General features: G+C 72.0%; 48 protein-coding genes and 1 pseudogene (1 of these 49 cut by a window edge). 25 read left to right on the plus strand and 24 right to left on the minus strand.

Going from position 1 to position 56,725, the window contains the following annotated elements:
* From ACFULQ_RS21630 to pgm, 4 genes are all read left to right on the plus strand, one after another.
* Window positions 1-297: carbohydrate ABC transporter permease (locus ACFULQ_RS21630; RefSeq protein ID WP_383546300.1), on the plus strand; the 297-nt coding region annotated here is incomplete at its 5' end.
* Window positions 294-1,175 (plus strand): carbohydrate ABC transporter permease, encoded by an 882-nt coding sequence (locus tag ACFULQ_RS21635; RefSeq protein ID WP_383546302.1) that lies wholly within the window; start codon window positions 294-296, stop codon window positions 1,173-1,175. The genes ACFULQ_RS21630 and ACFULQ_RS21635, both read left to right, overlap by 4 nt.
* Before the next feature lie 29 nt (window positions 1,176-1,204).
* Entirely contained in the window at window positions 1,205-3,226 is a 2,022-nt protein-coding gene (locus ACFULQ_RS21640; RefSeq protein WP_383546304.1) for a beta-galactosidase, read from the plus strand.
* 245 nt (window positions 3,227-3,471) lie between these two features.
* A complete protein-coding gene (gene pgm, locus ACFULQ_RS21645) occupies window positions 3,472-5,112 on the plus strand; it encodes a phosphoglucomutase (alpha-D-glucose-1,6-bisphosphate-dependent) (RefSeq protein ID WP_383546306.1) in 1,641 nt (546 codons plus the stop codon).
* Between the two features lie 246 nt (window positions 5,113-5,358).
* Here the strand turns inward: pgm and ACFULQ_RS21650 are convergent, their stop codons facing one another.
* The 9 genes from ACFULQ_RS21650 to ACFULQ_RS21690 all read right to left on the minus strand — a co-directional run bounded on the left by ACFULQ_RS21650 (window position 5,359) and on the right by ACFULQ_RS21690 (window position 14,448).
* On the minus strand, window positions 5,359-6,345 hold the full coding sequence (locus ACFULQ_RS21650) for a TIGR01777 family oxidoreductase (RefSeq protein WP_383546307.1): 987 nt from the start codon (window positions 6,343-6,345) through the stop codon (window positions 5,359-5,361).
* 79 nt (window positions 6,346-6,424) lie between these two features.
* On the minus strand, window positions 6,425-7,120 hold the full coding sequence (locus ACFULQ_RS21655; protein WP_383546309.1) for a GAF and ANTAR domain-containing protein: 696 nt from the start codon (window positions 7,118-7,120) through the stop codon (window positions 6,425-6,427).
* Window positions 7,121-7,283: 163 nt separating this feature from the next.
* Window positions 7,284-8,417, minus strand: a complete 1,134-nt coding sequence (locus tag ACFULQ_RS21660) for an MFS transporter (protein ID WP_383546403.1) — start codon at window positions 8,415-8,417, stop codon at window positions 7,284-7,286.
* 41 nt (window positions 8,418-8,458) lie between these two features.
* On the minus strand, window positions 8,459-9,025 hold the full coding sequence (locus tag ACFULQ_RS21665) for a Chromate resistance protein ChrB (RefSeq protein ID WP_383546310.1): 567 nt from the start codon (window positions 9,023-9,025) through the stop codon (window positions 8,459-8,461).
* A 33-nt stretch (window positions 9,026-9,058) separates the two neighbouring features.
* Window positions 9,059-9,733 (minus strand): polysaccharide lyase family 7 protein, encoded by a 675-nt coding sequence (locus ACFULQ_RS21670; protein ID WP_383546312.1) that lies wholly within the window; start codon window positions 9,731-9,733, stop codon window positions 9,059-9,061.
* 168 nt (window positions 9,734-9,901) lie between these two features.
* Complete coding sequence (locus ACFULQ_RS21675; RefSeq protein ID WP_383546314.1) at window positions 9,902-11,260, minus strand: GH1 family beta-glucosidase; 1,359 nt, start codon at window positions 11,258-11,260, stop codon at window positions 9,902-9,904.
* A 20-nt stretch (window positions 11,261-11,280) separates the two neighbouring features.
* Window positions 11,281-12,120 carry a carbohydrate ABC transporter permease gene (locus tag ACFULQ_RS21680; RefSeq protein ID WP_330269816.1) on the minus strand — a complete coding sequence of 280 codons (840 nt, stop codon included), beginning with the start codon at window positions 12,118-12,120 and terminating at the stop codon, window positions 11,281-11,283.
* A gap of 13 nt (window positions 12,121-12,133) precedes the next feature.
* A complete protein-coding gene (locus ACFULQ_RS21685) occupies window positions 12,134-13,126 on the minus strand; it encodes a carbohydrate ABC transporter permease (RefSeq protein WP_383546316.1) in 993 nt (330 codons plus the stop codon).
* A gap of 5 nt (window positions 13,127-13,131) precedes the next feature.
* Window positions 13,132-14,448, minus strand: coding sequence for an ABC transporter substrate-binding protein (locus tag ACFULQ_RS21690; RefSeq protein ID WP_383546318.1), 1,317 nt, complete (start codon window positions 14,446-14,448; stop codon window positions 13,132-13,134).
* A gap of 155 nt (window positions 14,449-14,603) precedes the next feature.
* On the opposite strand from ACFULQ_RS21690, the gene ACFULQ_RS21695 reads away from it, so the two are divergent.
* Complete coding sequence (locus tag ACFULQ_RS21695) at window positions 14,604-16,001, plus strand: ROK family protein (RefSeq protein WP_383546320.1); 1,398 nt, start codon at window positions 14,604-14,606, stop codon at window positions 15,999-16,001.
* 22 nt (window positions 16,002-16,023) lie between these two features.
* Here the strand turns inward: ACFULQ_RS21695 and ACFULQ_RS21700 are convergent, their stop codons facing one another.
* The gene (locus ACFULQ_RS21700; protein ID WP_383546322.1) at window positions 16,024-16,392 is read right to left on the minus strand and encodes a VOC family protein; all 369 of its coding nucleotides are present in this window, start codon (window positions 16,390-16,392) and stop codon (window positions 16,024-16,026) included.
* 63 nt (window positions 16,393-16,455) lie between these two features.
* On the opposite strand from ACFULQ_RS21700, the gene ACFULQ_RS21705 reads away from it, so the two are divergent.
* Together ACFULQ_RS21705 and ACFULQ_RS21710 are read left to right on the plus strand one after the other, a co-directional pair.
* A complete protein-coding gene (locus ACFULQ_RS21705) occupies window positions 16,456-16,911 on the plus strand; it encodes a MarR family winged helix-turn-helix transcriptional regulator (RefSeq protein WP_383546324.1) in 456 nt (151 codons plus the stop codon).
* A gap of 153 nt (window positions 16,912-17,064) precedes the next feature.
* Window positions 17,065-18,276: a metallophosphoesterase gene (locus ACFULQ_RS21710; protein WP_383546325.1), complete on the plus strand. Its 1,212-nt coding sequence runs from the start codon at window positions 17,065-17,067 to the stop codon at window positions 18,274-18,276.
* A 42-nt stretch (window positions 18,277-18,318) separates the two neighbouring features.
* On the opposite strand, the gene dhaK is transcribed toward ACFULQ_RS21710, so the two are convergent.
* Entirely contained in the window at window positions 18,319-19,323 is a 1,005-nt protein-coding gene (gene dhaK, locus ACFULQ_RS21715; RefSeq protein ID WP_383546327.1) for a dihydroxyacetone kinase subunit DhaK, read from the minus strand.
* 300 nt (window positions 19,324-19,623) lie between these two features.
* On the opposite strand from dhaK, the gene ACFULQ_RS21720 reads away from it, so the two are divergent.
* The 4 genes from ACFULQ_RS21720 (at window position 19,624) to ACFULQ_RS21735 (ending at window position 25,444) form a co-directional block, all read left to right on the plus strand.
* On the plus strand, window positions 19,624-20,472 hold the full coding sequence (locus ACFULQ_RS21720) for an MIP/aquaporin family protein (RefSeq protein ID WP_383546328.1): 849 nt from the start codon (window positions 19,624-19,626) through the stop codon (window positions 20,470-20,472).
* A 62-nt stretch (window positions 20,473-20,534) separates the two neighbouring features.
* Complete coding sequence (gene glpK / locus ACFULQ_RS21725; protein WP_383546330.1) at window positions 20,535-22,052, plus strand: glycerol kinase GlpK; 1,518 nt, start codon at window positions 20,535-20,537, stop codon at window positions 22,050-22,052.
* 121 nt (window positions 22,053-22,173) lie between these two features.
* Window positions 22,174-23,886, plus strand: a complete 1,713-nt coding sequence (locus tag ACFULQ_RS21730; protein ID WP_383546332.1) for a glycerol-3-phosphate dehydrogenase/oxidase — start codon at window positions 22,174-22,176, stop codon at window positions 23,884-23,886.
* A gap of 157 nt (window positions 23,887-24,043) precedes the next feature.
* Window positions 24,044-25,444 carry an MFS transporter gene (locus ACFULQ_RS21735; RefSeq protein WP_383546334.1) on the plus strand — a complete coding sequence of 467 codons (1,401 nt, stop codon included), beginning with the start codon at window positions 24,044-24,046 and terminating at the stop codon, window positions 25,442-25,444.
* Window positions 25,445-25,497: 53 nt separating this feature from the next.
* Here ACFULQ_RS21735 and ACFULQ_RS21740 read toward each other — a convergent pair whose 3' ends face one another.
* The 4 genes from ACFULQ_RS21740 to lnt all read right to left on the minus strand — a co-directional run bounded on the left by ACFULQ_RS21740 (window position 25,498) and on the right by lnt (window position 30,591).
* Window positions 25,498-27,417 carry a helix-turn-helix domain-containing protein gene (locus ACFULQ_RS21740; RefSeq protein WP_383546336.1) on the minus strand — a complete coding sequence of 640 codons (1,920 nt, stop codon included), beginning with the start codon at window positions 27,415-27,417 and terminating at the stop codon, window positions 25,498-25,500.
* Between the two features lie 121 nt (window positions 27,418-27,538).
* Window positions 27,539-28,339 carry a 3-hydroxybutyrate dehydrogenase gene (locus ACFULQ_RS21745; protein ID WP_383546337.1) on the minus strand — a complete coding sequence of 267 codons (801 nt, stop codon included), beginning with the start codon at window positions 28,337-28,339 and terminating at the stop codon, window positions 27,539-27,541.
* Between the two features lie 55 nt (window positions 28,340-28,394).
* Window positions 28,395-28,874, minus strand: a complete 480-nt coding sequence (locus ACFULQ_RS21750) for an NUDIX domain-containing protein (protein WP_383546339.1) — start codon at window positions 28,872-28,874, stop codon at window positions 28,395-28,397.
* A 103-nt stretch (window positions 28,875-28,977) separates the two neighbouring features.
* Complete coding sequence (gene lnt / locus ACFULQ_RS21755; protein WP_383546341.1) at window positions 28,978-30,591, minus strand: apolipoprotein N-acyltransferase; 1,614 nt, start codon at window positions 30,589-30,591, stop codon at window positions 28,978-28,980.
* 238 nt (window positions 30,592-30,829) lie between these two features.
* On the opposite strand from lnt, the gene ACFULQ_RS21760 reads away from it, so the two are divergent.
* The gene (locus ACFULQ_RS21760; protein WP_383546342.1) at window positions 30,830-31,858 is read left to right on the plus strand and encodes an O-antigen ligase family protein; all 1,029 of its coding nucleotides are present in this window, start codon (window positions 30,830-30,832) and stop codon (window positions 31,856-31,858) included.
* 15 nt (window positions 31,859-31,873) lie between these two features.
* Here the strand turns inward: ACFULQ_RS21760 and ACFULQ_RS21765 are convergent, their stop codons facing one another.
* Window positions 31,874-32,422 (minus strand): hypothetical protein, encoded by a 549-nt coding sequence (locus ACFULQ_RS21765; protein WP_383546344.1) that lies wholly within the window; start codon window positions 32,420-32,422, stop codon window positions 31,874-31,876.
* A gap of 158 nt (window positions 32,423-32,580) precedes the next feature.
* Window positions 32,581-33,369 (minus strand): glutamate racemase, encoded by a 789-nt coding sequence (locus ACFULQ_RS21770; protein WP_383546345.1) that lies wholly within the window; start codon window positions 33,367-33,369, stop codon window positions 32,581-32,583.
* Between the two features lie 39 nt (window positions 33,370-33,408).
* On the opposite strand from ACFULQ_RS21770, the gene ACFULQ_RS21775 reads away from it, so the two are divergent.
* Window positions 33,409-34,614, plus strand: coding sequence for a glycosyltransferase (locus ACFULQ_RS21775; protein WP_383546347.1), 1,206 nt, complete (start codon window positions 33,409-33,411; stop codon window positions 34,612-34,614).
* A gap of 4 nt (window positions 34,615-34,618) precedes the next feature.
* Here ACFULQ_RS21775 and ACFULQ_RS21780 read toward each other — a convergent pair whose 3' ends face one another.
* Complete coding sequence (locus ACFULQ_RS21780) at window positions 34,619-35,887, minus strand: TerD family protein (protein WP_383546405.1); 1,269 nt, start codon at window positions 35,885-35,887, stop codon at window positions 34,619-34,621.
* Between the two features lie 296 nt (window positions 35,888-36,183).
* On the opposite strand from ACFULQ_RS21780, the gene ACFULQ_RS21785 reads away from it, so the two are divergent.
* The 4 genes from ACFULQ_RS21785 (at window position 36,184) to ACFULQ_RS21800 (ending at window position 40,863) form a co-directional block, all read left to right on the plus strand.
* On the plus strand, window positions 36,184-36,633 hold the full coding sequence (locus tag ACFULQ_RS21785; RefSeq protein ID WP_383546348.1) for a DUF6643 family protein: 450 nt from the start codon (window positions 36,184-36,186) through the stop codon (window positions 36,631-36,633).
* A 42-nt stretch (window positions 36,634-36,675) separates the two neighbouring features.
* Window positions 36,676-37,503, plus strand: a complete 828-nt coding sequence (locus ACFULQ_RS21790; RefSeq protein WP_383546350.1) for an MOSC domain-containing protein — start codon at window positions 36,676-36,678, stop codon at window positions 37,501-37,503.
* 207 nt (window positions 37,504-37,710) lie between these two features.
* Window positions 37,711-38,316, plus strand: coding sequence for a hypothetical protein (locus tag ACFULQ_RS21795; protein ID WP_383546351.1), 606 nt, complete (start codon window positions 37,711-37,713; stop codon window positions 38,314-38,316).
* A gap of 111 nt (window positions 38,317-38,427) precedes the next feature.
* Window positions 38,428-40,863: a right-handed parallel beta-helix repeat-containing protein gene (locus tag ACFULQ_RS21800; protein WP_383546353.1), complete on the plus strand. Its 2,436-nt coding sequence runs from the start codon at window positions 38,428-38,430 to the stop codon at window positions 40,861-40,863.
* Here the strand turns inward: ACFULQ_RS21800 and ACFULQ_RS21805 are convergent.
* On the minus strand, window positions 40,833-43,169 hold the full coding sequence (locus ACFULQ_RS21805) for a hypothetical protein (protein WP_383546355.1): 2,337 nt from the start codon (window positions 43,167-43,169) through the stop codon (window positions 40,833-40,835). The genes ACFULQ_RS21800 and ACFULQ_RS21805 overlap by 31 nt on opposite strands.
* Before the next feature lie 290 nt (window positions 43,170-43,459).
* On the opposite strand from ACFULQ_RS21805, the gene ACFULQ_RS21810 reads away from it, so the two are divergent.
* Together ACFULQ_RS21810 and ACFULQ_RS21815 are read left to right on the plus strand one after the other, a co-directional pair.
* Window positions 43,460-44,299, plus strand: coding sequence for a DeoR/GlpR family DNA-binding transcription regulator (locus ACFULQ_RS21810; protein ID WP_383546356.1), 840 nt, complete (start codon window positions 43,460-43,462; stop codon window positions 44,297-44,299).
* A gap of 51 nt (window positions 44,300-44,350) precedes the next feature.
* Window positions 44,351-44,821, plus strand: a complete 471-nt coding sequence (locus ACFULQ_RS21815) for an SRPBCC family protein (protein ID WP_383546358.1) — start codon at window positions 44,351-44,353, stop codon at window positions 44,819-44,821.
* Between the two features lie 298 nt (window positions 44,822-45,119).
* On the opposite strand, the gene ACFULQ_RS21820 is transcribed toward ACFULQ_RS21815, so the two are convergent.
* Window positions 45,120-46,244 carry a PLP-dependent cysteine synthase family protein gene (locus tag ACFULQ_RS21820; RefSeq protein WP_383546359.1) on the minus strand — a complete coding sequence of 375 codons (1,125 nt, stop codon included), beginning with the start codon at window positions 46,242-46,244 and terminating at the stop codon, window positions 45,120-45,122.
* A gap of 345 nt (window positions 46,245-46,589) precedes the next feature.
* On the opposite strand from ACFULQ_RS21820, the gene ACFULQ_RS21825 reads away from it, so the two are divergent.
* Window positions 46,590-46,913: a hypothetical protein gene (locus ACFULQ_RS21825; protein WP_123758927.1), complete on the plus strand. Its 324-nt coding sequence runs from the start codon at window positions 46,590-46,592 to the stop codon at window positions 46,911-46,913.
* Between the two features lie 205 nt (window positions 46,914-47,118).
* Window positions 47,119-47,664 (plus strand): ATP-binding protein, encoded by a 546-nt coding sequence (locus ACFULQ_RS21830; RefSeq protein ID WP_383546361.1) that lies wholly within the window; start codon window positions 47,119-47,121, stop codon window positions 47,662-47,664.
* A 295-nt stretch (window positions 47,665-47,959) separates the two neighbouring features.
* Here ACFULQ_RS21830 and ACFULQ_RS21835 read toward each other — a convergent pair whose 3' ends face one another.
* The 3 genes and pseudogenes from ACFULQ_RS21835 to ACFULQ_RS21845 form a co-directional block, all read right to left on the minus strand.
* Window positions 47,960-50,521: an ABC transporter permease gene (locus ACFULQ_RS21835; protein WP_383546362.1), complete on the minus strand. Its 2,562-nt coding sequence runs from the start codon at window positions 50,519-50,521 to the stop codon at window positions 47,960-47,962.
* 581 nt (window positions 50,522-51,102) lie between these two features.
* Window positions 51,103-51,858 (minus strand): annotated as a pseudogene (locus ACFULQ_RS21840) (ABC transporter ATP-binding protein); the annotation flags it as partial.
* Window positions 51,855-52,148 (minus strand): SHOCT domain-containing protein, encoded by a 294-nt coding sequence (locus tag ACFULQ_RS21845; protein WP_383546363.1) that lies wholly within the window; start codon window positions 52,146-52,148, stop codon window positions 51,855-51,857. The pseudogene ACFULQ_RS21840 and the gene ACFULQ_RS21845, both read right to left, overlap by 4 nt.
* 172 nt (window positions 52,149-52,320) lie before the next feature.
* Here ACFULQ_RS21845 and ACFULQ_RS21850 point away from each other — a divergent pair, with 172 nt between their 5' ends.
* Genes ACFULQ_RS21850 through ACFULQ_RS21860 form a run of 3 tightly spaced genes read left to right on the plus strand, consistent with a single transcriptional unit; the run spans window position 52,321 to window position 54,460 of the window.
* Window positions 52,321-52,899: a TetR/AcrR family transcriptional regulator gene (locus ACFULQ_RS21850; RefSeq protein WP_383546364.1), complete on the plus strand. Its 579-nt coding sequence runs from the start codon at window positions 52,321-52,323 to the stop codon at window positions 52,897-52,899.
* Window positions 52,900-52,955: 56 nt separating this feature from the next.
* Complete coding sequence (locus ACFULQ_RS21855; RefSeq protein ID WP_383546365.1) at window positions 52,956-53,540, plus strand: DUF4865 family protein; 585 nt, start codon at window positions 52,956-52,958, stop codon at window positions 53,538-53,540.
* The gene (locus tag ACFULQ_RS21860; RefSeq protein ID WP_383546367.1) at window positions 53,537-54,460 is read left to right on the plus strand and encodes a phosphotriesterase; all 924 of its coding nucleotides are present in this window, start codon (window positions 53,537-53,539) and stop codon (window positions 54,458-54,460) included. Before ACFULQ_RS21855 ends, ACFULQ_RS21860 begins: the two co-directional genes overlap by 4 nt.
* Before the next feature lie 80 nt (window positions 54,461-54,540).
* On the opposite strand, the gene ACFULQ_RS21865 is transcribed toward ACFULQ_RS21860, so the two are convergent.
* Window positions 54,541-56,010: a ketol-acid reductoisomerase gene (locus ACFULQ_RS21865; protein ID WP_383546368.1), complete on the minus strand. Its 1,470-nt coding sequence runs from the start codon at window positions 56,008-56,010 to the stop codon at window positions 54,541-54,543.
* A gap of 86 nt (window positions 56,011-56,096) precedes the next feature.
* Here ACFULQ_RS21865 and ilvY point away from each other — a divergent pair, with 86 nt between their 5' ends.
* Window positions 56,097-56,725, plus strand: the 5' portion of a protein-coding gene (gene ilvY, locus ACFULQ_RS21870; protein ID WP_383546369.1) for an HTH-type transcriptional activator IlvY. 265 nt of this gene lie beyond the right edge of the window; the window shows 629 of its 894 coding nt (coding positions 1-629); it begins with the start codon at window positions 56,097-56,099; its stop codon lies beyond the right edge, outside the window.

Genomic DNA, 56,725 nt, shown 5'->3' on the forward strand with positions numbered 1-56,725 from the left:
GGCGCCAACGAGTGGCAGACCTTCAAGAACGTCATCTTCCCCACCCTGCGCCCCACCAACACCGTCGTCCTGGTCGTCACCATCATCGAGGCACTACGCGCCTTCGACCTGGTCTTCGTCTTCAACAAGGGCGCCCAGGGCACCGAGCTCCTGTCGATCCTGATCACCAACAACATCATCGGCGAGTCCAGCCGGATCGGCTACGGCTCCGCGATCGCCGTGGTCCTGCTGGTCATCTCCCTCGCGGTCATCATCCCCTACCTGATCGCCACCTTCCGGAAGGAGCGGCAAGCGTGAGCACCCTCGCTCCCCCCACCAAAACGCCGGTGCGCCCCGCCCGGATCCTGCTGCACGTCTTCCTCGCCGGCACCGCGCTGGCCTGGCTCGCCCCCCTGCTCTGGGCGATCTTCGCAGCCCTCAGGCCCTACTCCGAGACCAGCAACAAGGGCTATGTGTCCTGGCCGGACAAGCTGACGTTCGAGAACTTCACGAACGCCTTCGAACAGTCCGACATGCTCCACTACTTCGCCAACACCCTGATCATCGCCGTCCCCGCAGTCCTGCTCACCCTGCTGCTCTCCTCGATGGTCGCCTTCTACGTCTCCCGCTTCGACTTCCGCCTCAACCTGTTCCTGCTCCTGGTGTTCACCGCCGGCAACCTGCTCCCCCAGCAGGTCATCATCACCCCCCTGTACCGGCTCTACCTCCTCGTCGACCTGCCCGGCATCACCATGAGCGGCAAGCTCTACGACTCCGCACTCGGCCTGGTCCTGATCCACGTCGCGTTCCAGTCCGGCTTCTGCGCCTTCGTCCTGTCCAACTACATGCGGATGCTCCCGCATGAACTGACCGAGGCCGCCCTGGTCGACGGGGCCTCGGTATGGCGGATGTACTGGCAGATCGTGCTCCCGCTGTGCAAGCCCGCGATGGCCGCCCTGGGCACCCTGCTGTCCATCTGGATCTACAACGACTTCTTCTGGGCCATCGTGCTCATCTCCACCGGCGAGAACATGCCCATCACCTCCGCCCTGAACAACCTCTCCGGCCAGTACTTCACCGACCCCAACCTCGTCGCCGCCGGCGCCCTCCTCACCGCCATCCCCACCCTCATCGTCTACTTCGTACTCCAACGCCAGTTCGTCAGCGGACTGACCCTCGGCGCCAACAAGGGCTGACGACAGCCCCGTTCGAAAGCGACTCCGCATTGACTACCGCACGCCGTCTTCGCCTTCCCGGAATCGCCTACGGCGGCGACTACAACCCCGAGCAGTGGCCCGAGGAGGTCTGGGTCGAGGACGTCCGCCTCATGCGCGAGGCGGGTGTGAACATGGTCAGCGTCAACATCTTCTCGTGGGCCCTGCTGGAGCCCCGCGAGGGCGAGTTCGACTTCTCGCGCCTCGACCGGATCCTCGCCCTGCTCCACGACCACGGCATCGCCGCTGACCTCGCGACCCCCACGGCCGCTCCGCCGGCCTGGTTCTTCCGCGAGCACCCGGACGCCCTGCCGATGGACAGGGACGGCCGGCGACTGTCGTACGGCAGCCGCCAGACCTTCTGTCCCTCCAGCCCCGCCTATCGGGAGGCGGCGCTGCGGGTCGCCCGGGCGCTCGGGGAGCGGTACGCCGACCACCCGGCCGTGGTGATGTGGCACATCCACAACGAGTACGGCTGCCACAACCCCGAGTGCTACTGCGACACTTCGGCCGAGGCCTTCCGGCGCTGGCTGCGGGACCGGTACGGCGATCTGGCCGCCCTCAACGACGCCTGGGGCACCACCTTCTGGAGCCAGTGGTACTACGACTGGGACGAGATCATCCCGCCCCGCGCCACCGGAGCCGTCCCGAACCCCACCCACCAGCTGGACTGGCGGCGCTTCTGCTCCGACCAACAGCTGTCGCTATACAAGGCGGAACGGGACGTGCTGCGCGAAGCCGCTCCGCAGATCCCCGCCACCACCAACTTCATGGTGAACTTCAGCATCGAGGCGCTGGACTACTGGCGCTGGGCACCGGAGTTGGACGTCGTCTCCAACGACCACTACCTGCGCGCGACCGACCCGGAGTCGCAGATCGACGTCGCGCTCAGCGGTGACCTCGTGCGCTCCATGGCCGGCGGCCCATGGCTGCTGATGGAGCACTCCACCGGCGCGGTCAACTGGCAGCCGGTCAACAGGGCCAAGGATCCGGGCGAGATGCGCCGCAACGCCCTCGCCCATGTCGCGCACGGGGCCGACGGCATCGCCTTCTTCCAGTGGCGGGCCGCGAAGGCGGGCGCCGAGCAGTGGCACTCGGCGATGCTGCCGCACGCGGGCACGGACAGCCAGATCTGGCGGGACGTCGTCCAACTGGGCGCTGATCTGGGTGCGTTGGCCGAGGTGCGGGGCAGCACGACGGCCGCCCAGGTCGCCGTGGTGTGGGACTGGAGCGCCCGCTGGGCCCTGGAGCAGCCGTCCCAGCCCAGCGGCGAACTGCGCTTCGTGGACCTGGTGCGGGACTGGTACCGGCCGCTGTGGCAGGCCGGTGTGGCCGTGGACTTCGTACGCCCCGACGCCGACCTGTCCTCCTACCGTCTCGTCCTCGCGCCGAGTCTCTATCTGGTCGACGACGTCGGCGCGGCCAACCTGACCGGCTTCGCCGAACGGGGCGGCACACTGGCCGTCGGCTTCCACAGCGGCACCGTGGACGCCAACTGCCATGTGCGGCTGGGTGGTTACCCGGGGGCCTTCCGGGACGTCCTCGGGGTGTGCACCGACGAACTCTTCCCGCTGCTGCCCGGCGAGACGCGGCAGCTGACGGGAGCGGTCCCCGAGGGCGCCACCGCCACCCTGTGGTCCGAGCGCGTCCGGCTCACGGGCGCCGAGGCCGTCGCCGCCTACGACGACGGGCCGCTGGCGGGTGTCCCGGCCGTCACCCGGCACGCTCCCGGCGCCGGAACCGCCTGGTACCTGGCGACGCGCCCCGACCCCGCGACCCTCGACGCCCTGCTCGCCCGCATCTGCGAGGAGGCCGGCGTCCAGCCGGTTCTCGCCGGCCCGCCGACCGGTCTGGAGGCCGTCCGGCGCACCGGCCCCGACGCCGAGTACCTGTTCCTGATCGACCACGGCGGGAGCGGCGCCGAGGTCCCGGCCGTGGGCGTCGAGCTGCTCACCGGCAAGGACGTCAGTGGCTGGGTCACCGTCCCGCCCGGGGGTGTCGCGGTCGTACGCGAGTCGCGAGACCGGCGGTGAAGAGGTCAGGACCGGCGCAGAACGGGCCCGGACCGGCCGGGCATGAGCGCGGATCTTCCGGGTAGCAGGGACATGCCTATCGGGGAGGGGCCGTCACACCTGGGGAGGTCGCGGCGGCCCTTCTCTCCCCGGCCCGAGTCCTTGGGCACCTGGTGGCTCCCTGAGCCCGGGATGCGTCCTGGTGGGCCCGGCAGGGGAGAATGGGGGCCGTACCCAACGGTCGACCCTTGCGGAGGAGCGGGGAAATGCAGAACGCGCGAGCGGGACAGGTCGCCGGGCCCGAGGACCTCATCGATGTGGCACGTCTGGTCACGGCGTACTACGCACTGCATCCCGACCCGGCCGAGCCGGGGCAGCGGGTGGCGTTCGGCACCTCGGGGCACCGCGGCTCGTCCCTCGGGGCGGCGTTCAACGAGGACCACATCGCGGCCACCAGCCAGGCCATCTGTGAGTACCGTGCCGCCCAGGGCACCGACGGCCCCCTCTTCCTCGGCGCCGACACCCACGCCCTGTCGGAGCCCGCGCGGGTCACGGCGCTCGAGGTCTTCGCGGCCAACGACGTGACCGTGCTGATCGACGAGGCCGACGGCTACACGCCCACCCCGGCCGTCTCGCACGCCATCCTGACCCACAACCGCTCGCGCACCTCCGCGCTCGCGGACGGCGTGGTGGTCACGCCCTCGCACAACCCGCCCGCCGACGGCGGCTTCAAGTACAACCCGCCGAGCGGCGGCCCGGCCGGTTCGGAGGCGACCTCCTGGATCCAGGACCGCGCCAACGAGATCATCACGGGCGGTCTGAAGGACGTCCGGCGTATCCCCTACAGCCGCGCCCTCACCGCGCCCGGCACCGGCCGCTACGACTTCCTCGGCACCTATGTGGCCGACCTGCCGAACGTGCTGGACCTGGAGGCGATCCGGTCCGCCGGGGTGCGGATCGGTGCCGATCCGCTGGGCGGCGCCTCGGTGGCCTACTGGGGCCGGATCGCCGAGCAGCACGGGCTCGACCTGACGGTGGTGAACCCGCTCACCGATCCCACCTGGCGGTTCATGACGCTGGACTGGGACGGCAAGATCCGCATGGACTGCTCGTCGCCGCACGCCATGGCCTCGCTGATCGAGCAGCGCGACCGCTTCGACATCGCCACCGGCAACGACGCCGACGCCGACCGGCACGGCATCGTCACGCCGGACGCGGGGCTGATGAACCCCAACCACTATCTGGCGGTGGCGATCTCCTATCTGTTCTCCCACCGGGAGCAGTGGCCCGCGAAGGCCGGGATCGGCAAGACCCTGGTGTCGTCCAGCATGATCGACCGGGTCGCCGCGGACGTCGGCCGGCCCCTGGTCGAGGTTCCGGTCGGATTCAAGTGGTTCGTGGACGGACTGTCCGACGGCACGCTCGGCTTCGGCGGCGAGGAGTCGGCGGGCGCGTCCTTCCTGCGCCGGGACGGCTCGGTGTGGACCACCGACAAGGACGGCATCATCCTGGCGCTGCTCGCCTCCGAGATCACGGCGGTCACCGGCAAGACCCCCTCGCAGCACTACGCCGGGCTCACCGACCGCTTCGGCGCCCCCGCCTACGCCCGCGTGGACGCCCCGGCCAGCCGCGAGGAGAAGGCCCTGCTGGCCAAGCTGTCCCCGCGCCAGGTCACCGCCGACACCCTCGCCGGCGAGCCGGTCACCACGGTCCTCACCGAGGCCCCCGGCAACGGCGCCGCCCTCGGCGGCATCAAGGTCGGCACCGCCAACGCCTGGTTCGCGGCCCGCCCCTCGGGCACGGAGGACGTCTACAAGATCTACGGCGAGTCCTTCCTCGGCCCGGACCACCTGCGCCAGGTCCAGGAGGAGGCCAGGTCGGTGGTACTGGGGGCACTGGGAGCCTGACCCGGGTCGTCGGTCGTGCCGGGGCGGGGCGGGGGATGCCCGGCCTCTCCCAGGCACGTCGGCAGTGCTGAGGGCCCGGAGGACCCACCCGGCCGGTCGTGGCGACGGCGCTGGAGATCTGCCCCGGCCCCGGATCGGGCTCGCGGCCATGCAGGACCGACCAGCCACGCCGGGTGCGGGGGATCCGGGGCGGAGGTCAACTCCCGGTCGCGGTCCGCTTCGGCGGCCGTACCCGCTTCCGGTCGGCTACGCGGCGCTGTCGCTCGGCGCCCGGTCCCGGTCCCGGCTCGTACGGGCCGGCCTGGACTGCCGTACGAGAGTCGCCGCGGCCGGGTCCCACTCCGGGTGCTCGAAGGTGAAGCCCGCCGCTCGCAGCCGTCCCGGCACCACCCGGCGGCTCTTGAGGAGCAGTTCCGTGTCCGAGCGCAGTGCGAACGCGCCCACCTCGGCCATCCAGCGTGTCGCGGGCAGGCCTGCCGGTACTCCCCAGGCCGTGCGGAGCGCCCGCATGAAGTCGCGGTGCGGGAGGGGGCCGGGTGAGGCGAGGTTCACCGGTCCTTCGAGGTCGTCGCGGGCGATCAGGAAGTCCACCGCTCGTACGAAGTCCTCGGCGTGGATCCAGGAGACGTACTGCGCACCACCGGCCACCGGCCCGCCGAGTCCGAGGCGGACCATCCGCGACAGGACGTCGAACACACCGCCCCGGTCGGCGCTCATGACCATCGCCGAGCGCAGCGCCACCTTGCGGGTCCGGGGCGTCGGCGCCTCGCTCTGCGCCCGCTCCCAGTTCTTCGCGATCTCGACGCTGTGGGCCCAGTAGTCCGGCACCCCGGCCTCCGAGCCGCCGATCACCCCGGTCCCCTCGTCATGGGCGGCGTCGAAGCGGTGGGCGTAGATCGTGGCCGTGCTCATCTGCAACCAGACGCGCGGCGGCCGTGCGGCGGCGGCGATCGCCTCGCCGACCACCCGCGCCGAATCCACCCGGGAGTCCATCATGGCCCGCAGGTTCTCGGCGGTGTAGCGGCAGGACACGCTGCGCCCGGCCAGGTTGATCACGACATCGCTGCCGTCGATCGCCTCGGCCCAGCGGCCTAGGGTGACGCCGTCCCACGCGAGGTGGTGCGGGCGCGTGGGACGCCGGGTCAGCACCGTGACCTCGTGGCCGGCCGCCGTCAGCGCACGGTCGAGAACCGTGCCCACCTGTCCGGTGCCGCCGGGCAGCACAAACTTCATGAGTTCCCCCTCAGCGTGGCTCGGCACCAGCCTAGCCGCAGTTTTTGAACATGTTCAACAGAGGGAGACGTGTGGTGGGTCAGGTCGTCGGGCCCGGTCGGTCCGTGCGCACCCGCTGGGCGACATCGCGCAGCTTGACGTTGTGCTGCTGGGAGATGCGGCGCAGCACGTTGAAGGCCTCGTCCTCGCTCAGGCGGTGCCGCTCCATGAGGATGCCCATGGCCTCGCCGATGGCGTGCCGGGTCTTCATGGCGTCCTCGAGCTGGTCGATGGCGCGGGCGTCGGCCAGGGCCACGGCGGCGTGCGAGGCCAGCAGCCAGCCGGCGGTCTCGATGTCCTCGCCGAAGGCACCGGGGCGCTGGGAGTACAGGTTCAGCGCGCCGAAGTCCGCGTCGTGGGTGTAGAGGAGCACCCCGGTCATGCTGCCGATGTCCAGCTCCCGCGCCGCTGAGGCGTACCGCGGCCAGGTCGGCTGGGACTCGCGCATGTCGGCGATCCGGTACACGCGGTTGCCGTCCGAGCGGTCAGCGAGGTCGAAGCACGGTCCCTCGGCCAGTTCACCCTGGAGCCGGTCGGACGCCTCGACCACGTTTCCGTGGGCGGACAGCGTGACGGCCCGGCCCTTGCGCACCGCCAGGATCCCGGCCGCGTCGCAGCCGTCGACCATTCTCACCGCCGAGGCCACGATCTCGTCCAGCGTGCCCTGCACCGAGTCCTGCGCCAGCAGGTTCCGCGCGAGCAGGGCCATCGACTCGGCGAATTCTCGCCACTCCACCGCCACCACCCGCTTCGATCATTCGTACGAACACACTACCGCCGCCCTGACGAGCACCCCGGGAGGAGCGCGCACCACGCGGGCCTGCGGACCGCTCCCCCGTCGCCGTCGGCACCAAGCCGGTCGACTACCCGGGACCGTACGAAACAGGCCGGATCGAGCCTCACCGTTTCCCAGGACGGCGTACGAGCACGACGAGGGGGCCCGCCGCGAGAAGCACCGCGAGAGCCGCGTAGCCGTAGGTGAGAGTCGTGGCCGTGGCGACGGCGGCGACGAGCAACGGGCCGCCCGCGTCGCCGAGTTCGCGGCCGAGTTCGGCGGAGCCCATGGTCTGGCCCAGGCGTTCCGGTGGGGTCGAGGAGGCCAGCGCGGCGAAGCCGAGCGGGGTGATCAGTCCGGTTCCGGCACCGATCAGCGCGGCCGCGCACAGGACGCCGGTCAGGCCCGGCAGCATCGCGCAGGCCAGGCCGGCCGCGGTGACGAGCAGTCCCGCGAGCAGACCGGAGCGGGTCGTCAGACGCCCCTCGTCGAGGGCGCGCCCGGCCCTGGGCTGGACGACGGCCGCGCAGGCGGCGAGCACGGACACGGCGGCACCGGTGGCGACGGTGCCGAGGCCCGCGGCCCGGCCCGAGACGGGCAGGAAGCCGACGCCGACGGACAGGGCCGCGGTCGCCGCGGCCAAGGCGGCGGTCGGAGCGAGGAAGACGGGATCCACGAGGCGCCGCGCCAGGTCAAGGACGGTCTGCCGGGCCTTGGGCAGCGGCGGTACGACGGGTACGGCGACGGCGGCCCAGACCGCGACGGCCGCGCCCAGCACCGCCAGCACCGCGAACAGCAGCCGCAGTCCCCCGGCCCACACCAGGACGCCGCCGAGCAGCGGGCCGAGGGTGTAGCCGATGGACTTGTAGAAGCCGTAACTGCCGAACGCGCGACCGTGCTTGGCGGCCGGGTTGAGCCGGGCCACCAGGGCGGACGCGGACGGGGAGAACGCGGAGGCCGCGGCGCCCTGGCCCAGCCGGGCGGCCCAGAGCCAGCCCGGGCTGTCGGCGAGGACGTACAGCGCGGAGGCGGCGGCGAAGGCGACGAGGCCGCCGAGCAGCACCGGGCGCGCCCCGATCCGGTCGGCGAGGGCGCCGAACACCGGCTTGAGGAGCACCTCGGCGCCGTCGTACAGGGCGAGGAGGCCGCCCAGCACGAGCAGCGAGGTGACCGCGTCGTCGGAGAGACCGCCGAGGTTGGCGGCGATGCCGTGAGCACCGAAGGCGGTGGTGAAGCCGGCCGCGTAGAGGGGCCACATCTGGCGGGCCGGGGCCGCCTGTCGGGGTGCCGCGGTGGGGTTCACCGGTCGTCGGCCGGGGTCTGGTGGAGGGCGGCGAAGACGCGTTCCGCGTAGTCCTCGCAGGCGGCCGCGCACTGCTTGAGGCGCTCGCCGGCCCGGGCCGCCTCGGGGGTGCCGAAGACGTCCCGGGCGGTCAGGTCCCGGTGCCAGCGCCGCAGCCGTTCCAGCGACTGCTCCTCTTCCTCCAGTTCGGCGAGGGTGAACTTGGCGATGCGGATCTCCTTGGCCAGTTCCTCCTCGAACTTGCCGCAGTCCGCCAGGAACTCCGCCCAGTCGGCCGACCGGGCCGCGCCGAACAGCTCGCGGAGGCGGGCGGCGTCCTGCGGGCCGCGCCCCGACGCGGTGAGCGTCATCGCCTGCCCGCCGGCCTTCTCGGTCAGCGCGAGCGCCCGCCCGATGCCGTCGGCGAAGACCGGCACGTCCGGTACGGCCCAGATGCCCTGGCCGAGCGAGAGCGCGCCGATCTTCCGCAGCTCGCGCCAGACCGCCACCCGGTGCCGGGACGGCTCGGCGTCCAGCTTGATCACGAGAACGAGCCAGCGGCCCGGGGCTTCTTCCTTCGTCACATGCCGGAATGTATCACTTGTTACATCAGCCGCTCAGCGTGTCCAGTACCGGATGTTGCGGAGGCGGGCCTCCGCCCGTCCGGAGCCGTGGTGGTAGACGCCGTTCTTGAAGTAGCGGGTGGCCGGGCCCCGGTCGGCGACGGTCAGGACGAGGGCGTTGTCGAAGTAGACCTTGACCGTGCCGGTGCCGCTGGTCGCCTGGTGGGCGATCTTCACGTTGAACCAGGTGTCGTACGCCCCCGTCCTGAGGACCGTGCCGTCGTAGCGGCGCACGGTGCCCCCGCCCGTGTCGTACACGTTGAGCATGATGTCGGTGGCCGGGGTGCCCGAGGGGTGGACGCCGCGCAGGATCTGCACGAAGGACGCGCCGTCCGTGCCGGAGGGCAGGTAGACGTCGGCGTCCCACATCCGGTTGCCCGTGGTGTAGTCGACCTTCCAGCGCATCTCGGTGCGCGGGTCGGTGGAACTGCCCTCCTCGAAGGGCTCGTCGGTGGCGTACACCCACATCCGGTGGACCCCGTCGCTGTAGCTGTGCCGTTCACCGAGGTCGAGGTTCCAGGGCTTCTGCCAGCTGTAGGCGAACGAGGTCCGGGTCCAGCCGTCCGTGGGATCGGCGGCCGCGACGGCGAGCGCCGTTCGCGGCAGCGCGAGCGCGGCCGAGCCGGCCAGGACCCCGGTTCCGGCCCGTAACAGTGATCTCCGATTCATCGTGTGCCCTTTCCGGTGGGGTGGCGTCGGAGGTGGTGCACGCCGTGCCGGAGAGAACCGCAATACATCGGAGGAGTCAATGACTTGGACACCTCCTGTTGTCAGTCAAGGGGAGAGTTGAGACAAGGCAGCCACCCCTCCTTGGGGATACACCCGATGTATCGCCGATCAGGCGGCCTTCTGCCTGCTGTCCGCGTGGGCGCGGATGATGTCGGCGTACCGATCACCGGTTCCCTTGATCGTGCGCTTCTGGGTCTCGTAGTCGACATGGACGAGCCCGAACCGCTTGTCGTAGCCGTACGCCCACTCGAAGTTGTCCAGCAGGGACCAGGCGAAGTACCCGGCCAGCGGGGCGCCCTTGCGGGCGGCGGACGCGCAGGCGGCGAGGTGGTCGATCAGGTACGCCTGGCGTTCCGGGTCGTCGACCGTGCCGTCGGGGCATACGACGTCGGGGTACGCGGAGCCGTTCTCGGTGACGTAGAGCTTGCGGGCGCCGTACTCCTGCGTCAGGCGGAGCAGCAGGGTCTCGATGCCGCTCGCGTCGATCTCCCAGTCCATGCCGGTGCGCGGAACACCGGGGCGGGCGATCTCACGGACCCGGGGCGCCGGTGCGGTGGGGTCGTCGGCCACGGTCGCCGGCATGTAGTAGTTGAGGCCCAGCCAGTCCAGGGGCTGCGCGATCGTCGCCAAGTCGCCCGGCTTCTCCGGCAGTTCGACGCCGTAGACCTCGCGCATGTCGTCGGGGAAGCCGCGGCCGTGGATCGGGTCCAGCCACCAGCGGTTGGTGTGGCCGTCCATGCGGCGGGCGGCCTCGACGTCCTCGGGCCGGTCGGTGGCGGCGTGGATCGTCGAGAGGTTGTTGACGATGCCGACCTGGGCGCCCGGGGCCGCCGCGCGGATGGCCCGGGTGGCCAGGCCATGGCCGAGGAGCAGGTGGTAGGAGGCGCGGACGGCGGCCGTGAGGTCGGTCAGGCCGGGGGCCATCTTGCCCTCCAGGTGACCGATCCACGCCGAGCACAGGGGTTCGTTGAGCGTGGTCCAGTGCTTGACCCGGTCCCCCAGCCGCGCGGCCACGACCGAGGCGTACGAGGCGAAGTGCTCGGCGGTGTCGCGCGCGGGCCAGCCGCCGCGGTCCTGGAGCACCTGGGGCAGGTCCCAGTGGTACAGGGTGACGGACGGGGTGATGCCGGCGGCGAGGAGGCCGTCGATCAACTCGTCGTAGAAGTCCAGGCCCTTGGCGTTGACCGGGCCGTCGCCGCCGGGCACCACACGCGGCCAGGCGACGGACAACCGGTAGGCGTTGGTGCCGAGTCGGCGCATGAGGTCGATGTCCTCGCGCCAGCGGTGGTAGTGGTCGCAGGCGATGTCGCCGGTGTCGCCGCCCGCGACCTTGCCGGGCGTGTGGCTGAAGGTGTCCCAGATCGAGGGGGAACGGCCGTCCTCGGCGACCGCCCCCTCGATCTGGTAGGCGGCCGTGGCCGTGCCCCACAGGAAGTCGTGCGGGAGTGCGGCGAGGTCGATGGTCACGAAAGTCCTTTCGGGGTGGGTCACTTGACGGCGCCCGCCGTCAGCCCGGCGACGAGATAGCGCTGGAGCAGGAGGAATCCGGCGACCACGGGGACGCTGACGACCAGCGAGGCGGCCATGATCTGGTTCCAGTACACGTTGTTGAGGGTGGAGTAGCCCTGGAGTCCGACGGCGAGGGTGCGGGTGGTGTCGTTGGTCATGACGGAGGCGAAGAGCACCTCGCCCCAGGCGGTCATGAAGGCGTAGACGGCGACCGCGACGATCCCGGGGATCGCGGCGGGCACGACCACCCGGAACAGCGCCCCGAGCGGCCCGCAGCCGTCCACCAGTGCCGCCTCGTCCAGGTCGCGCGGCACCGAGTCGAGGTACCCGATCAGCATCCAGATCGAGAACGGCAGCGAGAAGGTGAGGTACGTCAGGATGAGCCCGCCGCGCGAGCCGAACAGGGCGATCCCGGTGGCGTTGCCGATGTTGACGTAGATCAGGAACAGCGGGAGCAGGAAGAGGATGCCGGGGAACATCTGCGTGGACAGCACGGTGACCGTGAAGACGCGCTTGCCCCGGAAGTCGTAGCGGCTGACCGCGTACGCGGCGAAGACCGCGATGACGACCGAGCAGACCGTCGCCGCGCCCGCCACGATCAGGGAGTTCACGAAGTAGCGGGCGAGCGGGATCGTCGACCAGATGTCGATGTACGGCCGGATCGTCACCTCACTCGGCAGCCAGTGGAACTGACCGGTGACGTCGGCGAGCGGCTTCAGCGAGCTGGAGACCATGACGTAGACCGGCAGCAGCACGAAGCCGGTGAGCAGGGTGAGGAAGATCCGCCGGGACCACAGGAACGAACGCGGCGGCGCCATGGGCGAGTGGGGGCTAGACATCGGCCGGCTTCCTTCCCCGGGTGGTCAGCAGCAGGTACACGCCGGTCACCACGAGCAGGAACAGCAGCAGGAGTACGGACATGGCCGAGCCGGTGCCGAAGTTCCAGGTGACGAAGGAGGCTTGGTAGATGTGGACCGAGATGAGGTCCGCGGCCTCCGGGGCCGACCTGCCGAACAGGACGTAGGGCGTGTTGAAGTCGTTGAACGTCCACAGGAACAGCACCAGGAGCAGGACCTGGTTGACCGGGCGCAGGGACGGCAGGGTGATGCGGCGGATCTGCTGCCACAGGCCGGCTCCGTCGAGTGCCGCCGCCTCGTACAGCTCGCCGGGGATGTTCTGGAGTCCGGCCATGACGATGAGGAAGGCGAACGGCCAGCCCTTCCACACGGACACCGTCAGCAGCGCCCAGAAGCTGTTGTCGCCGATGAGCCAGAAGGACGGCTTGTCGGTCAGGTGCAGCTGGTCGTGCAGGACGTGGTTCACCAGGCCGTTGTCGTGCTGGAACATGAACACCCAGGTGATGACGGCCGCGTAGACCGGCAGCGCGTACGGCACCAGGAACAGGGCGCGCAGCAGGCCCCGGCCCCGGAAGGTGTCCTGCATGAAGACGGCCGCCGCCGTGCCGATCAGCCAGCACAGGCCGACCGACAGCAGCGTGAAGGCGACGGTGACGAGGAACGAGTGCAGCAGGGCCTCGCCGACCGGGGCGTCGAAGTCCACCGACACCTTGTAGTTGTCGAGGCCGGACCAGGGCGCGGCGCCCCAGTCGCGGATGTAGAACTGGGTGAGCTCCTTGAAGCTCATCACGGCGCCGATGACCATCGGCACCAGGTGGACCAGGAGTTCGAGGAGCAGGGCCGGCAGCAGGAGCAGGTACGGCAGCCCGATGCGCCGGATCCTTCCGGGGCGGCGGCGGGGATGAGGATGCGCCGCCCCGGAAGGGGTCTTGTCCACGGACTGCTCCGCGGGAGCGGTGGTGGTCATCGTGCTCACTTCGTCGGCATCTGCTGCTGGGCCTTCTCCAGCGCCGCCTTCACCGAGTCGGTGGTGATCGCGCGTCCGGCGGCCGCGTCGGCGAACAGGTCCTTGACTGCGGTCCCTACGGCGGTCTCGAACTGTGACTCGTCGGCGACCTGCGGCAGCGCGGCGGCGCTGGTGGCGAGGGTGTCCTTGAGGACCTTGTTGGCGCCCGAGCTGAAGGTGGCGTCCGCCTGCACGGTCTTGACCGGCGGGATGGAGCTGTAGGCGGTGTTGAGGATCTTCTGCTCGGCGTCGCTGGTCATGAACTTCACGAACTTCTTGGCGCCGTCGATGTTGTCGGTGTTCTTGAAGACGGCCAGGTTGATGCCCATGACGGCGGAGTTGACCTGGGTGCCGGTGCCGGGGGTACCGGACTGCACGGGCACCGGTGCGATGCCGTACTTGTCCTCGCTCATGCCCTGGGACTTCAGGTTGGCGGACGCGGACTGCCACAGCAGCATGGCCTGGTTGCCCTTGGCGAAGTCGCTCACCGACTGGTTCTGGGCGTACTCGGCGTCGCCGGTCGGGATGACCTTGTCCTTGGCCATGAGGTCGACGTACTGCTTGACCGCGGCCACCACGTTGTCGTTGGTGAAGTCGGGCTTGCCGTCGGGGGTGAAGAAGTCGCCGCCGTGCTGCTTGGCGAAGACGAAGACGTGGTGGATGTTCTCCGACAGGTTCGCGCCCTCGGCTCCGAGCGCCGACTTGCCCTTGGCCTGGATCTTCTTGCCGTCGGCTATCAACTCGGCCCAGGTGGCCGGAGGCTCGGTGATACCGGCGTCGGCGAAGATCTGCTTGTTGTAGTAGAGGGCGTAGGCCATGGAGTAGAGCGGGACCGCGGCCGGGTCCTTGCCCTCGGCGCCGGTGGAGCCGAGCGCGGAGTCGACGAAGCGGTCCTTGCCGCCGATCGCGGCGAAGTTCTTGGCGTCCCAGGGCAGCAGCGCGCCGGTGGCCTGGAGGGACGCGCTCCAGGTGTTGCCGATGTTGAGGACGTCGGGGCCCTGGCCCGAGGTGGTCGCGGTGAGGATCCGGTTGAGCAGGTCGGACCAGGGGACGACCTCCACCTTGACCTTGATGCCGGTCTGCTTCTCGAACTTGTCGAGCTCGGGCTGGAGGACCTTCTTGTCGACCTCGATGCTGGCGCCCTGGTTGGAGGCCCAGTAGGTGAGGGTCTTCGGCGAGTCGTTGGACCCGTCGCTCGTCGACGATCCGCCGCCGCAGGCGGTGACGAGCGTCAGCAGCGAGGCGGTGACGGCTCCGGCGGCCGCGGCTCGGGTTCTGCGCATCTGGCGTCCCTTCCAGGGGAGACCCGCGGGTGCGTTCACTTCCCGAACGTCACCCAGGAGTTAATTTATGGCGTGATTTAAGACGCGAAGGAAACGCGCGTCAAGGGTCCGGACCGGGGTATCTTGCAGGTCGGGGCCGATCCGGAAGGATTCACATGGCGGTGCGGAACGGGCGGACGGTGCGCGACCTGCGACGGGGCAACCGCACCGCCGTACTACAACGGTTGTATTTCGACGGCCCCATGAGCCGCTTCGCCCTGGCCCCGGCCACCGGCCTCAGCGCCGGCTCCGTCAGCAACGTGGTCGCGGACCTGGTGGCGGACGACCTGATCGAGGAGGCCGGCACCGTCGAGTCCGACGGCGGGCGCCCCCGCACCCTGCTGCGGGTCGCGGCCGGCGGCGGCCACATGATCGGCGTCGATGTCGGCGAGACCCGCGTCCGCGTCGAGCTCTTCGACCTCACGCTGACCGAACTCGCCCGTACCGAAAGGCCCTTGGAGCACCACGGCTACGACGTCGAGGTCGTCGTGGGCCACATCCGGGACGGCGTGGCCGAGGTCCTCGCCGCGACCGACATCGCCCCGGAACGGCTGCTGGGCGTCGGGATCGGCGTCCCGGGCATCGTGGCCCGCGCGCCCGGGCAGGGTGCCGTGGTCCACGGCCAGACGATCGGCTGGGACGCCGTCCCGCTCGAATCCCTGCTGCGTTCGACCGGTGAACTCCCGGACTCCGTCCCGTACTTCATCGACAACGGCGCCCGGACGCTCGGCCAGGCCGAGCTGTGGTTCGGAGCGGGCCGGGGCTGCCGCAACGCGGTGGTCGTCCTCTTCGGCTCGGGCATCGGCGCGTGCCTCGTCACCGAGGACGTGGAGTACGGCCGCCCGCTCGAGTTCGGACACCTGACCGCCCGGGTCAGGGGCCGCCGCTGCCGCTGCGGCGCGCTGGGCTGCCTGGAGGCGTACGCGGGCGCGGAGGCGCTGCTGGAGCGGTGGCGGGAGGAGGGGGGACGTCCGCCGGAGGGGGCGGACGAGGAGAGCGCGTTGACGGTGATGCTGGGGGCGGCTTATCCGGGCGAGGGCGACTCTGGTGGTGGCGCGGGCGACCCGGGTGACGGTCTGGATGAGGGGGGTGGCGGCGCGGGCGACCCGGGTGACGGTCCGGGAAGGCCGAGTGACGGCGCGGACGCCGGGGGTGGCGCGGGCGCCGGAGGTGGTGGCCGGGGGCGCCATGAAGCCGACCCGGTGGCGTTGGCCCTCCTGGAGGAGGCCGCCGAGTACGTGGGTGCAGGGCTGTCCGATCTGATCAACCTGTTTCAGCCCGAGCGCATCCTCATCGGCGGCTGGGCAGGTCTCCAGCTCGGCCCGCGCCTCCTGCCCGCCGTACGCCGGTACGCCGACGCGTACGCCTTGCGCCACCCCGCCGAGCGCGTCTCCATCGACCTCGGCGAACTCGGCCCGGACGCGGTGACGGTGGGCGCCGCGATTCTGCCGCTCGCCGACTTCTTCGCCCGCGGCGGAGAGCGCGGCAACCGTGGTCGGGAGCGGGTGGGTTGATCGCCCCCGTGCGCCTCGTCGATCAGGCGCGGTCGTGGAGCGTGACCTGGTAGCCGTCGGGGTCGGCGAAGGTGAAGGTGCGGCCGAAGGGACCGTCGATCGGTGCGGACACGATCGTCCGGCCGTCGGCGACGAGCGCGTCGTGGATGTCCTGGACGCCGGTGGCGTGGAGCCAGATCGCGACCCCGATGCCGGGCTGGGCGGCGGACGCGAGGTCGGTGCCGGGAATGATGTCGCGGAGTGCGAACGCGATGGGCTTCGTCTCGAAGACGACGGCGTGCGGAGGTCCGGCCGGCGAGCGGACGAGGCCGAGATAGCGCTCGTAGAACGCCTGGGAGGCGTCGAGGTCGCGCACTTGGAGTGAGATGAAGTCGGGGCCGGTGGCGGGCATGGTGACGCTCCTTCGTTACGTGTCAGTTTTCTGACACGCGGCAAGCTATGTCAGAATGCTGACATGAGTCAAGAAGGTGTCGGCATCGACCTGGAGACGTCACTGGGCTACCTGCTCAAGGAGGCGTCGAGCGCGCTGCGCGCCGCGATGGAGGAAGTGCTGCGGCCGCTCGGGATGAGCGTGACGCACTACTCCTGCCTCGAACTCCTGGCACAGCGACCGGGCTTGTCGAACTCCGAGCTCGCGCGGGGCGCGTTCGTGACACGGCAGACGATGAACGTACTGCTCCAGTCCCTGGAACGGGACGGCTACGTGACCAGGCCCGCGGAGGCACCCGTGGGCAAGGCGCTGCCCACGCGGCTGACACCCCGCGGCCGGCGAAGCCTCGAGAAGGCGAGCGCGGCGGTTCGGTCCGTCGAGGCCAGAATGCTGGCGGGGCTGACCGAGAGCGAGCAGTCCGCCGCGTTCGGGGCCCTGCGGAGCATGGTCCACTCCCTGCGGGGCGACGGGGGCGCGTAGGTCGTTCAACGGCCGGCTTCCTCGGGGCGTCGGGAACGCCAGGGGAACTGTCGTAGTTGACATGAGGGGCTGCCGGCACGAACACGCGTCCGGCCGGCCCGAGGCGACCGGTTACAGTGCGCGGGACGGCAGTCCGGTCAGGGAAGGAACAGTGTGACCGAGACCAGTGACACCCGGCCGACCGAGGGTGAGGCGCGAGCGCCGCGGCAGAGCCGAGTGCTCCGCCTCCTGCGGTACCTCCCCCTGATCGCCCCCGTCCTGCTGTGGGCGGTGCCCTGCTGGGTGCTCCTGTACGCCGGCCAGCACTGGCCGCTGCCCGTCACGTCGGCCGGCACCCTCCTGTTCGTCCTCGGCCTCATCGGTATGCCGCTCGCGATGGCCCGCGGCCACGGCCGGCGCCAGCAGGACGGGGCGGCGATCCTCGGCGACACTCTGCTGGGCGGCAGCTGGGTCCTGTTCACCTGGTCCGTCCTGCTCGGCGTCCTCCTGCGGCTCGCCCTGACGGTGGCCGGCGTCGGTGACAGCCAGGACCGGGCCCGGATCGTCACCTGGGCCGTCCTCGGCGTCACCGCCGTGCTGCTCATCTGGGGATACGCCGAAGCCCGCCGCGTACCGCGAGTGCGCCGGCTCGACGTACAACTCCCCCGGCTCGGCGCCGGGTTGGACGGCCTGCGCGTCGCCCTCATCACCGACACCCACTACGGCCCCCTCGATCGCGCCCGCTGGTCGGCCCGGGTGTGCGAGACGGTGAACACCCTGGAAGCCGACCTGGTCTGCCACACCGGCGACATCGCGGACGGCACCGCCGAACGCCGCCGCGCCCAAGCCACCCCCCTCGCCACCGTGCGGGCCACCGAGGGGCGCGTCTACGTCACCGGCAACCACGAGTACTACAGCGAGGCCCAGGGCTGGGTCGACCTGATGGACGAGCTCGGCTGGGAACCGCTGCGCAATCGCCATGTGCTGCTCGAACGCGGCGGCGACACCCTCGTGGTCGCCGGTGTGGACGACGTCACCGCCGAGTCCTCCGGCCTTGTGGGCCACCGCGCCCACCTCGCCGGAGCGCTGCACGGCGCCGACCCCGACCTGCCCGTCCTGCTCCTGGCGCACCAGCCCAAGTTCATCGACCGGGCGGCAGCCGCCGGCATCGACCTCCAGCTCTCCGGCCACACTCACGGCGGCCAGATCTGGCCCTTCCACCACCTCGTCCGCCTCGACCAGCCGGCCCTGGCCGGCCTGACCCGCCACGGCCCCCGCACCCTCCTCTACACCAGCCGCGGCACCGGCTTCTGGGGCCCACCGTTCCGCATCTTCGCCCCCAGCGAGATCACCCTGCTCGTCCTGCGCGCCCCGCAGCCGTCGTAGCACCCGCCGCGCAGCGGGGTCACTCCCGCCGCCACCACGGGCTCAGCGGCCCCAGCGCAACGCGGCCGTCTGCACGGGCGCGTCCCACAGCCGCAGCATCTCGTCATCGGCCCGGCAGAGTGTCAGCGAGCAGCCCGCCATGTCCAGCGACGTGACGTAGTTGCCCACGAGCACCCGCGCCACCGGCACGCTCCGGGCCTCCAGCAGCCGGGCCACCTCGGCGTGGAACCCGTACAGCTCCAGCAGCGGCGTCCCTCCCATCCCGTTGACCAGGGCCAGGACCGGCCCGTCGGCCGGAGCCATCTCGCCCACCTCCTCGAGTACGGCGCCCACCGCGACCTCCGCGATCTCCCGGGCCGGCATCACCGCGCGCCGCTCCCGGCCCGGCTCGCCGTGGATCCCGACGCCGAGCTCCATCTCCCCGTCCGGCAGGTCGAAGGTCGGGCCTCCCTTGGCGGGAGTGCTGCAGGCGGTGAGCGCCACGCCGAAGCTGCGCGAGCACTCGTTGACGCGCCGGGCGATGGCGGCCACCTGCTCCAGCGGTGCGCCCTCCTCGGCGGCCGCCCCGGCGATCTTCTCCACGAAGAGGGTCGCCCCGGTGCCCCGCCGTCCGGCCGTGTACAGGCTGTCGGTGACGGCGACGTCGTCGTTGACCAGGACCTGCTCGACCCGGACGCCGTCCTCCTCGGCCAGTTCGGCGGCCATCTGGAAGTTCAGCACGTCCCCGGTGTAGTTCTTGACGACGAACAGCACGCCCTGCCCGGCCTCGACGGCGCCTGCCGCGTGCAGCATCTGCTCCGGGACGGGCGAGGTGAACACCTCCCCTGGACACGCGGCCGACAGCATCCCGTACCCGACGAAACCGCCGTGCAGCGGCTCGTGCCCGGAACCGCCGCCGGACACCAGACCGACCCGCCCGCCCTCCCGGGCGTCCCGCCGTACGACCACCCGCCGCTCCACGTCCACGTCCAGCTCCGGGTGGGCGGCAGCCAACCCCTCCAGGGCATCGGCGACCACGGTCTCCGGACTGTTGATCAGCATCTTCATGGCACCTCCCGGGTGGAACCGGCGCCCGAGTGTCCTCACGGAGCTCAGGCACCGCCGCTGACAGGCGGGCGCCTGCGCGATCGCTCGCCCCACGTTCAGTGTGCCGCTGCACCGTGGCCATCCGCCTGCCGGGGCGGGAGTGCGGCGGCGTACTCGTCGGCGGGTACGGCGGCCTCGTGGACGGCGGAGCAGGTGCTGCCGTCGCCCCGCACGCGCATGTCTCCGGCCGGTCCTACAATGATTTTTGGAGGCTCGGGGCAGTCGACAGCCGACCTTCGGGCCGGCGGGAAGCGGGCACCCATGGCTGAGCGACTCAAGAGATCAGGACTGGTCGGCGAGCTTTCAGCGGAATTCGCCGGCACGATGATCCTCATCCTCTTCGGTTGTGGCGTGGTGGCTCAGGTGGTCGCCGGCGGGGCCCTCACGAATCCCGCGGGCGGCCTCGGAAACCACGACAGCATCGCCTGGGCCTGGGGCCTCGGCGTCACCCTCGGTGTGTACGTCGCGGCGAGGCTGAGCGGTGCACACCTCAATCCCGCGGTGACCCTCGCGCTGGCGACGTTCAAGGGGTTCCCGTGGAGCAAAGTGGCTCCCTACGCGCTGGCCCAGACAGCCGGCGCCTTCGTGGCAGCCCTGATCGTCCGGTGGAACTACACCGAGGCGCTGGCGAAGGCGGATCCCACCCACACGATCAAGACGCAGGGCGTCTTCTCCACGCTCCCCGCGAACGGCAACCCGAACCTGCCGGTCCACGAATGGGGCGCATTCCGCGACCAGGTCATCGGCACCGCGATCCTGCTGCTGCTGATCCTGGCGGTCACGGACCTGCTCAACACGCCCCCCGGCGCCAACCTGGCACCGTTCATCGTCGGTCTGATCGTCGTGGCCATCGGTATGGCCTGGGGTACCAACGCGGGGTACGCGATCAACCCGGCACGCGACTTCGGTCCCCGGCTGGCCAGCTTCCTCACCGGGTACGGCGGAGCGTGGCGAGATCAGTACGGGAACTTCTACTTCTGGGTGCCGATCGTCGGTCCGGTGGTCGGAGGCCTGCTGGGAGCGGGCCTGTACAAGGTCTTCATCGGCCGGTTCCTGCCGACCGCTGAGCCGGAGCCCCCCGGACGGGTCCCGGCCCCGGACGAGAACTGACCGGCTCCCGGGGTGGCCGGGATCCGGCTGCCCCGGGAGAGCCCAAGGAGAGGCGGCATCCCATGGCGGACTTCGTCGGCGCGGTGGACCAAGGCACCACCAGCACCCGTTTCATGATCTTCGACCATGCCGGCAACGAGGTGGCGCGGCACCAGCTGGAGCACTCACAGATCCTCCCGCGCTCGGGGTGGGTCGAACACGACCCGGTGGAGATCTGGGAGCGCACCAACTCGGTGATCCAGAACGCCCTCCGGCACGGAAACCTCTCGCCGGAGGACCTGGCGGCCATCGGTATCACCAACCAACGCGAGACGACCGTCGTCTGGGACCCGCGCAACGGCCGTCCCTACTACAACGCCATCGTCTGGCAGGACACCCGTACCGACTCCATCGCGGCAGCGCTGGACCGCTCGGGCCAGGGCGACGTGATCCGCCGCAAGGCGGGGCTGCCACCGGCCACGTACTTTTCCGGCGGCAAGATCCAGTGGATCCTGGAGAACGTCGACGGAGTCCGCGAGGCGGCCGAGCAGGGCCATGCCCTCTTCGGCAACACCGACGCCTGGGTGCTGTGGAACCTCACCGGCGGCCCCGACGGCGGCGTCCACGCCACCGACGTGACCAATGCCAGCCGCACCATGCTGATGGACCTGGAGACCCTCGACTGGGACGACGAGCTGCTGGGCTTCTTCGGCGTTCCCCGGGCGATGCTGCCGACCATCAACCCGTCCTCCCACCGGGAGGCGTTCGGACAGACCCGTACGTCCCGGCCGCTGCGGGCGGCCATCCCCATCACCGGTGTGCTCGGCGACCAGCAGGCGGCCACCGTCGGGCAGGTCTGCTATGCGCCCGGCGAAGCCAAGAACACCTACGGCACCGGCAACTTCCTGGTGCTCAACACCGGCACGGAACTGGTGCGGTCCCGGAACGGCCTCCTGACCACCGTGGCGTACCAGTTCGGCGACAGCCCGGCGATCTACGCGCTCGAAGGCTCCATCGCCGTCACCGGCTCCGCGGTGCAGTGGCTGCGCGACCAGCTGAAGATCATCAGCGATGCCGCAGAGAGCGAACGTCTGGCGCGTACCGTCGAGGACAACGGCGGGATCTACTTCGTCCCCGCCTTCTCCGGCCTGTTCGCCCCGTACTGGCGCTCCGACGCCCGCGGCGCGATCGTCGGCCTCGCCCGGTACAACGACAACGGCCATGTGGCGCGGGCCACCCTGGAAGCCATCTGCTACCAGAGCCGCGACGTCGTGGAGGCCATGGAGCAGGACTCCGGCGTCCATCTCGACGTGCTCAAGGTCGACGGCGGCGTGACGGCCAACGACCTGTGCATGCAGATCCAGGCCGACGTCCTCGGCGTGCCGGTCAGCCGCCCGGTCGTCGCCGAGACCACCGCGCTCGGCGCCGCGTACGCCGCCGGTCTGGCCACCGGTTTCTGGCAGGACACGGACGAACTGCGCACCCACTGGCAGGAGTCCAAGCGCTGGGAGCCCCAGTGGTCCGACGAACAGCGCGCGGAGGGGTACGCGGGCTGGAAGAAGGCGGTGGAGCGCACGCTCGACTGGGCCAAGGTCGAGTAGCAGCCGCAGCCCCCGGTTCCGGCCGGGGGCGACCGAAGGGGCCCGCCCGAGCCGAGCGCGCCGCCGGCCCACCCGCCCGAGCCGAGTGCGCCGCCCGCACCCGCTGCACGAGGAGGAGACCATGGCGAACCCGGTGGCCCTCTCGCCCGGCGCACGCGCGGAGGCCCTCGTCCGACTGGGAGAGGGCGAGCTCGACGTCCTAGTCGTCGGGGGCGGCGTGGTCGGCGCGGGCGCGGCCCTGGACGCCGCCACCCGCGGCCTGCGGGTCGGCCTCGTGGAAGCCCGGGACTGGGCCTCGGGCACGTCCAGCCGCTCCAGCAAGCTCATCCACGGCGGCCTGCGCTACCTGGAGATGCTGGACTTCCGGCTCGTCGCCGAAGCCCTCAAGGAACGCGGACTCCTGCTTCAGTACCTGGCCCCTCATCTGGTGCGTCCGGTCCCGTTCCTCTACCCCCTGCAACACCGGATCCGGGAGCGTCCCTACGTCGGCGCCGGCGTACTGCTGTACGACACCATGGCCGCGGCCTCCGGTACCTCCAGAGGTCTGCCCCACCACCGCCACCTGGGCAAACGCCGAGCCCTGCAGGAGGCGCCCGCACTGCGCTCCGACGCCCTGGTCGGCGCGATCCAGTACTGGGACGCCCAGGTCGACGACGCCCGGCACACCCTGTTCCTCGCCCGCACGGCCGCCGGCTACGGAGCGCTGGCCGCCAACCGCACCCGGGTGAGCCGCTTCCTGCGGCAGGGCGAGCGGGTGGTGGGAGCCGCGGTCACGGACCTGGAGACCGGCGACGAGACAGAGGTGCGAGCCAAGCAGGTCATCAACGCGACCGGCGTGTGGACCGACGACACCCAGGCCCTCGCCGGCACCCGCGGCCAGTTCCACGTCCGCGCCTCCAAGGGCGTCCACCTGCTGGTCCCCCGTGACCGGATCAACTCCCGTACCGGGCTGATCCTGCGGACCGAGAAGAGCGTGCTGTTCGTCATCCCCTGGGGACGGCACTGGATCATCGGGACCACCGACACCGACTGGACCCTCGACAAGGCCCATCCCGCCCTCAGCTCCAAGGACGTCACCTACCTTCTGGACCACGTCAACAGCGTCCTGGCCACGCCCTTGGCTCCGGAGGACGTCGAAGGCGTCTACGCCGGTCTGCGTCCCCTCCTGTCCGGCGAGGCCGCGGACACCAGCAAACTGTCCCGGGAGCACCTGGTCGCCCACCCGGTACCGGGTCTCGTCGTGGTGGCCGGCGGCAAGTACACGACCTATCGGGTGATGGCCAAGGACGCGGTCGACGAGGCGGCCCGCGGCCTGGACGAGAAGGTGCCCGACTGCGTCACGCAGCGCGTCCCGCTGCTCGGCGCCGACGGTTATCCGGCCCTGTGGAACTCCCGCCACAACCTCGCCGAGTCCTCCGGGCTCCATGTCGCCCGCATCGAGCACCTGTTGAAGCGCTACGGCTCCCTGGTGCACGAGCTGCTCGCCATGGTCGCGGCCGACTCCTCGCTCGGCGAGCCGTTGCCGAGCTCCGACGACTACCTGCGGGTCGAGGCCGTCTACGCGGTGACCCATGAGGGTGCTCGTCACCTGGAGGACGTGCTCGCCCGCCGCACCCGGATCTCCATCGAGTCCTGGGACCGAGGTGTGGACGCGGCGCGGACCGTCGTGGAACTGATGGCGCCTCACCTGGGATGGGACCAGGCGAACCGGGACCATGAGGTCGACCACTACCTGAAGCGGGTGGCCGCCGAACGCGAGGCCCAGCAGCAGCCGGACGACCGGACCGCCGACGCGGTACGGCTCGGCGCCCCCGACATCAGCCCGGTGCACTGAGCAAGGCCCTGAACCCCCATTCCACGAGCCGGCATGGTGGCCCCACGCATAGGCAAGCCTCGAACTATGTTGCCCCGCCACATGTGACCCTGACGTGCGCATTCCTACGGTGTCCGGACACGTACCCGTCCCCACCGCACACGAGGAAGTGGCGCACATGGCCTCCGCAGCACCCGCCCCACCGACGCCGAACAACCTCAAGCGCATCGTCGCCGCCAGCCTCATCGGCACCACCATCGAGTGGTACGACTTCTTCCTCTACGGCTCCGCGGCCGCCCTGGTCTTCAACAAGCTGTTCTTCCCGGACTCCGACCCGCTCGTCGGCACCCTGCTCTCCTTCCTGACGTACGCCGTCGGATTCGCCGCCCGCCCGCTCGGCGCCCTGGTGTTCGGGCACTACGGCGACCGGCTGGGCCGCAAGAAGCTGCTGGTGCTGAGCCTGCTGCTGATGGGCGGGGCGACCTTCGCGATCGGCCTGCTGCCGACGCACGCGACCGTCGGCAGCGCCGCTCCCGTGCTGCTGACCGTGCTCCGTCTGATCCAGGGCTTCGCGCTGGGCGGCGAGTGGGGCGGCGCCGTACTCCTGGTGTCCGAGCACGGGGACGCGCGTCGGCGCGGCTTCTGGGCCTCCTGGCCGCAGACCGGGGCGCCGGCCGGGCAACTCCTCGCGACGGGCGTGCTGTCGCTGCTGACCGCCGTCCTGTCGGACGCCGCGTTCGGCAGCTGGGGCTGGCGGATTCCCTTCCTGCTGTCCGGTGTCCTGGTGATCGTCGGGCTGTGGATCCGGCTCTCCGTCGACGAATCACCCGTGTTCAAGGAGGCGTTGGCGCAGGCGGAGGCCCGCAAGGCGGCGCAAGACGGCGCGACCGAGAAGCTGCCGATCGTCTCGGTGCTGCGGCACCACTGGCGCGATGTGCTGGTGGCGATGGGCGCCCGCATGGCGGAGAACATCAGCTACTACGTCATCACCGCGTTCATCCTCGTCTACGCCACCACCTCGGCCGGTGTCTCCAAGCAGACCGCCCTCAACTCGGTGCTCATCGCCTCGGCCGTGCACTTCGCGGTGATCCCCGCCTGGGGCGCCCTGTCCGACCGCATCGGCCGCCGCCCGGTGTACCTGCTCGGCGCCGTCGGCGTGGGTGCCTGGATGTTCCCGTTCTTCTCGCTCATCGACACCGGCGGCTTCGGCAACCTGGTCCTCGCGGTGACCGTCGGACTCGTCCTGCACGGGGCCATGTACGCGCCCCAGGCGGCCTTCTTCTCCGAGATGTTCGCGACCCGCATGCGGTACTCCGGTGCCTCCATCGGCGCGCAGTTCGCCTCCGTCGCGGCCGGCGCCCCCGCCCCGCTCATCGCCACCGCGCTCCTGTCCGACTACGGCACCTCCACCCCGATCGCCCTCTACGTCATCGCCGCGGCCGTCCTGACGGTCATCGCCGTCGGCGTCGCCCAGGAGACCCGCCACCGGGACCTGGCCGACGTCGAACCGGCCGCCGACCCCGCCGCCGAGCCGGCGTCAGCGGCCCAGTCCCCGGCCGCGGACGCCCGAACCGTCTGACCCCCGCGCACACCTGAGCCGGACCGACCCCCGTACGCCCACGTGTACGGGGGTCACGGCCGTGCCGACGCCGACAACCGGTGCAGTCGCAGGGCGAGTTGGATCTCCAGGGCGCGGGCGGGGCTCTGCCAGTCCTCGCCGAGCAGCCGGCCCACCCGCTCCAGGCGCTGGGCGACGGTGTTGACGTGGACGTGCAGGTCGTCCTTGGTGCGGGCCGGGCTCATCCCGCAGGCGAAGTAGGCGTCCAGGGTGCGCAGGAGGTCGGTGCCCCGCCGCTCGTCGTACCCGACGACCTGACCGATGGTCCGCTCGACGAAGCCCGCGATGTCCCGGTCGCCGGCCAGGAGCAGCCCGAGGAACCCGAAGTCCTCGGCGGCGGCCCCGTCCCCCGAACGCCCCAGGAGCCGCAGTGCGTCGAGGCACCGCCGGCCCTCCTCGTAGGCGGCGGCCACGGCGTCCGGGTGGGTGGCGAGGTCGCGCACCGGGGCGGAGGCGCCGACGGTGACCGCCTCATGGACGGCGGTGCCGAGGTGTCCGGCGGTGCGGCGGGCCAGTTCGGTGGCGGTGTCCCCGGCGGCCAGGGGCAGCAGCAGGACGGTGCCGCCGTCCCGGGCGGCGGCCAGGCCGTGCCGGGTCGCGGCGAGGTGGGAGGCCGCGGACCACAGGCGTCTGCGGGCGGCCGCCTCCTGGTCGGCGTCGGCCGCGGGGCCGTCGAGCCGCGCCGCCAGCACGACATGGGTGGCGTCGAGATCGGCCGCCAGCCGGGCGGCCCGCTCCCGCAGCAGGCGCGGGTCACGGTCGCGGGCGTCGAGCAGGTCGTCCAGGAGCTCACCGCGCACCCGCTGTTCGGCCTCCGACGCGGAGCGTCTGGCGAGCAGCAGCAGGGAGGTGACCATCGCGGCACGCTCCAGGGTGCGCTGGTCGACGGGGTCGAGCCCGGGGTGGCCGCGCAGCACGAGCGCGCCGAGGAGTTCGCCGCCCGCGGCGACGGCGGCGATCCAGTCGTCCTGGTGCCGTACGGCGTGGCCCTCGGCCCGGGAGGTCTCCAGCGCCTCGGCGGGCGCGCTCTCGGTGAACTCGACCGTGCCGTCGAGGATCTCGGAGACGGCCGCCGCCACGTCGTGCACCCCGCCGCCCCGCAGAACCAGTTCGGCGAGGCGGTCGTGGACGTCGGAGGCGCGCTCGATGACCCCGCTGCGGTCCCGGATGATCTCGTTGGCCCGCTCCAGTTCGGTCAGGGCCGAGCGGGTCTCGGTGAGGAGGTTCGCGGTGTCGATGGCGGCCGCGGCGAGGGCGGCGAACGAGCCGAGGAGCGCGATCTGCTCCCGCTCGAAGACCCGGGCCCGCCGGTCCGCCGCGAACAGCACCCCGATGACGTGGTGCCCCAGGGTCAGCGGCACGCCGAGGATGGCGACCAGGCCCTCGTCCCGGACGCCCGAGTCGATGGCCAGGGTGTGCTGGAAGCGGTCGTCCTTGAAGTAGTCGTCGGTGACATAGGGCCGCGCGGTCTGGGCGACCAGTCCGCCGAGCCCCTCGCCCATCCCGAGCCGCAGCTGCTGGAAGCGGGCGGCGACCGAGCCCTCCGTGACCCGCATGTACGTGTCGCCCCGGGCCGGGTCGTGCAGGCTCAGGTACGCCACGTCCGTGCCGAGCAGGGACCTCGCGCGCTGCACGATGGCCCGCAGCACCGCGTCCAGGTCCCTGAGCCCGGCCAGGTCGTGGGCCGTCTCGAACAGGGCGGACAGTTCGGCCTCGCGCCGGCGCCGGCCCTCCAGCTCGGACCGCACCCGCAGGGCGAGCGCCTTGGCCTCCTCGAGCGCGGCGATCCGCTCGGCGGGCCTGCCCTCGGCGCGGGCGACGAGCACCGGCTGCTCGTAGGCGTCGGCGGACGCGCCCCTGGCCAGCAGCGCGAGGAAGGGGGCCTCGGCACTGCCGACGGAACGCTCGGCGGACTGCGTGTGATCGCTGGACATGCCCACAGGATTGCTCATCGCACGCTCACCCCGGCAGGCCTGTGGAAAACTCCGGCCCGGGGTGTCCCGTCCCGGTGACCGGCCGGTTCCGCGGGTTCCTGATGCCACCCGTCCTCGCTGTTCAGTGCGCGGTCCAGCCGCCGTCGAGGACGAGCGAGGTGCCGGTGACGAAGGACGCCTGCGGCCCGCACAGGTACGCCACGGCCTCGGCGACCTCCTCGGGTTCGATGAGCCGCTTGAGCGCGCTGTCCTGGAGCAGCACCTCGGACACCACGCGCTCCTCGGGGATGCCGTGCGCCCGGGCCTGGTCGGCGATCTGCCGCTCGACCAGTGGGGTGCGCACATAGGCGGGGTTCACACAGTTCGAGGTGACTCCGTGGGGGGCGCCTTCGAGGGCTGCCGTCTTGGAGAGACCCTCCAGGCCGTGTTTGGCGGCCACATAGGCGGCTTTGTAGGCCGAGGCGCGCAGTCCGTGGACCGAGGACACGTTGACGATCCGTCCCCACCCCTGCCCGTACATGTGCGGCAGCGCGCCGCGGATCAGACGGAACGGGGCCTCCAGCATCACGGTGAGGACCGTGTGGAACACCTCGGGCGGGAACTCCTCGATGGGGCGCACCAGTTGGATGCCGGCGTTGTTGACCAGGATGTCGGTGCCCGCGGCCGCGTGCTCGGCGGCGTCCAGGTCGGTGAGGTCGAGGACGTGCGGTTCCACCGTCCCGGCCAGTCCCGCGGCCTGCTCGGCGAGCGTCCCCAGACCGGCGGCGTCCCGGTCGACCGCTCTCACCTTGGCCCCGGCGGCCGCGAGCCGCAGCGCACAGGCCCGGCCGATGCCGCCGGCGGCGCCGGTGACAAGGGCGGTACGGCCGCCGAGGTCGAGCGTGGAGGCGTGAGGTCCCGGGAGGGCACTGCTAGCGGTCATGCTCCGACCCTAGGCAGGGCTCCCCCGCTCACCACATGTGGTCACACCCCATACTTCACTTGGAACTCGTGGTCTCGAACCATGTGGGTGCGTCCATCGACGCCTGCTTGATCCGCTGCACACCGAACTCGTTCAGCTCCGGCAGGGCGTCCAGCGCGAACCACCCCACCTCGAGCGACTCGTCGTCGTTCACCCGGGCCTCACCACCGACGGCCCGACAGCGGAACGAGATGTCCATGTACTGACAGACGTCGCCGTTGACGTAGGTCACGGGCTTGAGGGCCTGGACCACGACGACCCGCTCGACGACGCAGAGCACCCCCGTCTCCTCCTCGACCTCCCGCACGGCACAGTCCGCGGGCTGCTCCCCCGGCTCCGGGATACCGCCGAGCATCGACCACTTGCCGGTGTCCGAACGCCGGTTGAGCAGCACTCTGCCCTCGTCGTCGAAGACGATGGCGCTGACGCCGGGGAGCCAGAGCAGGTCGTGACCGATGGACTTCCGGAGGGTGCGGATGAAATCAGGGGTAGCCATACGCCGACCCTAACCGCCGCCCACGACCCGCCGGTGATCTTCCGGACGACGCTGGACAGCGGGTACGCCCGCCGCCCGCCCCGGTGCGAGGCGGGCGTACGTATCACGCGCCTCCGGCGCGACGCCCCCGCAGCCCGGTGCTGATCGCCCAGCCGAGCCCGCCCGCGGCGAGCAGCACCAGGACCAGCTCGGGCAGGGTGCCCATCAGGGTGGCCGGAGTCTCCGTCGACCGCAGGGGCACCTTCTGCACCAGCGAGGCGGGGACGAACATGCCGGTCCGCTGGGTGATCCTCCCGTCCGGCATGATGATCGCGCTGACCCCGCTGGTCACGGGCACGGTGACGGTCCTGCTGTGCTCCACCGCCCGGACCCGGGACATGGCGAGCTGCTGGTAGGTCATCTCGCTGCGGTCGAAGGTCGCGTTGTTGCTCGGCACGGAGATCAGCTGGGCGCCGTCGGTCACCTCGGAGCGCACGGCCCAGTCGAAGGCGGCCTCGTAGCAGGTGACCAGGCCGACCTTGGCGTTGGCCATCTGGAACACGCCCGGCTTGCTGCCCCGGCTGAAGTCCTGGCGGACCATGGAGGTCCAGTTCTTGTTGATCGCGCCGACGAGGGAGCGCAGCGGGAGGTACTCGCCGAACGGCTGGATCTGCCGCTTGTCGTAGGTGTCGGTGGGGCCCTTGACCGGGTCCCAGAGGATCTGCTCGTTGTAGAGCTTGCCGCCCCGCTCGACGACTGCGCCGACGGAGATCGGCGCGTCGATGGCCTTGGCGGCCTTCTCGATGGTCGCCGCCGCCTCCGCGTCGGTGTAGGGGTCGACGTCGGAGGAGTTCTCCGGCCAGAGCACGATGTCGGGCTTGGCGACCTTGCCGGCTTTCACCTCGGCGGCCAGCCGCTCCGTCTCGCGCGCGTGGTAGTCGAGCACGGCCCTGCGCTGGGCGTTGAAGTCCAGACCCGCGCGCGGCACGTTGCCCTGGATGGCCGCGACGGTCACGGTGCCGTCCTCGGCCTTGTCGCTGACCAGACCCCGGGCGGCGAGGGCGCCGGCCACCGGCACGACCACGCTCAGCAGGGCCACGACCGCGGCGGGGCGCCGTACGGCACCGGTCCCCCGCCGCTCCACGAGCAGCCGGACGACGTCGTACAGGCCGAAACCGCACAGCACGACGGCGAAGCCCAGCACGGGTGTGCCGCCCACCGCGGCGAGCGGCAGGAACACGCCGTCGGCCTGTCCGAAGGCGATCTTGCCCCAGGGGAAGCCGTTGAACGGCGCACGCGCGCGTGCCGCTTCTCCGGCGATCCACACGGCGGCCGCCCACACCGGTGCTCCGGGCAGCTTCGAGACCGCGGCGATGCCCACGCCGACCAGGGCGATGAAGATCGCCTCGATCGCGACGAGCGCGAGCCAGGGCCCGGGGCCGACCTCGACGCCGGTCCACACCAGCAGGGGCAGCAGGAAGCCCAGGCCGAAGAGGTAACCGAGACCGAGGGCCGCCTTCCAGCCACGGCCGCGCAGCACCCAGCCGAAGACGGCGAAGGCGGGCAGGGCCAGCCACCACAGGGTGCGGGGCGGGAAACTGACGTACAGCAGCACTCCGGAGAGCGCCGCGGCGGCGGCCGGGACGAGACGGCGGAGCCGGGCGGCCCAGCGGGAGGCGGGCGCGGAGCGCGGCTCCAGCTGGTCCGACTCGTCCACGGAAGTTGCGGTGACGGTCACTCCGGGAGTGTACGGCGGTTGACCTTGGCATCGACAGCGCGGTCCGCCTGGTGACCGTGGTCCGCGGCCGACCGCTCGAACCCTGCCGCTGCCGGGCAACCCGGCGCAACTCGTCCACAAATCGACCTTCAGCCGTTACGGTGTGCCGGAGTCCTTGTCGTACGGGCCGGTGGTGTCCGGGCGGCGGGGCCACAGGTCGGGGGACCGGGGTTCGGGGGGCGGGGTGGGTTCCACGGGGATGACGTCTGTGGCCGGTGCCGCGGAGGACGGCGACAGACGAAACGTTTCCGATGTGGTGGGCGTGCTGGTCCTCGGGGCCTGTGCCGCCTGGTCGCTGATCACCGCGGCCGTGCACGACGGACGTCCGGAGGGCGTCCTGCTCGCCCTGCTGGCCGTCGCCGCAGGCTATGCCGCCGGCCGGATCTCGGGGGCGCTGCTGCCGGTCGCCGCGCCCGGGGCCGCCGCGCTGACCGTGCTGGGCCTCGCGGTGGGGCTCCCCCGTCTCGCACCGGGCCCGGAGATCGTCGCACCGCTCGGTCACGCGGGTGCCACGGCCGCCCTGCTGACCCTGGCGGCCGGCGCCGCGTGCTGTGCCGCCTGGACCACCGGATCGCCCGCCCTGCGGCTCCTCCTGCGGCTGCTGGCCGTCGCCGTCGCGGTGACCTCGGCCGCCCTGGGCTCGGTCTCCGGGCTGGTCGCCTGTCTGGCCGTCCTGTTGTGCTCGCTCGCGGCGGGCCGGATGCACCACCGCGGCCCCGGCATTCTCGGTCTCGCCCTGGCCGCGACCGCGGTGACCGGTCTGACCTGGGCGATTGCCGGGAGCGCGGTGCCGGACGGCCTCGTCGAGTCGCTGCGCGGACGGCTCACCCCGCACCGGATCGACCTGTGGCACGACGCCCTGCGGCTGGCCCGCGAGAACACCGCCCTCGGCGTGGGACCGGGACGCTTCGGGGAGCTCAGCACGACGGCCGGCCAGTCGCTTCAGCCCGACGGGAAGCCGCATTCGGCGCCGCTCCAGATGGCCGCCGAGCAGGGGGTGATCGGGGTGGTGCTGCTGGCGGCGGCCTTCTGCTGGCTGCTGTACGCGCTGTGGCGCTCACCGCGCTCCACCCCCGTCGTCCTGACCGCGGGCGCGGCCCTGACGGCGCTGGCGTCGATCGCCGCGGTCGGCAACGCGCTGAGCTTCACGATGGTGTCGGTGGGCGCGGGACTCCTGGCGGGCCTGGCGACCGCCCACCCGCTGGCCGAGGAGCCGGCCCCGGGGTGACCGGCGGGCCCGGACTCAGTGTCGCGGAGCCGTGGTCCCGGGCCGCAGCCGGTCCCGGATGATGCGGACGGCGGCCTCGGCGTCGTCCACGGTGACGGTGAAGGTGTGGCCGTCCCACAGCCGGATCACCACGCCCTCGCCACGGCGTACGACCACGGCGGTGCCCTTCTCGGGTCGCCAGCGGTAGCCCCAGCCGCCCCACTGGCGCGGGGTGACGTGCGGGTCGAACTCGGCTCCGGCGACGTGCGCCAGCGGAATCCGGCGGCGCGGTACGCCGATGTGGCCGCAGCGCACCTCCAGGCACTCCATGTCGACCTTGAGGGCGACGTGGACGAAGGCGAGCGTGAGGAAGAGGACCAGCAGTCCGGCCGCGATGCAGCCGACCACGGACATGACCAGCGGGGCCACGCCGGAGGTCCACGCCGAGTCGACCGCGAGCTCGATGCCGAGCGCCACGATCGCGGCGCCGCCGAGCGCCAGCAGCCACTGGATCCGGTTGGAGGCGCGACCGGTCCAGACGTCGGTGTGGTGCGAGGTGTGCTCGCCGTGGGGGTGGTCCCTCATGCCTACGAGATTACTCAGGTTTCGGCGTGCGGGTAGTTCGTCGCGGAGAGTGACTGCGCCGGGCAGGGCTTTCCGGCCGTCCGGCGCGGGCGGTGGGCGGAGGCTCTCCGTCCGTCCGGCAGGGCCCGCAGGCGGAACGTTCCGGCTGTTCCGCGCGGTCAGCGGGCGGGCGTGGCCGTGCGCAGCAGCCGGCCTTCCTCGTAGGCCAGCGCGGGGGCGGGCAGCGCGCTGCCCTCGCGGCCGCTCAGCAGCACCGTGAGAGTGCCGGTGGGCGCGGCCTCGGGGGCGGGCTGCTCGCCGAGCCGGCGCAGCGCCTGGGCGGCGACCGCTCCGGCGGAGCCGTGCAGGACGAGCGGCGGGCGGCCGGGACGCTGGACGGCGGCGCGGATGCGCTCGGCGACCAGTTCGTAGTGGGTGCAGCCCAGGACGACGGTCGTCACGTCCTCGGGGGTCAGGGCGGCGGCCGCGGCGACGGCGGCGTCGATCGCGGCCTCGTCGGCGTGCTCCACCGCCTCCGCGAGGCCGTGGCAGGGCACCTCGGTGGCGGGCACGCCATCGGCGAAGTCCGCGATGAGACCGCGCTGGTAAGGGCTGCCGGTGGTGGCGGGTGTGGCCCAGATGGCGAAGGGGCCGCCGCCGGCCGCGGCGGGCTTGATCGCGGGGACGGTGCCGATGACCGGCAGGTCCGGTTCGAGGCGGGCGCGCAGGGCGGTCAGGGCGTGCACGGTGGCGGTGTTGCAGCCGATGATCAGAGCGTCGGGACCATGAGCGGCGGCCGCCTCGGCGAGGCCCAGAGCGCGTCCGACGATGTCCTCGGGGGTCCGGGGGCCCCACGGCATGCCGTCGGGGTCGAGGGAGAGCACGAGATCGGCGTCGGGGCGCAGTCGCCGTACCGCGGCAGTGGCCGCGAGCAGACCGATTCCGGAGTCCAAGAGCGCGATCTTCACCCGGCCACGATAGACGATGAGCCCTTGAGGGCCGTCTCTGTGGGGCAGACTGCGCGCGTGAGCGCCATCGCGTGGACCGCCGCCGTATCCCTCGCCGCCTGGCTGTGGCTGCTGCTCTGCCAGGGCTTCTTCTGGCGCACGGACGTGCGACTCCCGCCGGAGCGGGATCCGGCGCCCTGGCCCTCGGTGGCCGTGGTGGTCCCGGCCCGCGACGAGGCGGAGGTGCTGCCCGCGAGTCTTCCGTCCCTGCTGGCCCAGGACTATCCGGGGCGCGCGGAGGTCTTCCTGGTCGACGACGGCAGCTCGGACGGCACCGGGGAGCTGGCTCGCGATCTGGCGCGGCGCGCGGGCGGGCTGCCGCTGACCGTGTCCTCGCCGGGTGAGCCGCCCGCGGGGTGGACCGGCAAGCTGTGGGCGGTGCGCCACGGCATCGGCCTGGCACGCGCGCGTGGCCCCGAGTACCTGCTGCTGACGGACGCCGACATCGCGCACGAGCCGGACAGCCTGCGGCGGCTGGTCGCCGCCGCGCACGCCGGCGGCTTCGACGTCGTCTCGCAGATGGCCCGACTGCGGGTGGAGAGCCTGTGGGAGCGGCTCGTGGTGCCGGCCTTCGTCTACTTCTTCGCGCAGCTGTATCCGTTCCGGCGGATCGGCAGGAAGGGCGCGCGGACGGCGGCCGCGGCGGGCGGCTGTGTCCTGTTGCGTGCCGAGACCGCCGAGCGGGCGCGGATCCCGGACGTCATCCGGCACGCCGTCATCGACGACGTGGCGCTCGCGAGGGCCGTCAAGGGCGGCGGCGGGCACATCTGGCTGGGCCTGGCCGAGCGGGTGGACAGCGTGCGCCCCTATCCGCGGCTGCACGACCTGTGGCGGATGGTGTCGCGCAGCGCCTACGCCCAGCTCCGCCACCACCCCCTGGTGCTGCTCGGCACGGTCCTCGGACTGGCGCTGGTCTACCTGGTCCCGCCGCTCGCCGTCGTCGCCGGCCTGGCGACGGGAAGCGCCGCGACCTGGGTGCTCGGCGGTCTCGCCTGGCTGGTCATGACCGGCACGTACCTGCCCATGCTCCGCTACTACCGGCAGCCGCTGTGGCTCGCACCGCTGCTGCCGTTCACCGCGTTCCTCTACCTCCTGATGACGGTCGACTCGGCGGTGCAGCACTACCGGGGGCGCGGCGCGGCCTGGAAGGGCCGCACCTATGCCCGCCCGGACGCCGTGATCGGCGAGGAGAGACAGGGCGGGTAGGGCTTCATTTACGGCCCGGCGTCCAGTTCATGCCCCAGCCGTAGGCGTAATCCACGGTCCGCTGCGGGCTCACTCCCCGGTCGGGCACCAGGTAGCGGGCCTCGCGCTGCACGACGAGGTCGTCGCCGGTGTTGGTGATCAGGGCCAGGGCGCAGACGGTGGAGGGCACCGTGCACTCGTCGAGCGAGAAGTCGATCGGGGCGCCGTACTGCGGCTGGAGCGTGACGGTGGCGTGCAGGTCGGCGAAGGAGCGCGCGCCCTCGTAGATGGTGACGAAAACAAGGATGCGCCGGAAGTCCCGTTTGTGGTCGAGGTTCACGGTGAGGTTCTCGCCGCTCGCGACGGCCCCGGTGCGGTCGTCGCCGTCGAGATGGATGTACGGCGGCTGGTGCAGGGCTCCATAGGCGTTGCCCAGTGCCTGTACGACCCCCTTGCGGCCGTCGGCGAGCTCGTACAGGGCGCACAGGTCGAGGTCGAGGTCGGCGTGCATGGCCACCGCGCGGCCGCGTTTGCTGCCCCACCCCGAGAACTGTTTGCGTACCTGCCAGTTGAGGTTCACCCGCATCGCGCCCGAGGTGCCGCCCTGTTTGGTGAGGGAGACGGAGGGGGCCGTCTTGGTGAGCGTGACCTTGGAGAGGCGGACCGGTTGCGCGGCGGGCGGGGGCGGCGGCGCGGCCGGTACCGGGGGACTCGTCGGAGGCAAGGGCGACGGGGCGACCGGCAGGGGTGGGCTCACCGGTGGCGCGGGATGCTGGGGCTCGTCCACGGTGATCCCGAAGTCTGTTGCGAGACCTTCCAGTCCGCTGTCGTAGCCCTGTCCCACGGCGCGGAACTTCCAGGCGCCCTGGCGGCGGTAGAACTCGCCGAGCACGAAAGCGGTTTCGACGGTGGCGTCAGTGCTGTCGAACCGTGCGGCGACCGTGCCCTGAGCGGCGTCCCGTACCTCGATGTAGAGGTCCGGGACCCGTGCGAAGGTGTCGCCGTCGGCGGAGGCGGCCAGCACGATGGTCTCGACCGACGGCTCCACGCGCGCGAGGTCGACGAGCAGGGTGTCGGTCACCCGGCCGCCGTCGGTCCGCTTGCCCTCGTGGCGCACCGCGCCGGAGGCGTGCAGGGGCTGGTTGTAGAAGACGAAGTCGGCGTCGGAACGGACCTTTCCGCCGGCGAGCAGCAGGGCCGAGGCATCCGCGCCGGGGACCCCGGGTCCGGAACGCCAGCCCAATTCGACGCGCAGTGCCGTCGTGGGCACCGGAACGTTCGAGCCTTTCGACATTGCCATGTCCGCCCCCATCAGGTGTCGCAGGCCAGGACGCGCCCCGGCGGCCCTTCGTGTTCTACCCGCCCAACCTATTCCCACGGGAGAGGGAACTCCCATCCCGCGCACAGCAAGATCGCCGGTCAACCACCGGTAACCCCCTGGGAACTCGGGCTTTACACGACGCGAAGCCGGATTCGCGTCCCATTTTGCCGAGTTCGCTCGCATTGGGGATCCGGCGCCACTGCCGACACGGAAAACAACCCTCTTATCGGTCTCCCCAACCAGCACATCGTGGGCTTAACTTATGTGCCATGACCTCCCCCCGCTCCACTTATGGCGGCGGCTACTACTCCGCCTCCTTCCCGGACACTCCGATCTACGACTCGCTCGTGGCCGAGCGGGGCACCCCGCAGATCGCTCCGATCCGGGTCCCTGCCGCGTACGACGTCCCGGCCGGCAACCTGCCCGCGCTGCCGTCCTCGCTGCCCGCCCTGCCCGCGGGCCCCTCCCAGTACTCCTACGGCTATCCGCAGGCGCAACAGCCCTCCCCGCTCCAGCAGGCGCCCGCCGCGTACATCCCGCAGCAGGCCGCCGCGCCGCGCGGCTATCCCGGGCCGCAGCAGCAGCCGCGCCCGGCCGCTCCCGGCATGGGGATGGGCATGAACACGGGCTACGAGGCGATGCGCCCCGCGGCTCCGCGGCCCGCCCAGGCGGCTCCCTACCAGGATCCGTACAACAACCAGCAGTACCGCGGGTACTGATTCCGCTCCGAGGCTGTCGGTGACACCTGGCACGATGGCCTCATGGGGAATGCGCAGCTGCTGTCGATCCACGTCCATCCGGTCAAGGCGTTCCGGGGTCTCGCGCCCCGGGAGGCCGAGGTGGAGCCCTGGGGGCTGTCCGGAGACCGACGCTGGGCCTTGGTCGACGACGGGGGAAAGGTCGTCACACAGCGACAGCAGCCACGTCTCGCACTGGCCGCCGCCGAGCTGATGCCCGGCGGCGGCCTGGTGCTGTCCGCGCCCGGCATGGAGCCACTGACCGTGCCCGTGCCCGAACCGGGCGGGACCGTCACGCTGGAGCTCTTCGGGGAGAAGGTGGAGGGGGTGCCCGCCGCCGGCGCGGCCGCGCACACCTGGTGCAGCGACTACCTGGGCGTAGCGGCGCGCCTCGTGCACCTGGACGACCCCGCCACCCGACGTCCCGTCGACCCCGAGTACGCGCTGCCGGGCGAGACCGTCTCCTTCGCCGACGGATTTCCGCTGCTGCTCACGTCCACGGCCTCCCTCGACGCCCTCAACTCCCTGATCGCCGAAGGGCGGCACGCCGGCGACGGTCCGCTGCCCATGAACCGTTTCCGGCCGAACGTCGTCGTGGGCGGCACCGAGGCCTGGGCCGAGGACGACTGGACGCGGATCGCCATCGGCGACGTCACGTTCCGCGTGGCCAAGATGTGCGGGCGGTGCGTGGTGACCACGACCGACCAGTCCAGCGCGGTGCGCGGCAAGGAGCCCCTGCACACCCTGGGCCGCCACCGGCGCTTCGGCAGCAAGCTGGTCTTCGGCCAGAACCTGGTGCCGCAGTCCCGGGGCACGATCCGGGTCGGCGATCCGGTCGGCATCCTCGACTGAGCGGCCGGACGGACGACGGGCAAGGTTCCGGCAAAGATCCCCCCGGATCCGTCCGGCGGGAACACCGCCCGGGGGCCCGCACGTTGGGCGTTTCATGAGGAGTTCATGAGAGGACCCGGCCGCAGGTGATTTCGCTCTCTCTTCGGCCGGTCCCGCGGGTGAATCCCTCGGCCCGGGGTTATCACGGAGCGGAAGGGGGTGCGGACGGTGCGAGCGATCAGTGGACTCTGGCGGTGGCGGCACAACCCGCTGCGCCGCGGGACCGATCTGGCCGAGGCCTGGGTGGGCCTCATCGCCCTGCTGCTGATCCTGGTCGTCGCACCGGTGGTCGGCGCGGTCGTCGGCGGGGTGGCGCAGGACGCGCTCCAGCGGTCGGTGCGGGAGCAGCGCGAGTCCCGGCACGTGGTGACGGCGACGGTGATCCGCAAGCTGGACCGCTCCCCACTCGACGTGGATCCGGAGACGGCCTCGGGGCGGGACGTCAGGAGCCGGGTGCTGGCCGACTGGACCGCCCCGGACGGCACCAGCCACCAGGGCTCCGTCATGGCCGCCCTCCAGACCCCGCACCGCGGCGACCACTTCGACCTCTGGACCGACGTGCAGGGGCGGATAGCGGCCCGGCCGCTGGACTCCGCCACCGCCACCACCCACGCCGTGCTCGCCGGCACCGGCGCGGCCCTGCTGGCCGCGGGGCTGATCGAGGGCAGCCGACGGTTGGCCGTGTGGCGCATGGTCCGTCGCCGGTACGCGGGTTGGGACCGGGCCTGGGACAGCGCGGGTCCGGACTGGGGCCGGACCGGTACCGGCAGTTGACGGCCTTACGGCTCTGGTCAACCCACCACCCGCGCGCACGCTACGGTGGACCGGCCGAACCTCTTCGGCAGCACAAACCCGCGTACTACGAGGTGGGGGCACAGCAACGCCATGGCACAGGGCACGGTCCAGGTGACGCACACCGGCACATCGCGGTGGCGGCGCCGCACAGGTGAGTACGCGTCGCTCGCCGCCGCCCTGGAGGCCGCGGCCGAGGGCGACGTCCTCACCGTCGCGCCCGGCACCTACCGGGAGAACCTCGTGGTGCAGCGGGCGGTGACCCTGCGCGGCCCGGAGGGCTCGCCGGGATCCGTGCGGATCGCGCCGGTGGACGGAGTGCCGTTGACGGTCCGTGCCTCGGCTGTGGTCCAGGACCTGCACGTGGAGGGCCAGGACGCGGCCGCGCCCGCGCTGCTCGTCGAGGAAGGCACTCCGGAGCTCGTCGACATCAGGGTCGTCACCCGCTCCGCGGCCGGCATAGAGGTGCGCGGCGGCGCGCGGCCGACGGTACGGCGCTGCACCGTCGACAACCCGGCCGGCATCGGCATCGCCGTACTGGAGGGCGCGGGCGGGGTGTTCGAGGAGTGCGAGATCGTGGCGGCCGGCCAGTCCGGCGTCGCGGTCCGCGGCGGTGCCCACCCCCGCCTGGAGCGCTGCCGCATCCACCACGCCTCGGGCGCGGGCCTGGCGGCGACCGGCGAGAACTCCGCGCTGGAGGCCGTGGGTTGCGAGGTCTACGAGGTCCGCGGCAGCGGGGTCCAGATCACCGGCCGGGCCACCGCCCACCTCACCGACTGCGATGTGCACCGCACCACCGGCGACGGCGTCACCCTCGACACCGACGCGGTGCTGACCCTCGCCGACTGCCGTATCCACGACATCCCGGAGAACGCGGTCGACCTGCGCTCCCGCTCGGTCCTGACCCTGACCCGCACCACCGTCCGCCAGTTCGGGCGCAACGGCCTGTCGGTGTGGGACCCGGGCACGCGCGTGGACGCCAACCAGTGCGAGATCTTCGACAGCACCGGCGACTACCCGGCGGTCTGGGTCAGCGACGGCGCCACCGCGGTCCTGGACTCCTGCCGGGTGCACGACGTCCCGGACGCGCTGTTCGTCCTGGACCGCGGCTCCCGCGCGGACGTCGTCGACAGCGACATCTCCCAGGTCCGCAACACGGCCGTGTCCGTGAGCGACGGCGCCACCGCCCAGCTCGACGACTGCCGGATCCGGGAGGCGGCGACCGGTGCCTGGTTCCGCGACCACGGCAGCGGCGGCACCCTCAACAACTGCACCGTGGACGGCACCCAGACCGGCGTGATCGTCACCAAGGGCGCGGACCCGACGATCGAGCGGTGCACGGTCGACTCCCCCGCCGAGGCCGGTTTCTACGTGTCGGCGGGCGGCCGCGGCAGCTTCCTCAACTGCCGGGTGACGGGCAGCGGCGGCTACGGCTTCCACGTCATAGACGGCAGCCGTTCGACCCTGCGCAAGTGCCGCACGGAGCGGTGCGCCCGCGGGGGCTACGAGTTCGCGGACGCCCCGGACGCCGCGAACGGAGCGGGCCCCGTGGTCGAGGACTGCACGAGCGACGAGAGCGGCGGCCCGGCCTCGCCCGCGGCCCGGGAGACGGCCGTACAGACCGAGTCCCGCTCCGCCGGTCTGCTGGGTGCGATCCCGGAACAGCGGATCACCGAGAAGGAGCCGCTGGTGGCGCCGGCCGAGCCGGAGAAGCCGTCGCGCACCTCCAAGGCCGTCCTCGGTGAACTCGACGCGCTGGTGGGCCTGGACAGCGTCAAGCGCGAGGTGCGGGCCCTCACCGACATGATCGAGGTGGGCCGGCGCCGCCAGCAGGCGGGCCTCAAGGCGGCCTCCGTCAAGCGCCACCTGGTCTTCACGGGCTCCCCCGGCACCGGCAAGACGACCGTCGCCCGGCTCTACGGCGAGATCCTCGCCTCCCTCGGGGTCCTGGAGAAGGGCCATCTCGTCGAGGTGTCCCGCGTCGACCTGGTCGGCGAGCACATCGGCTCCACCGCGATCCGCACCCAGGAGGCCTTCGACCGGGCCCGCGGCGGAGTGCTGTTCATCGACGAGGCGTACGCGCTGTCGCCGGAGGACTCGGGCCGGGACTTCGGCAAGGAGGCCATCGACACCCTGGTGAAGCTGATGGAGGACCACCGGGACGCGGTCGTGGTGATCGTCGCCGGCTACACCGCCGAGATGGAGCGGTTCCTGTCGGTCAACCCGGGTGTGGCGTCCCGGTTCTCACGGACCATCACCTTCAGCGACTACAACCCGGACGAACTGCTCAGCATCGTGGAGCAGCAGGCCGAGGAGCACGAGTACCGGCTGGCGCCGGGCGCCCCCGAGGCCCTGCGGACGTACTTCACGGCGCTGCCCAAGGGGCCCGCTTTCGGCAACGGCCGTACCGCGCGGCAGACGTTCGAGGCGATGGTGGAGAAGCACGCGAGCCGGGTCGCGCAGGTGGACGACCCGACCACGGACGACCTGACCCTGCTCTACGCCGAGGACCTGCCCGGCTCGTCCTGAGACCGCGGTCCCGGCAGGTCCGGCTGGAGCCGGCTCAGCAGTTTCGCCCGTTCCTCGGCGAACGCGGGGTCGGCCTGGTAGTCGGAGTGGCCGAGGATGGGTGCGGGCAGCGGGTGCAGATCGGTGCGGCCGTAGACCAGGGGGTCCCTCAGGGGCTCCCGGTCCACCTCGGGGCCGCAGTCGCCGGGCAGCCGGACCGGGCCGCCGATGGGGTCGGTGAGCCGGTGGAGGTTGCGCCAGCAGTCCACGTCGTGGTGCAGGGCGGTGAGGGCGGCCGGCCCGAAGTGGGCCGGGAACCAGCGGCCGTAGAGGCGTTCGAGCGGGGAGCCGTAGGTCAGCAGGGCGACCCGTTTGCGCACCGACGGTTCCAGCTGCCAGGCCGCGGCGGCCGCGAGGACGCTGCCCTGGGAGTGTCCCGAGATGACCAGCCGGCCGCGGGTGGTGCGGGTCCAGGTCCCGATCCGCCAGGTCAGGTCGGGTACCGCGCGCTCGGCGTAGCAGGGCGGGGCGAAGGGGTGGGCGGCGCGCGGCCAGAAGGTGCCGACGTCCCAGAGGATGCCGATGGTGCGGCGGGCGGAGGGGTCCTTGTAGGCGCGTCTGCCCCAGGTGACGAAGAGGATGAAGCCGAGGCCGATCAGCCAGGAGCCGAGTGCCTGTGCGGTCGCGGCGGCGCTCTCGACGAAGGCGTACGACCCCTCGGCGGCCTTGGCCGGGGTCTTGCGGGAGGTCCCCGCGCCCACGAGTGCTCCGGCGCCGAGGAGCAGGGTGCTGGCCGCCGTCACGCCGAGCAGGCGCGGTCCCCGGTCCGTCAGGGCCGCCATGGCGCGGGTCCTGGCGATGCGCCGGGTACGGGTCGCGTCCTTGGGCTCGTCGGGGTAATCGCTCTCCACGGCGGCCCGTTGGTCCCGGCCCGATCGCCAGGTCCGCCGGGCCAGCCAGACGACGTGCCCGAGGAGCACGAGGAGGACCAGCGGGATCACGGACGCCTGCCAGGTCAGCAGGACCGGCGGGCCGGGGATGGTGGCGCCCGTGCCGTCCAGCCAGTCCGCCACGCGCTGCGACACGCCGCCGGACATCACTCCGCCCAGGGCGCAGGCCAGCATCGCGACGGCGGGTCCGGCGAAGCCCCGCATCGCGGCGCGCGGGTCGGGGTGCGTGCGGTACAGCAGGTGGGCCACAACGGCCAGGGCGATGACCAGGAGGCCCTGGACGAAGGCGATGCCGCCGAAGGTGGCGTCCCCCGACAGCCGGCCCTGCGACTGCCATCCCGGCCGTGTCCAGCCGGCGTACACCGCGGCGAGGGCGAGCAGGGCCAGCGCGGCGAGCGGCAGGCGTCGTACGAGATGCTCGTCGAGCTGTCGGTCCAGGTACTTCTCGCTGCGGCCACGGCGGCACACCACCCACACCACCGCCGCCCCGGCGAGGACGAGGCTCAGCTGAAGGAGCCGGCCGAGGGTGTCCAGGAGGGCGGGGCCGCCGGGTGCGCGGTCGAAGCGCGCGGCCGTCGAGCTGACCGCGGCGGCGATCGTCAGGAGGCCGGCGGCGGTGTGCGCGGCGCGCAGGCGGGCGACCAGGCGGCGGCCGTACCAGAAGCCGGGCCGGCCGAGGGCGGTGCGGCCGTTGTCCTCCTCGGGCTCGCCCGCGTGGGACAGGGGCTGCTGGGACTCGTAGGCGCTCCAGGTGCGGTGGGACAGGTACCAGAGGAGGCCGGTGAGCGCGGTCGGGACGAGGGCGGCGAGGGCGAGGCGGCGGCCCGGCCTGCTCCACCAGCCCTGGTCGGACACGTCGGGCGACAGGAAGCCGAGCCAGGAGTGCGACGCGGCGCACGCGCGGGTGCCCGCGCACTGCCAGGCGGCGAGGTCCAGGGCGACCTCGCAGGCGGCGGCGACCAGCAGCACGGTCAGGGTCAGGCCGGCGAGCCGCACCAGCAGGCCGTAGAACCGCACGGTCCTTCTGCGGCCACGTGCGGTGGGGCGCATCCAGTGGGCGAGGTTGACGACCATGAACGGCAGCAACAGCAGCCACAGGGCGCGGGTGCCGTTGCCGGAGGTGAGGTTGCACCAGACGTACGCCTCGGGGACCGGACCGGTGCGGCCGTCGTGCGGTCTGCTCTCGGCGTCGACGTCGTCGGCGCGCCGGAACACGGCGGCGACGTCGTCTCCGGTGATCCGCACCGTGCGCGGGTCGTCGAGCATCTTGTCCGGCGTGGTGCCGCCCACTCCGTGGACCAGGAGTTCCAGGGCGGTGCCGGAGTCTTCGGGCCGGACGGCTGAGCCGCCGGTGCCCTTGGTCGGGACACGTTCCACTGTTCGCACTTCCCCCGTGACGCGCCGTCGGCATCTGTCCGTGCGGGCACAAGGATCTCCGTCGGCCGCGTCCCGCACACCTCTCGTCACGGAATCTCCCCGATCCGGGTGACAGTCAAAGCCCGGGTGTACACCCGGGGACCCGGGCGCGACGGGGCGGTCGGTGGCGCGACGGTGGGGGGCCCGTGCGAGTATGGGACGTCCGCGCACCAGGGACGGGCAAAATGGCCTCGTCGGAGAGGGTGCGCAGGGCGTGTCGGACGGCCCCAGGCGAAAGGACCGGAGCGTACGTGAGTGAGAATCAGAACCTCCTCGCGGAGCAGCGGCGCGCCCTGATCCTGGACGAGGTCCGGCGCCGCGGCGGGGTGCGCGTCAACGAGCTGACGCGGAAGCTCGGCGTGTCGGACATGACCGTGCGGCGCGATCTCGACGCGCTGGCCCGCCAGGGTGTGCTGGAGAAGGTGCACGGCGGCGCGGTCCCGGTGGTCGAGGCGAGCACGCACGAGCCGGGGTTCGAGGCGAAGTCGGGTCTGGAGCTGACCGCCAAGGAGGACATCGCGCGGTCGGCGGCGGAGCTGGTCGCTCCGGGTACCGCCATCGCGTTGTCGGGCGGTACGACGACGTACGCGCTGGCCCATCATCTGCTCGACGTGCCGGATCTGACCGTCGTCACCAACTCGGTGCGGGTGGCGGACGTGTTCCACGCGGCGCAGCGCACCACGGGGCCCCGGCAGGGCGCGGCCACCGTCGTGCTGACCGGCGGGGTGCGCACTCCGTCCGACTCGCTGGTGGGGCCGGTGGCCGACCAGGCGATCGGGGCGCTCCACTTCGACGTGCTCTTCCTCGGGGTGCACGGGATATCGGTCGAGGCCGGCCTGTCGACGCCGAACCTCGCGGAGGCCGAGACCAATCGCCGGCTCGTGCAGTCGGCGCGGCGGGTCGTGGTGGTCGCCGACCACACCAAGTGGGGCACCGTGGGACTGAGTTCGTTCGCCTCGCTGGAGCAGGTCGACACGCTGGTGACGGACGCGGGGCTGCCGGGTGCGGCGCGGGCGGAGATCTCCGAGCATCTGCGGCGGCTGGTGGTGGCCGGTGACGCGGACGACTCCGTTGCGAGTGAAGACAGTTGACTGACCGTCAGCTAGGGTGACACCTCCTGATCGTCACAGGAGGGTGTGTCCATGGCTCACCAACTGCGCGAGGTGGGGCTCGACTTCATCGAGACCGCGCCGGTACGGATGGTGTTCGAGCAGGAGATGTCGGCGCCGCCGGAGAGCGTCTACCGGGCACTCGCCGAGGACGTCCCCGGCTGGGAGGAGTGGTTCGCCGCGGTGACCCTCGCCCGCTCCACCGGGGACGGCTCGACCCGTGAGATCCACCTCAAGGGCGGCGGACGCTTCCAGGAGACGATCCTCGCCGCGAAGGACCCCGAGGTGTACGCCTACCGCGTCGACGTGGCCAACGCGCCGGGCGCCCGCGCCATCGCGGAGGAGTGGCGGCTGACTCCGTCCGGGGCGGGCACGCGAGTGCGGTGGACGTTCGGCGCGGACGGCACGAGGGCGTTCCGGATCGTGGCGAAGCTCGGACGCGCCGGTCTGGGACGGGCTTTCCGGGACGCGGTCAAGGCCCTGGACCGGCGGCTGGCGGGGTGAGCGGTTGGTCGGCGGCGTGGGACGAGGGCAAGGCAGGCTGGTTGCGGGCGCGCGGGGAGGGCCGAGGCAGTGGGTCGGTGGCGCGGGGCGGGCGTAGGTCAGCGGCGCGGGGCAAGGGGCGAGGTCGGCGGCTCATCGCGGCGCGTGGAGCTGGCGTCGAGGGCTCTCGCTGCTGGAATTCCGGTCGGCTGCCCATCAGGTGGACCCTGCTGAGGGACTCGGTGGCGGCTCCCTGTGCGATCGCCCGCCCGGAGAAGGGGCCAGCCCCTGTGCTCACGCGGCCCGTGCCGCGGCGGGCTCAGGCAGGCCAGATGCCTGTCTTCAGCAGGGTGGTGATCGCCCTCGTGTACGGCTCGATGTCCAGGCCCTGTTCGGTGAGCCAGGTGTCCGAGTAGTACTTGTCCAGGTAGCGGTCGCCGGGGTCGCAGAGGAGGGTGACCACACTGCCCCGCCGTCCCTCGGCCACCATCTCGGCGATGATCTTCAGGGCGCTCCACAGGCCGGTACCGGTCGAGCCGCCCGCCTTGCGACCGATGGCCTGCTCCAGGGCGCGTACGGCGGCGACGCTGGCCGCGTCGGGGACCTTCATCATGCGGTCGATCGCGCCGGGCACGAAGCTCGGCTCCATCCGGGGCCGCCCGATGCCCTCGATGCGCGAACCGCAGTCGCAGGTGACGTCCGGATCGCCGGTGGTCCAGCCCTCGAAGAAACAGGAGTTCTCCGGATCGGCCACACAGATGCGGGTGTCGTGCTGCATGTAGTGGACGTACCGGGCGATGGTCGCCGACGTACCGCCGGTGCCGGCCGTGGCGACGATCCACGCGGGCTCCGGGAAACGCTCCAACTCCAGTTGGCGGAAGATGGATTCGGCGATGTTGTTGTTGCCGCGCCAGTCCGTGGCCCGTTCCGCGTAGGTGAACTGGTCCATGTAGTGACCGCCGGTCTCCACCGCGAGGCGGGCGGACTCCTCGTACATCGTGCGCGGATCGTCCACGAAGTGGCACCGCCCGCCATGGAACTCGATGAGGCGGATCTTCTCCGCGCTCGTCGTGCGGGGCATGACCGCGATGAAGGGCACGCCGATCAGCTTCGCGAAGTACGCCTCGGACACGGCCGTCGAACCGCTGGACGCCTCGATCACCGGGCGGCTGGGCCGGATCCAGCCATTGCAGAGGCCGTAGAGGAAGAGCGAGCGGGCGAGCCGGTGTTTGAGGCTGCCGGTCGGGTGCGTCGACTCGTCCTTGAGGTACAGGTCGATGCCCCACTGCTCGGGCAGCGGGAAGCGCAGCAGGTGGGTGTCGGCCGAGCGGTTGGCGTCGGCCTGGACCTTGCGGACGGCCTCTTTCAGCCAGCCGCGGTAGGCCGGGTCACTGTGGTCGACATCGAGGGTGTCGCCGGTCCGGGTCTGCTGAGGGGTGCTCACGACAGGGCTCCTTACGCTGCGCGCCGACGGCGGATCGCGCGGCCGACATCTCGATCATAGACACCTTCCACACGCTTCTCACCTGCATAAACGCATCTTTGAGAGCCCCAAAGGCACCCCTGGGGTCGCGGCCCGCGCGACTGCGGGGGCGCATTCGGACGAGTGCTCCTGGCGCTCCCGGCGAGGTGTCATGCGCACTGGTGCTCGACGCCCGTGGCGGGCAGACTGCACCGGGCGGGACGAGGTCTCGAACGGGGGCGCACACTGGATCACGACAGCAGCCGGCTCTCGGCCCACGCGGGAGCACGGGCCGGCACACCGAAGCGCACGAGGGGGCGGGACGGCATGGCGGAGCCGGAGTTCACGGCGACGGGCGTCCGGATCGGCAAGAGGTTGCGCTCGCTCACCCGGGCCGGCCAGGTCCGGATCAGCGACGGCCGACTGGAGCTGCTCACCAGTTACGGCAGCGAGATCGACAGCGCTCCGGTGCAGGCGGTGCGCGCCTCCAAGCCCTGGTTCGCGGCGGACGACCGGGCCCTCGCTGACCTCAACGGGAACCGGTACCTGCTCACCCTGGGCGAGCACGACCCGGCTCCGGGCGAGCCGGGGCCGCCCGCGGCCCGTCGCTTCATCGAGGCCGTACGCAGGGCGGCCGGGCGCCGCGACTGACGCGTTGCGCGGGATCGGCCGACTGTGAGTTGCGCCACCGCACCTCCTGCGTCACGCTGTTCTCACATCACTCTCGGTTTACCGGCGATTACGCTGCGAACCAGCCCGCCGGGCACGACAGCAGGCGGCCGTCTTCACTCAGGCATCCTGCTGGATCGATCCGAACTCCGTGTTCTTCCGGACCTCACGTCGGGGAGTCGCAGCCGTGATCAAGCATCCGAGCAGGCACTGCGCGGTGGAGCTTCAGGCTCTGCCGTCGCGGATCGGCCAGGTCCGCAGAATCCTTTCCGCGCAATTGCGCTACTGGCATATGGATCCCCTCATAGACCGGGCCGCGCTCGGTGTGACGGAGCTGTTGACGAACGTCCACCGCCATGCGCAGCCCGACAAGACGTGCACCGTGGAGTTCGAGCTGCTGCTCGACCGGCTCGTGGTCTCGGTGCGCGACCACGACCCGCGGTTGCCGGTCGTGGCCGACATCCAGGACACCGAGCCGCTGGCCACGTGCGGGCGCGGGCTCGCGATGGTCGCCGCGGTCAGCGAAAGCTGGGGTGTCCGGCCGGACGGCGAGTCCGGCAAGGTCGTGTGGTTCACGCTGCCCACGCCTGCCGCGGCGCGACCCCGGCCGGCCGCCGCCACGCGTCCGCCGCGGCGGACGGTCTCGGTCGCGGAGACGGCTGGGCTCGTGTTCCCCGAGGTCGACGTCCGCAGGCCCGAACACGCTCCCGCCCGGTCCGCCGTTGTCGGCTGATCGGGCGGTGACAGGCCCTTCGGGGCTTTCGCCTGAGGTTGCGTCGGTGGGTTCAGCTGCGGGTTTGTGCAGGGTTTCGTCCGCAGGGTCGCCTGCGGGGTGACTGCACGGTCGCCTCGCTCCTCGTCCGCGGGTTCGCCTGGTCTTCGTCCGCGGGATGCTCCCCGTCGGTGTCGGGAGCCCGATCGCGCTCAGGCCCCAGGGGCTCGGTGCGATCGGGCTCTCGGTGTCGGCGCGGCCCTCCGGGGCTCATTCACGGGACGGTCCGCCGGAGATCGGCGCCTCCGGGTCCGCGTCACTCCGTGGCTATCGCCCGCAGGACGTCCAGACGTGCCGCTCGCCGGGCCGGTCGCAGGCCCGCGAGGGCTCCCGCCGCGAGGCCCACCAGGGCGACCACCGCGAGTTGCAGCGGGGGCATGGCGAAGGCGAAGGTGCTGTCGCTCGCGCCGTCCGAGGCCTCGACCAGGACCCAGCCGAGGAAGGCGCCGAGACCCAGGCCACCGACCGTGCCGAAGGCGGCGACCAGCACCGACTCCCAGCGGACCATGGCCCTCAGTTGAGACCGGGTCTGGCCCACGGCCCTCAGCAGGCCGAGTTCGCGGGTGCGCTCGTGGATGGCCAGGGAGAGCGTGTTGGCGATGCCCAGCAGGGCGATCAGGACCGCGAGGGCGAGCAGGGCATAGACGAGGGTCAGCATCATGTCGATCCCTCCGGCCGAGGACTGCGCGTACTCGTCGCGGGTCTGCACCTCCGGGTTGCCGTAGCGCGCCGCCACCTTCTCCACCGCCGCCTTGCCCGCGTCGGCGCTCACGTCGTCCTTGAAGGAGACGGCGACCAGCGTGTCGGAGTCCTGGGTGCGGTGCGGGGCCCAGGCCGCGCGGGTGATGACGTACTCCCCCGCCAGCTCGGACTGTCCGTAGACCGCGCGGACGGTGAAGGTCTCCAACTTCCCGTCGGTGAAGCCGAGTCGGACCTTGTCCCCGGTCGCGAGCCCTTGCTTCTCCGCCTCCTTCCGCGTGATCGCGATGCCGTGCGTACCCAGATCGCCCAGTGAGCCGCGGACCGTGCCGAGATCGAAGGTGCGTTGCAGCGCGAGCGGGTCCGTGACCGTCAACGCCCGTCCACTGCCGTCGACTTCGGCGACCCCGCGACCGAGGCCTACGGCCGTGTCCACCTCGGGCAGTCGTTGCACCGCTGCGGCGAGCCGGGGGCTCAGACCGCTGCCGCCCGCGCCGAACGAGGGGGTGCTGACGGCGACATCTCCCGCGAAGGACCGGGACACGGTCTGGTCCATGGTCGCCTTCAAGGAGGCCCCGAACACGGTGAACAGCGACACCACGGCCACGCCGATCATCAGCGCGCTCGCGGTGGCGGCCGTCCGCCGGGGGCTGCGCAGGGCGTTGCGCCGGGCGAGCCCGCCGGTGACTCCGCGCAGTCGGTCGAGGGGTCCGCCGAGGACCCGTACTGCTGCCGTGGAGGCGACCGGACCGAGGACCACGAACGCGGCCAGGGCCAGGACGGCACCGGTTCCCGCCAGCCAGAGGGACGGGGACAGCAGGACGCCGGTCAGCGTGACGGACACGGCGAGTGCGGCCAGGCCGGCCCCGATGACGGCGCGGACCCGGGAGGCGCCGGACTGGTCGACGGCCGTCTCGCGCAGCGCGGCCAGAGGTGCGGTGCGTCCCGCGCGCACGGCGGGCAGCAGGGCGGAGCCCAGGCAGACCACGACGCCGACCGCGAGCGGCAGTGCCATCGACAGCGTGCTGACCACCAAGTCGCCCTCGGGGAAGGGGAATCCGATGGCCGGGAACAGTGCCTGGAGGCCGGCTGCGACGCCGATGCCGCCTGCGAGACCTGCGGCGGAGGCGGTCACGGCCACGACGCTCGCCTCGGCCAGGGTCGCCGCGGTGACCTGCCGACGGGAGGCACCGAGGGCTCGCAACAGGGCGTTCTCGCGGGTGCGTTGGGCGACGACGATCGCGAAGGTGTTGTGGATGGAGAAGGTGGCGACCAGGAGGGCCACGCCCGAGAACACCAGCAGGAAGGTGGTGAAGATCGTCAGGAACTGACTGGAGATCATGTCGGTGTTCTCCTCGGTCGACTCCTGACCGGTGATGGCCTCAACACCCTTGGGCAGCACGGGAGTCAGTCGGTCGACGAGCTCCTGCTGACTGGTGCCGGGGCCCGCGCGCACCAGGATGCTCGACGCCCGGCCGGGCCGTGCCGTGAGGTACCTCTCGGCGTCGGCACGGGTCATGCCGGTGTACGTCACCTGGGCCATGCCGTCCTCGCCGCCGAAGGTCGCCAGGCCGACGACGGTCACCTCGACGGGGTCGGGGGTGCGCAGGGTCGTCGTGTCGCCGATCGCCAGGTGGCCCCGCTTCGCGGTGCCGCGGTTGACGACGACCTCGCCGGACTTCTCCGGGGCGCGGCCCTCGGCGAGCCGGTACGGGTTGAGCTTCGGGTCATCGATCCAGTTACCGGCGAGGGTGGGCGGGCCCTGGCCGCCGATGGGCTTGCCGTTCGCGCCGATCAGCTGACCGGCGCCCTGGATGTCGGGGGCGGCGGCCGCGACGCCGGGGACCTGTTCGACGGTTCGCACCAGATCGGTGGCGACCGGGGCGCGGCCGCCTTCGCTCTCCCCCGGTGTGGTGATGGCCTCGGCGCTGCGGATCACGGCGTCGGTGCCGCTGGTGGCATTGCCGAACATGGTGTCGAACCCGGCGCGCAGGGTGTCGCCCATGACGAGCGTCCCGGCCAGGAAGGCCACACCGAGGAACACGGCGAGGAAGGTCCCGGCGAAGCGGCGCTTGTGTGCGCGGAGGGAGGAGCCGCTGAGGCGCAGGGTGGCGTTCACGAGGGGCTCTCCTTCCGGGGGTGGGAGGGCGTGCCGGTCGGCGTCGAGGTGCTGGTGCGCGCGGGCTGCTGCTCGGCTCGCGTGGGTGGCTCGGCTCGCGTGGGCTCAGCTCGCGAGGGCGGCTCGGCTTGCGGGGATACCTGGGTCCGCGAGGATGGCTGGGTCAGCGAGGGCGGCTCGGTCCGCGAGTGTGTCCCCGGGCGCGGGGAAGCCCCCGGTGCGGAGGGGGACTTGGACCGCGCGGAGGCTTCGGGCCGCGCGAAGGGCTCTGACTGCGCGAAGGCTTCGGCTTGCGTGAAGGGCTCGGGCCGCACGGAAGACTCGGACCGTGCGGAGGACTCGGCCTGCGCGGAGGGCTCGGAGCGTGCGGAGAACTCGGCCTGCGCGGAGGGCTCGGACCGTGCGGAAGACTCGGACCGCACGGCCGCTCCCGTCCCGGCAGCCGCCCCTGTCCGCTCGGCCGCCCCCGTCCCGGCAACCGCCCCCGTCCGCTCGGCCGCCCCGGTCCCGGCGACCGACCCCGTCCGCACGGCCGCCCCCGTCCCCCCGACCACCCCCGTCCCCCCGACCACCCCCGTCCGCGAAGACGCCTCGAACGCCTTCAGCCGGTCCAGGACCCGGTCGGCCGTCGGGGAGGGCATGCGGTCCACCAGGCGTCCGTCGGCGAGGAAGACGACCTCGTCGGCGTGGGCGGCGGCGACCGGGTCGTGGGTGACCATGACGACCGTGCGGGATGTCTGGCGTACGGTCCTGGCGAGGAGGCCGAGGACCTCGCCGCCCGAGCGGGAGTCGAGGTTTCCGGTCGGTTCGTCGGCGAAGACGACGTCCGGCCGGCCGGCGAACGCCCGGGCCACGGCGACGCGTTGCTGCTGCCCGCCGGAGAGCTCGCTGGGCCGGTGGTGGAGCCGGTCGCGCAGGCCGACGACGTCGACGAGCGCGTCGATCCACTCCGCGTCGCCCTTGCCGCCCGCGAGGTCCAGCGGCAGCCGGATGTTCTCCTCGACGGTCAGCGTCGGCACCAGGTTGAACGCCTGGAAGACGAAGCCGACGCGGTCGCGGCGCAGGAGGGTCAGGCGGCGGTCGTCCAGCGCACTCAGGTCGGTGTCGCCGATGTAGGCGCCGCCCGCGGTGAGCGTGTCCAGGCCCGCCGCGCAGTGCATGAGCGTGGACTTGCCGGAGCCCGAGGGCCCCATGATCGCGGTGAAGCGGCCGGCCGGGAAGTCGACGCTCACCCCGTCCAGGGCCCGCACGCCGGTGTCCCCGCTGCCGTAGACCTTGACGGCGTCGACCACTCGGGCGGCGGGCAGCGTCCTCGTCGAGACAGTCCCGGCGGTCATGCCGCACCGCCCTTGCCCGCCGTAGGGCCGAACTGCTCGTCCAGGACGGACAGTCGGCGCCAGTACTCGTCCTCGTCGATCTCGCCGGAGGCGAAACGGCGGCCGAGCATGGCGATCGGCGAGTCACCGGAGGGGCCGGCGTCGGCCATGGCACGCCACGGTCCGCGGCGGCCGCGCCAGACGGTGCGGCGCAGGACGGTGACGACGCCGAGCACGACGGCCGCCCAGATCAGCGGGAAGAAGAGGATCCACGGGCCGGGGCCGCCGTTCCAGTGCGCGAGGGTCTGCATGTCGGTTCATCTCCCGGAGTTGCTGAAGGTGTCGTTCGGTGCTGCTTCGAGACTGGCTCCGGGGAGGGGGTCGGGTCGTCGTACGGCCAGCGGCAGTGCGGATACCTCCAGGGGAGTACGCGGGCCGGTCCTGTCTGCTCCCGACAGGGGCTCGATTTCTGTAACTACTAGTATGTACAGTGAGTTCATGAGCACCCCGGACCGACTGATCGAGGCCACGCGCGAGCTGCTGTGGGAGCGCGGTTATGTGGGCACCAGCCCCAAGGCCATCCTGGAGCGGGCGGGCGCCGGACAGGGCAGCATGTACCACCACTTCAAGGGCAAGCCCGACCTCGCGCTGGCCGCGATCCGGCGGACCGCCGAGGAGCTGCGTGCCACCGCGGAAGGTGTGCTCGGCGCGCCGGGCACACCGTACGAGCGCATCGAGGCGTATCTGCGGCGCGAGCGCGATGTGCTGCGCGGCTGCCCGGTCGGCCGGCTCACGATGGACCCGGACGTGATCGCCAGCGACGAACTGCGTGCGCCCGTCGACGAGACGATCGACCGGATCCGGGAGCGCATCGCCGGGATCGTCGAAGAGGGCAAGGAGCAGGGCCAGTTCGCGCCCTCACTGGACGCCGAGGAGATCGCGGCGACCGTCCTCGCGACCGTCCAGGGCGGCTATGTCCTGGCGCGTGCCTCCGGCTCGCCCGCCGCGTTCGACACCGCCGTACGGGGACTGCTCTCGCTGCTCACGCCCCAAGCCTCGTAAGGCAGTTCGTCCATGTACGTCAGCGCCGAGAACTACCCTGCCTGAGGAGGCGAGCGATGCATGCGATGCAGTACGAGCTCACGCTGCCGGCCGATTACGACATGGCCGTCATTCGCGGTCGGGTCGCGCGGGTCGGGCATCTGCTCGACGACTGGGAGGGCCTCGGCTGCAAGGCGTACCTGATGCGCGAGCGCGGGGTGAACGGCTCGCCGGTCAACCAGTACGCGCCGTTCTACCTCTGGAACACCATGGAGGGCATGAACCGCTTCCTCTGGGGAGGCGGCTTCCAGAGGTTGAGCGACGACTTCGGGCGGCCCTCGGTGCGCCAGTGGACAGGGCTGTCGTACGAGGAGGGCGGCGCCGCGGGTTCGCCCGCCCGGTCGGCCGTACGGCTGCGCCAAGCGGTGCCCGAGGGTGCGGAGTTGGCCGAGGTGATGGCGGAGGCGGCGCGGGAGCCGGAGCGGCTGGCCGGGGAGGACGGTGCGGTGTTCGCGGCCGTCGCCGTGGACACGGCGCGCTGGGAGCTCGTGCACTTCTCGCTCTGGGCTCACGAGCCGTCCAAGGCGGAGGGTGAGGTGTTCGAGGTGCTGCATGTGTCGGCGCCGGGGCGGGAGCGGCTGCCGCGGGGGCGCCAGTGGTGAGCGCGGTCCGGACGGTGGACGGGGACGTCGCCGGTGAGCGGCTCGGCGTGTGCGACGCGCACGACCACCTGTTCTTCGGCAGCCCCCTGCTGCCCGGTCAGGAGCTGCGGAGCAGGTCGGCGGCGCGGGCCGAGCTGGCCGCGTTCGCCGCGCAGGGCGGCGGCGCCGTCGTGCAGTGGACGCCGTACGGGCTGGGGCGGCGGGCCGCCGATCTGCCGGCGCTGGCCAGGGAGAGCGGGGTGCGGATCGTCGCGGCGACGGGACTGCACCAGGCCGTGCACTACGACGACGGCACGCTCGCCCTTCTGCGCGGCAGGCTGGCCGAGGTGTTCGTCGCCGAACTCACCGAGGGCATCGGGACATCGGGGGTCCGCGCGGGACTGATCAAGGTGGCGGGCGGATTCCACGCCCTGGACGCGCACGCCCGCTGGACGATGACCGCGGCCGCCGAGGCCCACCATGCGACGGGGGCGCCGATCGCCGTCCATCTGGAGCTGGGGACCGGCGCGCTCGACGTACTCGACCTGCTGTGCGGCGAGTTGGGGGTCGCGCCGCACCGGGTGATCCTCGGCCATCTGAACCGCTCCCCCGACCTCATGGTGCACCGCCAGGCGGCAGCGTCGGGCTGCTACCTCGCCTTCGACGGACCCTCGCGCGCCAACCACGCCACGGACTGGCGCATGCCGGACGCGGTACGGGCCCTCGCCGACACCGGCCACGGAGACCAGCTGCTGCTCGGCGGCGACACCACGACCGCGGCGGCCCGATCGGTCAACGGCGGGCCCGGGATGCCGTATCTGCTGCGGCGAGTGGCTCCACGACTCGCGGTGGAGCTGGGCCAGGAACTGGTACGGCGCATCCTCACGGACAACCCCGGCCGGGCGTTCGCGGCGGAGTGGCCCGACCTCACCGCCGCCTGAGCGGCGTGCCCTCAGCGGAATTCCTCGGCCAGCACCTCGCCACCTCTGACAGCGCACCCCCGCCACCACCGCCAACGGCCCTACGCCACCGAGATGTCCACCGACGGCCGCAGTTTCGCCGCCGCGGCCAACGCCACGTGGGCGGGGTGGCTCGCGAAGGCCGCCAACAGGCTCTCGTCCGCAGGGCGTTCGGCGGCCGGGTAGGCGATCTGCTCGTAGGCGGCCTGGAAGCGCGGGCCCCAGCGGCGGGCGCCGAGTCGGGCCGTGCGGGAGCAGTTGTCGACCATGTGGGCCACGTCGCGTGCGTGCATGTAGGGCAGCAGTGAGTCGACGGCCTCGATGACGGACTCGTTGACGATCTCCGACCAGGGGTGGCCGCGCTCGGCGAACTCGTCGATCTGGGCGAGCATGGTGGCGACGAACACGCCGGCCGTGAACGGGTCGACGGCCAGCTCGCGTTGACCGCGGCGGGCCCGGACCCGCTCGCCGACGGCCCACATCGGGGAGCCGCCGATCGCGCTCATCGGCCGTGCCCCGAGCCGCCGTTCGGCCAGGATCACGCTGCGCAGCTCGGTGCCGTCGGCGACCTCGTCGTAGATCTCGGCGACGATCTCGCGGGCGGGCCCGTACGTTGCTGTGAAGGCCCGGTCGAAGATGTCCCGGCCGGACGGCGAGAGTCCTTCGCGGACCGCTCGCAGGCCGGAGTGGGAGATGGTGCGGGCGATCGGGCCGGTGACGTTCTCACAGGACCGTTCGTAGGCCGTCACCTCGTCGTCCCCGGCCAGGCGGTAGCGCGTGTACAGGGTCTCGACGATGCCGTGGACCGCCCCGAGCAGGATGGCGCGCTCGCCGACGATGTCCGAGAGGTACTCGCTCTCCAGCGTGGTGCGGAAGGTGTACGGCGCTCCGAGCGCCACCGACCAGCCGAGCGCGAGGTCGACGGCCCGGCCGTCGGGGTCGGCGTGCACGGCGAAACTGCTGTTGATCCCGGCGCCGTTGATGTCGGCGCCCTGCTGGTAGAGGCGGCGCACGGAGTCGCCCATGCCCTTGGGGCACACGGCGACCACCGGATGGCCGGCGGGGAACTCGCATCCGCTCTCGCGGAGATGGCCGAGGAGGAATCCGTGCGAGAGGCCGATCGCGGCGCCGGGTTTGAGGACGCCGAAGATCTCCTGGTGGTGGGCGGCGAGGGCCGCGTCCGCGATCAGCAGGACGACCAGGTCGCTGTCGGCGGCGACCGTGAGCCAGTCGCCCAGGGTACCGTCCTCCTCGGTGAAGCCGTGGGCGCGGGCGTCGGCGGCCGAGCGGGAGCCGGGGCGCAGTCCCACGGTCACCCGGATGCCGGTGCCGGCCAGGGAGTCGCGCAGGTTGAGGGACTGGGCGCGGCCCTGGGGGCCCCAGCCGAGCACACCGATGCGGCGGACCCCGGCGAAGGCCTGGGACAGCAGGGGAAAGAGGTGTCGGCCGCCGCGCAGGACGGTCTCGGTGCCGCCGGGGACGTCCATGGTTTCGAGGGCGAAGACGCGGGAGGTGAAGGGGGCGGAGGTCATGGATGGAGTTGTAGGCTCCACGCAGGCGTTGCAGCAAGCGCAACTTCCGCATCGCACTGTTGCATGAAATGAAACGAGCAGGTCGCATGGATGATCATCGAGAGCTCCGACTGTTTCTGCATCTCGCTCAGACCCTGAACTTCGGCCGCACAAGTCTCGATTGCCATGTCAGTCCGGCCACGCTGACCAGAACCGTGCAGCGGCTGGAGGCGGATCTGGGGCACCGGCTGTTCGACCGCGGACCGCGCGGGGTGTCGCTGACGGCGCAGGGGCACCGCTTCCGCGAATACGCCGTACAGGCGCTGGAGTTGTGGCGCGCCTACCGCGAGGAGCATCCCGACCCGGCCGAACTGACCGGCCGCCTGGCGGTGTTCGCGACGGTGACCGCCTGTCAGGCGCTGCTGCCCGACCTGTTGGGACCGTTCCGCGCGGCCCATCCTCAGGTACGGCTGGACCTGCGCACCGGTGACGCGGCGGCCGCGCTGGCCCGGCTGGACGAGGGCGAGGTGGACGTGGCCGTCGCGGGGATCCCGGCACGGCTGCCGGAGGGGCTGGTGAGCCGGACGGTCGCGGTGACCGATCTGGTCCTGGTCACCGCGCGGGACCGGCCGGACGCCGGCCTGGACGGCCCGTTCGTCCTTCCCCATCGCGGGCTGGTCCGCGAAGCCGCAGACCGCTGGTTCCGGGCGCGGGGGACGGTCCCCGAGGTGGTCTG

The organism is Streptomyces sp. NPDC057253, assembly GCF_042669125.1.
Classification (GTDB): domain Bacteria; phylum Actinomycetota; class Actinomycetes; order Streptomycetales; family Streptomycetaceae; genus Streptomyces.

Bases quoted from the DNA above. Each gene is read 5' to 3' on its own strand.
- pgm (WP_383546306.1), top strand. From the start codon at position 3,472: ATGCAGAACGCGCGAGCGGGACAGGTCGCCGGGCCCGAGGACCTCATC.
- ACFULQ_RS21650 (WP_383546307.1), bottom strand. From the start codon at position 6,345: ATGAAGTTTGTGCTGCCCGGCGGCACCGGACAGGTGGGCACGGTTCTC.
- ACFULQ_RS21660 (WP_383546403.1), bottom strand. From the start codon at position 8,417: ATGTGGCCCCTCTACGCGGCCGGCTTCACCACCGCCTTCGGTGCTCAC.
- ACFULQ_RS21670 (WP_383546312.1), bottom strand. From the start codon at position 9,733: ATGAATCGGAGATCACTGTTACGGGCCGGAACCGGGGTCCTGGCCGGC.
- ACFULQ_RS21680 (WP_330269816.1), bottom strand. From the start codon at position 12,120: ATGGCGCCGCCGCGTTCGTTCCTGTGGTCCCGGCGGATCTTCCTCACC.
- ACFULQ_RS21685 (WP_383546316.1), bottom strand. From the start codon at position 13,126: ATGACCACCACCGCTCCCGCGGAGCAGTCCGTGGACAAGACCCCTTCC.
- ACFULQ_RS21690 (WP_383546318.1), bottom strand. From the start codon at position 14,448: ATGCGCAGAACCCGAGCCGCGGCCGCCGGAGCCGTCACCGCCTCGCTG.
- ACFULQ_RS21695 (WP_383546320.1), top strand. From the start codon at position 14,604: ATGGCGGTGCGGAACGGGCGGACGGTGCGCGACCTGCGACGGGGCAAC.
- ACFULQ_RS21700 (WP_383546322.1), bottom strand. From the start codon at position 16,392: ATGCCCGCCACCGGCCCCGACTTCATCTCACTCCAAGTGCGCGACCTC.
- ACFULQ_RS21705 (WP_383546324.1), top strand. From the start codon at position 16,456: ATGAGTCAAGAAGGTGTCGGCATCGACCTGGAGACGTCACTGGGCTAC.
- dhaK (WP_383546327.1), bottom strand. From the start codon at position 19,323: ATGAAGATGCTGATCAACAGTCCGGAGACCGTGGTCGCCGATGCCCTG.
- ACFULQ_RS21720 (WP_383546328.1), top strand. From the start codon at position 19,624: ATGGCTGAGCGACTCAAGAGATCAGGACTGGTCGGCGAGCTTTCAGCG.
- glpK (WP_383546330.1), top strand. From the start codon at position 20,535: ATGGCGGACTTCGTCGGCGCGGTGGACCAAGGCACCACCAGCACCCGT.
- ACFULQ_RS21730 (WP_383546332.1), top strand. From the start codon at position 22,174: ATGGCGAACCCGGTGGCCCTCTCGCCCGGCGCACGCGCGGAGGCCCTC.
- ACFULQ_RS21735 (WP_383546334.1), top strand. From the start codon at position 24,044: ATGGCCTCCGCAGCACCCGCCCCACCGACGCCGAACAACCTCAAGCGC.
- ACFULQ_RS21740 (WP_383546336.1), bottom strand. From the start codon at position 27,417: ATGTCCAGCGATCACACGCAGTCCGCCGAGCGTTCCGTCGGCAGTGCC.
- ACFULQ_RS21745 (WP_383546337.1), bottom strand. From the start codon at position 28,339: ATGACCGCTAGCAGTGCCCTCCCGGGACCTCACGCCTCCACGCTCGAC.
- ACFULQ_RS21750 (WP_383546339.1), bottom strand. From the start codon at position 28,874: ATGGCTACCCCTGATTTCATCCGCACCCTCCGGAAGTCCATCGGTCAC.
- ACFULQ_RS21760 (WP_383546342.1), top strand. From the start codon at position 30,830: ATGACGTCTGTGGCCGGTGCCGCGGAGGACGGCGACAGACGAAACGTT.
- ACFULQ_RS21765 (WP_383546344.1), bottom strand. From the start codon at position 32,422: ATGAGGGACCACCCCCACGGCGAGCACACCTCGCACCACACCGACGTC.
- ACFULQ_RS21780 (WP_383546405.1), bottom strand. From the start codon at position 35,887: ATGTCGAAAGGCTCGAACGTTCCGGTGCCCACGACGGCACTGCGCGTC.
- ACFULQ_RS21785 (WP_383546348.1), top strand. From the start codon at position 36,184: ATGACCTCCCCCCGCTCCACTTATGGCGGCGGCTACTACTCCGCCTCC.
- ACFULQ_RS21790 (WP_383546350.1), top strand. From the start codon at position 36,676: ATGGGGAATGCGCAGCTGCTGTCGATCCACGTCCATCCGGTCAAGGCG.
- ACFULQ_RS21800 (WP_383546353.1), top strand. From the start codon at position 38,428: ATGGCACAGGGCACGGTCCAGGTGACGCACACCGGCACATCGCGGTGG.
- ACFULQ_RS21815 (WP_383546358.1), top strand. From the start codon at position 44,351: ATGGCTCACCAACTGCGCGAGGTGGGGCTCGACTTCATCGAGACCGCG.
- ACFULQ_RS21825 (WP_123758927.1), top strand. From the start codon at position 46,590: ATGGCGGAGCCGGAGTTCACGGCGACGGGCGTCCGGATCGGCAAGAGG.
- ACFULQ_RS21845 (WP_383546363.1), bottom strand. From the start codon at position 52,148: ATGCAGACCCTCGCGCACTGGAACGGCGGCCCCGGCCCGTGGATCCTC.
- ACFULQ_RS21850 (WP_383546364.1), top strand. From the start codon at position 52,321: ATGTACAGTGAGTTCATGAGCACCCCGGACCGACTGATCGAGGCCACG.
- ACFULQ_RS21855 (WP_383546365.1), top strand. From the start codon at position 52,956: ATGCATGCGATGCAGTACGAGCTCACGCTGCCGGCCGATTACGACATG.
- ACFULQ_RS21865 (WP_383546368.1), bottom strand. From the start codon at position 56,010: ATGACCTCCGCCCCCTTCACCTCCCGCGTCTTCGCCCTCGAAACCATG.